The organism is Salinivibrio sp. VYel1 (assembly GCF_009377945.1).
GTDB classification, from domain to species: Bacteria; Pseudomonadota; Gammaproteobacteria; order Enterobacterales; family Vibrionaceae; genus Salinivibrio; species Salinivibrio siamensis.
The window spans coordinates 1-57671 of sequence record NZ_RSAM01000005.1; the positions used below are offsets into that span (position 1 = coordinate 1).

The window sequence follows — 57671 nt, forward strand, 5'->3', positions numbered from 1 at the left end:
ATCGTCACCATTTCAAGTTCATATTGGTGTGGAGAAGGTTCTTGAAGCATACCGGAGCATCCCTATTGCGACACTCCTATTAGATCAAAGGTCTAGCTCGAAAGCTAGACCTTTGTCAGCAGTCTGAGGCGCCTTTGTGGCGCCTTTTTCATTGTGAGTTCTTCCTCTGCTTTTCCGTTCCTACCTCGTCATCTTCTTCACGAACACCACCACAAAGAGCGCCATGGTAAAGCTCCCCAGAAATGCCTCAAAAGCAGCAATAAAGCGAGCAAAGCCAGACGGTGTAATATCGCCATATCCTAGGGTGGTAAAGGTCACCACGCTGAAATACAGCGCATTCAGCAACTCATAAAAGCGGGCTTCGACGCCAGTCAGATCCGGATAAATCGGGTTGGCTTGTGTGGTACCCAGCGCAAAATACGCCAGCGCACAAGACGCAATCACTAATACGGAAAAAATCACTACCCGTAACGGATCCTCACCGTAACCACAAAACAAATCGACCGTCTTCGATAGTGCGCGCTGAAAGCCGAGCTTCGGCATCTGATAACGGCGAAACCGCATTTCCTTTTTGAAAAAATATCCCGCTACATCAAACAGCTCTTGTTTTTCACATTGTTTGCGGATGTTGCGGCATACCTCTTCCGATTCTTGGAACAAAGATTGACGCCGAGACGGATCCTTTTCCAAAAAAGCCAACCGCTCTTGCTTAAGTTGCGCTCCCCAATCGACATTTTCGAGCCCCGTGCGCGCCATATCCGCCCCCAATAAATTGCTGCCATCGAGACGGGTACAATTAAGGTTGGCGCGCAGTAAATTGGCTTTCATTAGCGACGCATTGCGTAAGTCCAGGCCAAAGCAATGCGCTTCGGTTAAATTCGCACGATAGAAATCCGCACCTTGGCAGGAGTAACCTTGCTTGTTACCACGATTGACCAAATGAATGTCAGTCAAGTTGGTGCGCGCCAGCTGAAAACCATCCAGTGGCCGGCCCGAAGCTGCCCACGCTTCTACATCCGCTTTTACGTCATGGTGTCGCTTGTCAATGTTAGGATCATGCCAATAGCAAAGACCGGACTCACCCGCTTGCTGATCACATTGCCACCCATTTCGCGCTTTAAACCCACATACTTTACCGCTCATCGCTCGCCCTCCTATTTCTATTTTAGAAAGGACGTGCCAACTCGCCAGCGAACATGCCGTTCAATCAAGGGAGAGGGAAAGCAAATAACTAAGACGAGGAGTCGTCGTTTAGTTCATCGAACAAAGAAGGTTGGTAAGGCAGGGGCTCTGCGTCTAAAGCCGCATCTTGCGCCTGTTTTCTTTTCGCACGCAAGATGCGCAGGTAACGCTGATGGCAAAGGCGGACGACATTGCGTTTTTGCTCGTTGGTAAACGTATACCAGTGAACACGCTCGTCGCGGCTGCGAAAGCATCCTTTGCAATAGCCTTTATTGTTGACCTGACAGATGCCTTTACACGGGTTCGGCACCTCGAAAAAATCGAGCTGTTCCACGTCGACCTCCCTGCTGATTCTTTCATTCAAGCGGGTGGGCAACGAAATTGCAAATTTAGATTAAAACAACCCCAGTTGCGGCAGCGCCAACGTATCAAACTCTTTGCCAATAAAAGGTAAAATACCGTCAGCAATCGGCTTAAGCTGTTTATCGATATAGTGCTGATAGTCAATTGGACTACGCAAATAATCGCAGGGTTCCGGGCCATTTACCGTGATCACGTATTCTATCCAACCACCACGCTGATATTGCTCGGGACGCCCAAGTTTACGGTTTTCGCTCTCTGCCATCCGCGCCGCGCGCACGTGCGGTGGCACATTTTTTTGATACTCCGCCAAGGGTCGGCGCAGCCGTTTGCGATAGACCAATGCATCGTCATGCTCACCCTGATTGGTACGCTCGACAATCTCACGAATAAACCCGTCTACCTCGTCACCATCAAACACACGTTGGTATAACTGTTTTTGGAAAGTTTGTGCCAACGGGGTCCAATCGGTACGAACGGTTTCTAACCCCTTAAACACCAGTGTTGCCTCGCCAGACTGTCTGTCTACTACGCGGCCGGCGTAGCGCTTTTTACTGCCCGTTTCTTGACCCCGAATGGTGGGCATGAGAAAGCGTTGGTAATGGGTTTCGTATTCGATTTCTAAGGCCGAGTCTAACCCATATGTGTCGCGTAAATGGCTTTGCCACCAGCGATTGATTTCACTCACTAATTGCTGACCAATACGGTCCGCTTGTTCGCTCGATTGCTCACCACCCAAGGACACAAACGTCGAGTCCGTATCGCCATATATGACCTCAAAGCCCTGCGCCTCAATCAATTCACGGGTGGTTTTCATGATTTCATGGCCACGCATGGTAATCGACGATGCCAAACGATGATCAAAAAACCGGCACCCTTGTGAGCCCAGCACCCCATAAAAGGAATTCATTATGATTTTTATCGCTTGTGAAAAAGCTTTTTCACCGGCTTTTTTTGCCCGGTCGCGGGCTTGCCACAAATCATCAATCAAGGCGGGGAGATAATGTTTTTCACGATGAAAGACGCCGCCTCGAAAGCCTGGCACCGTGTCCGCGTCCTGCCCTGCCTCTTGCGCTTTAAGTCCTTCGATAAGCCCCAAGGGATCGATAAGGAAGGTGCGGATAATAGAGGGATACAGCGATTTGAAGTCCAAGACCAACACCGAGTGGTACAACCCAGGCTTTGAGTCCATCACATAACCGCCGGGGCTTGCTATCCACCCTTCACTGGCAAGGTTAGGCGCCACATATCCCGATCGGTGCAGGCGTGGTAAAAACAAGTTGGTAAAGGCCGCTACCGAGCCCCCTACACGGTCAAGCTCCACCCCGGTTAACCGCGATCGTTCAATGAGAAAGTCGAGTAAATGGGTGTGAGCAAATATACGGTTGACTAAAACACAGTCTTGTAAGTTGTAGGTGGCCAGTGCGACTTTGTCGTGATGAAACATGCGATTGATGGAGGCCATGCGATCATGGGGATTATCAATCGCTTTTCCCTCTCCCAATAACGTTTGTGCAACCGCCTCTAGCGCCCATGAACGAAACCCATAAGTCGCGGTTTTTAGTGCGTCGATACCATCAATCACCACCCGCCCCGACAAACTGATAAAGCCAGGTTTATTGCTCCCCCCATCCCGCCAATAAGCTCGCTCTCCGCCACGCCCAAGACGTAGATCACGTTGATAGATGTGGGCGCGCTTCACAAGCAAGCGAAAGTCAAAATCAATCACATTCCAACCCACCACAACGTCAGGATCGTAATAGGCAAACCATCTTTCTAGCGCGCTCAGTAATGCTTCTTCGTCATCGACCCACTCTATCCAATCAGGGGCATTGTCTTGCGGGCTGCCCACCATGATCACTCGGCTATCTTTTTCACTCGCGAGTCCCACTGAATAAAGTTGCCCTTTTTGTGAGCATTCAATATCCAAAGACACATGATGCAATGTGGGGGTGTAGTCTGCTTGTTTCGCTTTGCCTTGCGTCACCTCTAGGTAACCTTGGCGTTGACGTGCTTGACCGGTGAACAACAAGCTGCCACAAATGTACCGCTCCATTAAATAGCGGTCGGCGAGCCGAATATCCCCTTCATACAAAGGAATAGCCGCCCCGCTTATCACCCTCTGCCCCTCTTGCGCGCGCTTCACACTACTGAAATAACAAGCCGCCACGGGGGTGTGTTGAAAGGTGGATAATGACACCGCTTTACAGTAAGCATGAGGATCAACCGATGGGAGTAAAGCATCCACTCGCGCTTTTTCTTCTTGAGGCACAAAAAACACGCTTTGCTGATCATCAATACACAGCTTTACGGGACCATCTGGCGTCGATAGCCACAGTACAATCGACGTGGTTTGGCCGCGATCACGCTGTTGGCGCGTGATCACGAAGCCTTGCTGCATGTAGGACGAAGAGAGTGAGGACACAGGCGTTATCACGGTTGCATTGTGTAGGTCATGTGTTCAGTGTAACAAACCCCACCAACCACTGTATAGATAAACAGCCCTAAGTAAGTTGGTCGGGATCCTCAGCGCGCCCGGCAACACCAATGACAACTACCCCAACCACCACGACCACAGCCGCGCTAGTGAGTCGCATATTCATCATGCTACTTTGATCCCAAGCCACCAGACCCATTAAGGCGAGCAAGACGGCCACCCAAACGAGCTGTTGTGCCAACAATCTCTGGGTTGATGCCATCATACGCCAAAATACCCCAGCAGCGAACACAAACAATGCACCAGCAAGGACAGCAAACCCAACACCGCGCAGAGAAAGAAAACCATTGGGTAAGGTAAAGATGATTAGGGGCAGCACCAACAATAAACTCATCCGTAAACTGGTCGCCACGATGACGTCAGCTTGATGAGCACCTTGGGTCACTTGTAGCCAAAAACTCGCCCATGCAGCACCACTAATCAGCCCTAGCACCATGCCTAACGGACTGGGGGCATACATGCCCGGCGCGAGTAAATATCCCAGTCCCGCGAAAATCAACATTAACCCCATCCACAACCAATGTTGATGCGTTGAACGGGATACCAGCCCCAAGACACCTTGCACACTCGCCACCACGACCAATCCCAAGGTGGCGATATCAAGTAATCGGCAGGCGAATACCGCGCTGGTCACCGCCAGGAAAAGCAAGCCTGCAAGGCGCCATGTGGTAAAATGCGGCATTTGACGCGAGGCGAGAGCTTCCCCTTGCCAACGGTTGGCCACGTCCTTTAGCGGGGAAAATCGCTGCCCTACCAACGCCATGACGGCGGCAGATAACAACCAAAGGCCAATGTAACTGGCCGGATCAATCCATTGATTAATCACACGGCGGCCCACCTCGGCATTGATCACCGCAACCACAACCACCACTAACGCGCCAATGACACGATTCGCTCTTTTCATTCGTCCTCATACCTTATTACTGATTCTTTCAACAAGACCGAACGCAGCCACCCATTCTTTCAACCCTTTGTTGTCTCTTGCGGACGCGATACAATACGCGTTTGTTCGTTTCCGGGAAGTATGCATGTCAGATCCGAAAAGCAAAGCGCTCAAAAAAATTGCTAAGTGTCTCGAGCTCAGCAATTCCGCCAATGTGAATGAGGCAGCGCAGGCGATCAAAATGGCCGAGCGGCTGATGCGTAAGCATGGTCTCGACCAGGACGACATTGACTTCATCAGCATGGGCAAAACGCGCTCAGAAAAGCTATTACCCGCTTCAATTGGCCAATCGATCTTAAAAATCATTCGCGGTATCAATAGCCGGTTTGGGGTGGAGTGTGTGCTCGTCAATCACAAGGGGCTAAAGCAGGCCGAGTTTATTGGTGATGCAGACCGTGCCATCTTTGCGGCCTTTGCCTTCGATGTGGTCTATCGTGATATGAATGAACATATCGGCCAGTTTCGCAATAGCTTTGCAGGCACAGGCACCAGTACGCAAGAGGTGACGCGGCGCGTACAGTCATTTACCACAGGCTGGCTTGAGGGCGCGCTCGATAAACTTCCTCAGCTTGACGCGCGTGATAGCGACGACAAAATCAAAAGCTATATCGATAAAGAGTTCGCCAATATTGACCGCGAGACCTTTAAGCAGCAACTGAAAGAAGCCATGGCGGCCATGACAGATGACTACGAGCGTGGAATGAAAAAGGGCCGCGAAATCTCAGTCAGCCGCCCTGTGAATGGGCAAGGCCCACAAAAGCGCCTGACGGGGACCCGAAAGTCATAACCTTGATGAATCACAGGCCGGCTTATGTCCGGCCTTTGTCAGCACTTTCCCATCAATAAGACACCTGTGTTAAACACGTCAAATCATGGTCAAATCGCTTCTCGCCTATTGTGTTACACGCCTCTCAGGTCTAGCCTAGGATCCACGTCACGTTATCAATGGCTATTGGCGCTGCCCGCTGGCAGTCCAGTTGCTATGAGCTAATGTGAGCCTATAACAAGCAGCAAATGCGTAAAATAATTCTTCATATCCTTACTGAGGAGACAGTGGCATGAAAAAAATAGTGACAAGCCTAGGGTTATTAATCGCGGTGGCACCTACCGCCTATGCACAGCAAGACAGTGGCCTATATATGGGTGGCCGCATTGGTCCTTCGTTTTTAGAAGATAGCTGTGTGACTGACACCGATTGCGGAGATTCAGAGCTCGGCGCGGGGATAATCACCGGGTATGATTTCAACGATTGGTTTGCGCTCGAAGGCACCTATGATTACTTAGGCCGCTTTGATACCGCATTTGACCAATCAGGTACCACTGTTGGCGCCTCGGGCGATCTGACTGCGTTGACACTTGCGCCCAAGTTTTCTTATCACTTCAAACCTGATACGGCGCTTTACGGTAAGCTTGGTGGCGCCATGTGGGACTTTAATAGCAACGCCGGCGATCGTGATGATGTGTCACTGATGGGTGCGTTAGGTGTCGATCACCAAGCGACTGAAAAACTTAACGTTCGCCTTGAATATCAGCACATCAACGATATGGATGATGGCTACTTCTCAAGCGTCGATAACAATTTGGTCACTGTCGGTATGACGTATCACTTTGGACGCACTAACCACGAGCCAATGCCAGAGCCGATGGTTGAAGAGCCAGTGATGGAAGAGCCAGAGCCTGCACCAGAGCCACAACCCGTGGTTGAACCACAATCAATCGTGCTCTCGGAAGCCGGCGAAACCGAAATGTTTGGTTTTGATAAAGCCACACTCTCTGACCAAGCGGCGGCATCATTACAACCGCTGGTTGACCGCTTACTTCGCCACGAACAAGCCACCGCGACGATTGTGGGTCACACGGATAGCAAAGGCCCAGCGGCTTACAACCAGAAACTGTCTGTTGAGCGCGCACAAGCGGTGGCAGATGTGTTCTTGGATGCGGGTATCGATGCGAGCCGCCTCACCGTCGAAGGCAAAGGCGAAGCCGATCCCATCGCCAGTAACAACACGCCGGAAGGACGCGCACAAAACCGCCGCGTTGAGGTTACCTCGCCCGAGATCGTGTACGTGGAAGTCAATTAACGCCACCCGCGCTTAAAATGACTTAAACGCCCAACAGGCCACCGTTTGAGCGGTGGCCTGTTTTGTTGTGCTCGCGAGATTAAAAATTGACGGAGGGCGCGACAACACCTTGTAAATGGTTCTGCATCAAACGGTCTATTTCGATTCTGTCTTGATCACTCACGCCCGCCACCCGCGGGTATCTTGGCGCTGAGCGATCGTTATGATAAGCGCCTTCCCATCCCTGAGTGGTGGTTAAAAAGGCGCGAGCAAAGTCCGTCGAATAGCGCAAACACCCTGCCATTACCGTATCCACATAGGATTGCGCAATCGGCTTATCTGCATCTGGGGCACGCCGTGCATCAGCAACGTATACATACACGGGACCATCCAGGATAACGTCTTCGGGCAAAACAATGTTTGATTCGGCTAACTGTAAACGCTGATAACCCGCTTCGCGCCGATCAAAATCGGGCAGTGATTCTGGGTCAATGTTTACCAATACCCCGTTGCATTCACCCTCCCCTTCAAGCACCACCAGCGGTGAGATAAATGCCTCACTCACATTGCTCCAGTGGCGGCTAAGTCCACTGACAGTCACCGGACAGGCCCACCCTGAGTCGCCTGTCAGCGCCCGTGAGGCTGGATTCATCAAACTCCCGTACCCAAATAGATACATGACGTTGCAAACTCCTTTATTGCATTCGCTGGCAGAACCAGAGGCGCTGCCTTGCTTTTCTCACTGAAATTGCCAGAATATCCGGCAATGTTGTCAACAAGGAAGTGATAATGGAACCACTCGATAAGCTGGAAGCACATTTTAAGCGCCTTTCGCATTTTCAGCACCTTGCCGCAATCTGCGGTTGGGATCAAGCCACCATGATGCCCAGCGGGGGCAGTCAAGCCCGTGCCGACGCCATGGCTGAATTGGCACTCTATACCCATCAGCAACTCACTACGCATGAACTGCATGACTGGTTTAGCGCGTTGGATGAACAACAAGACCGGCTCAATGACGCCCAACGGGCCAGCCTCAGAGAAATGAAGCGTCAGTGGCAACATGCCAGTGTACTCCCTGACACCTTAGTGAAGGCCAAATCCTTAGCCGGTGCCAAATGTGAACACGCCTGGCGACAGCAGCGTCAAAATAACGACTGGGACGGCTTCGCCAAAAATCTCAAAGAAGTAGTGGCACTCGCGCGCGAAGAAGCTCACATCCGAGCCGATCAAAAAAACTGCTCGCCCTATGACGCTTTACTGGATCTTTACGAGCCAGACATGACCGCTAGCCGCATCGATGAAGTGTTTGGCGAGCTTAAAACATGGCTACCAGACACCATTCAAGCGGTAGTGGATAAGCAAAGCCAGCAAACCACACGGTTGCCCGAAGGTCCCTTTGCAGAGGCTCAGCAAAAAGCCTTAGGCGAGAAAATGATGGCGCTGCTGGGTTTTGACTTCGAACATGGTCGATTAGACGTCAGCACTCATCCATTTTGTGGTGGCGTGCCAACCGATGTGCGCATTACTACCCGCTACGACGAGCAGGACTTTACCTCAGCATTAATGGGCGTGATCCATGAAACGGGGCATGCGCGCTATGAGCAAGGACTACCCAAACACCTTGCCGGCTTGCCGGTTGGCAAAGCGCGCTCAATGGGTGTGCATGAGAGTCAAAGCCTATTTTTTGAAATGCAGCTCGCCCGCAGTGAACCCTTCGCAACATTAATCTGTCAGCAAGCCAAGCAGGCCTTTAACCGCCAAGACGATCCCGCGTTTCAGGTCGAAAACCTCCACCGCGTGCTCACTCAGGTATCACCTGGCTATATCCGCGTCGACGCCGACGAGGTCACCTACCCCGCGCACATTATGCTGCGCTATGACATTGAACGCGATCTGATCAGTGGCAAGATGGAGGTCGAGCATATCCCTGAGCGCTGGGACAACGCAATGCAGCAATATCTTGGCCTCAGCACCGCCGGGAATTTCAAAAACGGCTGCATGCAAGATATCCACTGGACCGATGGCAGCTTTGGCTACTTCCCGACTTATACGCTAGGGGCCCTCTATGCCGCGCAATTGATGCAAGCGATGCGCCAGCAATTGGACGTGGATGGCATTATCGCCAGCGGCAATCTGTCACCGATATTTGATTGGCTGTCCCAACATATCTGGCAACGCGCCAGCACCACCTCAACCGATAACCTACTCAAAGACGCCACCGGCGAAACCCTCAATCCCACCCACTTCCGCGAGTATATTCAAGGGCGGTATTTGTAAGCCTCTCTACATTCCCCACGCCAGCCCAGCTGGCTTGGGTTTCTTCAGGTTAATCTGTTAATTCCATCACATTTCTGTACAATGCGCGCTCAGTCGTATTTATCTTTACACCCTCCTCGCTGGGCCGTGGATTTATCGCTTGTCATAAACGATACGGGCCTTGTTTGAGTACAGTCGCTAGGAAACTCTTTTGATTTCAATCGCCAATATCACCATGCAATTTGGTGCCGAGCCGCTATTCGAAAACATCTCTGCCAAATTTGGTAACGGAAACCGCTACGGGTTAATCGGTGCCAATGGTTGTGGCAAATCAACTCTGATGAAAATCATGAGTGGTGCGCTCACGCCTACCGCAGGCAATGTGTCCGTCACCCCAGGACAAACCTTGGGCGAGCTCAGCCAAGACCAATTTGCCTATGAGCAGTATTCAGTGATTGATACGGTGATGATGGGTGACCGCAAGCTGTGGGAAATCAAGCAAGAGCGAGAGCGCATTTATTCTCTGCCGGAAATGAGCGAAGAAGACGGTATGGCCGTGGCGGAACTAGAAAGCCAGTTCGCCGAAATGGGCGGTTACACCGCCGAGAGCCGCGCGGGCGACATTCTGCTACAAGCGGGTATTGCCGAAGAGCTTCACTTTGGCCTGATGGCGCAAGTGGCGCCGGGGTGGAAGTTGCGCGTGCTGCTTGCTCAAGCCCTGTTTGCCAATCCTGATATTTTGCTGTTGGATGAGCCAACCAACAACTTGGATATTCACACCATCAACTGGTTGGCCGGTGAGCTTCAGCAGCGCCAGTGCACCATGATTATCATTTCTCACGATCGTCATTTCCTTAACGCCACGTGCACACACATGGCCGATATCGATTTTGGTGAGCTTCGTGTTTACCCCGGCAACTACGATGACTTTGTCGCAGCATCCAGCTTGGCACGCGAGCAATTACTGGCCAGCAATGCCAAAAAAGAAGCCGAACTGAGTGAGCTGCAAGACTTTGTTAACCGTTTTGGGGCCAATGCCTCCAAAGCCAAACAGGCCAGCTCTCGTGCGAAACGCATGGAAAAAATCCAACTTGATGAAGTCAAAGCATCCAGTCGCGTGCACCCGTATATCCAATTTACGGAAAGTAAAAAGCTCCACCGTCAAGCGGTCGAATTGCGCGAGGTAGGCCATGCCTTTGACGATTCGCCCCTGTTCCGTGGTGGCCACTTCTTACTGGAAGCCGGCTCGCGTCTCGCCATTATCGGCGAAAACGGGGTGGGTAAATCAACGCTGCTACGCTGTTTGGTCGGTGAGCTTGCGCAAAGCGAAGGCACGATCAAATGGTCAGAGAACGCATCCATTGGTTACTGTGCGCAAGATAACAGCGCTGAGTTTGATAACGATCTCACCGTGTTTGAGTGGATGTCGCAGTGGCGTACGGCCAAGCACGATGATTTGATGGTTCGTGGCATTTTAGGCCGCTTACTGTTTTCGGCTGATGATGTGAATAAAAAAGCCAAAAGCTGTTCAGGGGGCGAGAAAAACCGCCTGATGTTTGGCAAATTGATGATGCAAGATATCAATGTGATTGTGATGGATGAGCCGACTAACCACATGGATATGGAAGCCATCGAATCTCTCAACAAAGGGCTAGAGCAATTCCCTGGCACCTTAATTTTTGTCAGCCACGACCGTGAATTTGTTTCCTCACTGGCCACCGACATTATTGAGATAAAAGATCAGCAATTGATCCACTTTAATGGCAGTTACGATGAGTACCTCGCCCATTTAGAAAAAGTGCGTGCCGTGGCTTAACGCTGAGACTCGCCAACACTTTGCCGCTGAGGTGCTTTATTTCAGCGGCGATCCTCGCTATACCTAGATCACGGTTCTCTTTTCTGCTTAATGGATGATCATGATGAAATACGCGGCGACCTTTCTGACGCTCTCAAGTCTTATTTTCGCAACACCAAGCTACGCACTGTTCGGCCAAGGCGATAAAACGACCGATGTGATGACGCAAATGGCGACGCAATTCGCGGATGACCAGGCCAGCCAATCTCCCCTTGTCCAGTCGATTACCGACCAAGTGGATGTAAGTTCAACGCAAGCCGCCGGCGGCGCTACTGCATTGTTAGCGATGGCAGCTAATAACCTCACCGGTAACAACCAACAAGAGCTTGCCAATCTCCGCCCCGATTTAACATCACTGTCTTCGCTACTTGGCGGTTCAGGCGTCAGCAGCGGCATTGGCTCCATCAGTGCATTATACGACGTCACACAGCAACTCGGGATTGACCCTGCAACGCTTCAACAATTTGTGCCCATTGTGCTTGAGTACCTTGGGCAACAAGGTGCCAGTCAAGGGTTGCTCAGTTCCCTTACCCAACTTTGGCCCTAACCTCACACTCGCTTTCCACACGCGGCCTTGAGGGTCGCGTGTTTATTTAACAAACCGGCAAGAAAAAAGCATCGAGACGCGTTATCATATCCGCCTTGTTGTTCAACGCCGTGTGATTATGCCTACCTTTTCTCTCTCTGCGATCCCCATCGGGATCCGCTATATGCTCCTCTCTGCACTCGGGTTCGCGCTCATGTCGGCCTGTGTGAAATATGTCAGCATCAACGGCATCCCAGTGTTTGAGATTGTGGCATCGCGAGCCTTGGTCTCGCTAATCATCAGTTATTCCGATGTCAGACGCAAAGGCCTATCACCTTGGGGCAACAACAAACCGTTACTTTTATTGCGCGGCGTATTGGGAACCATGGCATTGATGTGTGTGTATTATGCGGTAACGACGCTGCCACTCGCCGAAGCCACCGTGTTGCAATACACCCACCCAGTATTTACCGCCTTCCTAGGGCTCGTGCTGCTTAAAGAGCGTTTACAAGGGGCGACGTTAGTGTGTATCGCCCTGTGTTTAACCGGGCTCTATATTATGGTGCAACCTAACCTCAATGCATCCATTGACGATGCACTTCCTACCTTTAGCGTGGTAGTGGCGTTAATGGGCGCATTCGGCAGCTCGATTGCCTATGTGATTGTGCGCAAACTCAGTCGCACCGAAGACAGCTCAGTGATCATCTTGTATTTCCCCATGATCGCCTTACCGGTTTCCACCGTGCTGATGTGGCCGTCTTTTGTACTGCCCAGCCTGTCACTGACCTTGCTGTTGGTGTTAGTCGGCGTCTTTACCCAAGTTGGCCAATACGGCTTAACTAAAGCGATGCAAACCCAACAAGCGGGACAAGCCTCTGCCTACGCCTATATTCAAATCGTGTTCTCGACATTAATTGGGGTATGGATATTTAACGAAGTGCCCTCGATCTGGACATATATCGGTGGCGGGTTAATTGTCGCTGGCGCGTTGTTCAATGCCGTGGGACACCGCCTCTTTCGGCGACGTATCGTATAACACTCGCATATTCAAAGGTTTAATACGAGCAAAACTGGCTTCATTTGAGGCCAATTTTGGTTTGCGAAGCCTCCTTCGTCAATGGCATAAGCGCCAACTCGATCGTACAAGCTTGGTGTGATTTGCTCCGCGCGCCTCCGACATTGAGGCTAACGATTAACCTCGATCGTGACAGGCGCCCGTTGGCAATTTCCACATATCCAACACCGTGCTGGGGCTTGTGTCACCCACGCTGCCTATGCGGCAGTGAACCATCATGGCTAACATCGACGGCCAGCCGAATTTTTCTAAGCTGCCTGTGCGTAGAGATACAAGGTCGGACAAGCGCCAGTGCAATGTCAGCCATCTATTATCCAAGCGGACTGCGCGCCTCCGACATCGGCGCCAACGATTAACCTCGATCGTGACAGGCGCCCGTTGGCAATGTCCCCTATCCAACATAGTGTTGGGGCTTGTGTCATCGTCGCTGCCTGTGCGTAGATCGGACAAGCGCCAGTGCAATGTCAGCCATCTATTACCCAAGTGGACTGCGCGCCTCCGACATCGGCGCCAACGATTAACCTCAATCGTGACAGGCGCCCGTTGGCAATGTCCCCTATCCAACATAGTGCTGGGGCTTGTGTCATCGTCGCTGCCTGTGCGGCAGTGAACGTAAGACCGTCAATATCACCCATATCCAGCTTTTTCTAAGCTGCCTGTGCGTAGGTCGGACAAGCGCCAACTCGATCGTACAAGCTTGGTGTGATTTGCGCCGCGCGCCTCCGACATTGAGGCTAACGATTAACCTCGATCGTGACAGGCGCCCGTTGGCAATTTCCACATATCCAACACCGTGCTGGGGCTTGTGTCACCTACGCTGCCTATGCGGCAGTCAACCAAAGACTTGGTTTCTTGAGGGGGCGATTAGATTTTCTAAGCGGCCTATGCGGCAGTGAACAGCCCCTTTCGCCATATCGTCTGCATCTAAGCTTTCTAAGCTGCCTATGCGGCAGTGAACTCTTGCCGATATCGATCAGAACATACAGTCGTTTTCTAAGCTGCCTGTGCGGCAGTGAACACCGCCGTCAACAATATCAGCAAGGTCTTGTATTTCTAAGCTGCCTGTGCGGCAGTGAACAAAAAACAAGTATGGAGTGCCGACACCCTTATTTTCTAAGCTGCCTGTGCGGCAGTGAACGGAGTCATACGATTTGATTAACGCGTACTTGGTTTCTAAGCTGCCTGTGCGGCAGTGAACTTTCTCAAAGACGCGCGGGTCAACCATTGTGATTTCTAAGCTGCCTGTGCGGCAGTGAACCGGGGGCAATTGACGCTCTGAAAAAGTTCATTTTTCTAAGCTGCCTGTGCGGCAGTGAACAAGAACAACAAAGGAATGTGCCCCCCGTAGTTTTTCTAAGCTGCCTGTGCGGCAGTGAACACGCCAATGGCGACCCTGTTGACGATGTGTCATTTCTAAGCTGCCTGTGCGGCAGTGAACAGCACCAGACTATTATGCCTCTAGCTAATGGATTTCTAAGCTGCCTGTGCGGCAGTGAACCGTAAGTCGGTTGGCCTGCCTGCAATATTGATTTTCTAAGCTGCCTGTGCGGCAGTGAACAGTAAGTACCGCGTTGCTGGATTGGACGTGATTTTCTAAGCTGCCTGTGCGGCAGTGAACAAAAACTGGTCGAGGGTTTTGCCCTGGATGTTTTTCTAAGCTGCCTGTGCGGCAGTGAACTAAGCGATTAGTTAAGGACTTTAAAGCAACAATTTCTAAGCTGCCTGTGCGGCAGTGAACTATAGAATAACGTAACAATCGTCAGTGACAACAGGCCGTTAGGATAAAAATGGACTTTTACCCTTGTTAAAAAGCACCTGCTGTAACTGACTGTATTTTCGGTTTATTTTTAAAGAGCCAAAAAGAAGGGGTAAAGAGGGGTTGCCCCCTCAAAAACACGGCACCGCACTTTGCTGGTCGGGCTCTCGTCTGCTTAACCCATAACAGGTGAATGGTTGGCCATTATTGGGCGGCTGTTTGGTGAGTTCCCGCTCGATATACAGGGCGAACTCGGTATTTGGCTGCCCTGCTCGTTTTTGGCTCGACAGGCTGGTCACTTGAATAAAAGGCAGGGACCAGCGTTTGTCGTCCGTTTTAATGTTTTCCAACAAACGACGCTTTACTTCCTCCTCATCGTAACCATTTTTGCTGGCAATCGCGGCCGCTCGCCGATCGAGTTTTTTATACAGTCGCTGCGGCGATTTGTAGTTCCAGCGTTTAAAGTAGGCATAGTCTTTCACCCCGTCTGGCACCGGCTTAACGGCTTTGATATGCACGTAATCGGTCAGGCGTGACAGCCAGCGCTGAATATTAAGCTGCTCAAATGCCGCCTCAGTTTGCGCAAACAGACGCAACCGATGGCCGAGTGGAAAATCACCTTGGCGGTAATCCGGAAACCCCACCGCAATGGCCGATTGATTCGGTCCGATTTTGTTTTCCGCTAAGGCAATGTGCACTTGCTGAAACACCTTGTGCCAGAGAAAATCTGCCGAAATATCGGTGTCGGGCAACAAGGTGATATCAATGTAATACTGCATTGTGCCTCCTTACGCGCCAAACACGCCGCCGCGGATCAGCATCGCCATAATGTAATGCTGCTGCTCGAGCGTTGGGGTTTTGTCTTTTAACATCCATCCATCGAGCAAGTTGTAAAAGTCGTTCTTTTCTTTGGGCTGACGATACGCCGCTCCGCGGTTAGTTACTGAGCCATAAGGTTCAATGGCAATTGCGCCCACTTCATCATAGGCAGGATGCCAGGTATCAATAGTGCGCAGCGCGTTGCCGATTTTTTGTGAGTGCATCGCGGCTTGGCCATCTAATTGATATAAGAACTTGCTTTTATCGCCTTTACCGCCGCCCATCACCAGCTCTTGAGAGGGGTAGACCGCTTGCCCTTCGCCCAGTTGGCAGTAGGCTTCAACATGAATAAGCGCATGCGCTTCTGTCAGGCCATATTGGATCACCTCTGCCAGCGCGGTGACATCCGGGTGCGCGTCAAAATCGTGCAAGCTAAATTCGTAGCTATCAAAACTAAATTGCTTCTCGCCTGCGGTGACCACCACCTTAACTTGCTCAGCACCGACACGGTTGCGCCACAAAAAACGCCCATTAGCAATGTTGTGTGCATAACGTTGCGCCAGTTCTTTAAAACCGGTTTCTGATTGATAGTCACGCACTTTATCAGCCAGTGCTTGCTGATAGTCTGGATTGTTACAGGTTGACGGCACATGCAACCCACTGAGCACACGCAGCGAAAAAGCCACTTTGAGCGTATCAGCATCATGCGGTAGCGCTGCAATATCGACCGTTTGCAGGTTGGCTTTAGATACTTCCGCATCCAGTTTGGCGGGATCATTGGCAGTGGCCGCTTTTAAGCGGTTCGAAATCGTGCCTCGCACCGATTTCTCTCCCACTTGAATGGGTTGCCAATCGCCTTTTTCCCAGTTCCCCGCATACATTAGTGCATCGGAAGGTACCAGTTTCGCTTCAAAGGCAAGCACGGAAGGGGTGGTCAGTTTTTTATCAGCCATGATGAAGTCTCCTTAATTACAAAAAGTCGGGGTCAAAGTCAGTGTTATCATCCGTTGTGGGAACAACGTCTGGTTCAATGGGTTCGTCATGTGTTGCTGCCATCACACGGGCAAGATACCAAGGATGCTCACCGTGATAACGCCAGCATGCGTCGTCGATATCCTTAAGGCGGTGGACGCTACGCCACTCACCTACGCTGTATGCCGCTTCGACAAAACTTACTGGTACCTCCGGATCGCGCACATTGGCGACCTCACCTGCGGCATAACAAGGGGAAATCGCGCGGTAGCCCGTCATGATCGGCACCAAATATCCTGGCTTAGGTTTGGGCACGCGTTGCCATTGCGCCGGAATCGGTTGGTTATCGTCGTCAGGTACGTGTTCATCATCAGCGACAGCGTGGTACGTCAACATGGCAAACTCACACCACGCATCAAATAAGCTGGCTTGCGCATTGTGTTGCAATAGATGTTGATGATGCTGGGCGAGATAATCATGTCGGTCGCAAAGGACAAAGCCCGGCATGAGGCGGCGCAACGCTTTTTTCTGCATGCTTGCATCCGCGAGCAAATCAACCTCGCCAATGGTTAAGATTTGCCCACCAGCGAGCCGTCGCTGAGGCGCCAAATCTTTCACTTCTGCGATCAATTGTGCTGCCGCGGCTTTATCACCAGCAATCAATCCCTCAACCTCGATCAGCAAAGAGACTTGCATGTTCATGCGTCCTTCTTCATTGATCGATGCTGTTTCTCCTTTGGCGGTGACCGGATTGCGGGTTAAGGCAAAAACATAGTCGCCCCACCCTGTGGGCTGCCGCACATGAACATTGTTTTCATGGCTGACCACGGTCACGCCACCTAACCGCAACCCCAAGGCACCAGGAAGTTGACGTGATAGCGCATGGGCAAAGCCGAGAAAGTGCGTGATCGCCGGAAAACCATAAGTCAGCCCTGCGATCGCATTCGCGTTTTGCACCTCAATGTGCTTAAGCAATAAATACTGTGCCATTATCGGTTCTCCTCAAATTGAGGCGTGTCGCGCTCAAACGCTTTGAGCTGGGTTAGGAACACTTTGCGGATATAATTGAACTCCGTATCACCAAGCAGGTAGTGTTGTTTGTCCTCAAGCTGGCGCAGTAACCAAGCGGCAAAATCAGAGGCAACAGTGTCCAGCCACGCTTGTGCGTCACGCTCTCGCTGAAATTGATCGTCAGGGTTGTACACATCCAGCCAAAGTGCATGTTCACGTTTTAGTCGGCATGCTTGATCATCAGTGCCTTGACTCCAACCGGCTGGAACTTGCTGCTGAACCCGCGCGGCATAGTCAAACACCAAGTCAGTGAGTGGCAGAATAAAGTCATGATCGCGCCGATAACGGGTGGCAAAATTACGATCCCGTTCGGTAAGGCTTGCCAGAAATGCGCGAAAATCGTGAAGCAAGTGACTGGCTTGGTAGGCTAAACGGCGATTAAAGATGCTGGTTTGCTTGCTTGGATCCTCCGGCTGCTGCTGATAGCTTGGCGGGGCGGCATTGAGTAAAAAACCCTCGCCATGACGCTCACTATTAAGCTGTGACACGTTTTGCGGTTTAGAGCCGCCAAAAGTTTGTTTAACAGTACGCGGAAAGGCTTCTAACCGCTCTGGGTGATAATGCTGTTTGTTCTTTGCCTCACGAATCGCTTTTATTTTTTCACCAAACCGTGTCGCACGGACCTTAGTGTACAGCGTGTGCGCGAGGCTGGATGAATATAGCGGACACAGCAGGTGATACTCACCTTCATTCACTGGAAAGTAGGTTTGCTTAATCAAATTATGAGCCGATAACACCTGATCGCCGAGTGCCAGTGAAAAGCCCGCACGCCAAGTCTCTAGCAAGGTAGCGTCATCAGTGAGTAGCTTAAGCACGTTGATATGGCCGGCTTGTAACTGAGAAATGAGTGACTCACCTTCCACTGTGATTTTTAAAAAACGCGCCACATCCAACGCAGCCGCATTGCCGACCGCATCAATGGCTTTATCGGTCAGCGAATAGCTGGTGAGGTAGTGAAATTCACTCTTATCGATCTCAGTCACCAGCATGCTACTCGCTTTAGCATCACTGTGAACAAATTTGGGGCAATGGGTGGCGAGACTGATTTGCTTGGCTCGCGTTGCGGCGTCTGTGATCCAATGAATTGGCTCAAACTTCGCTTCGATCGGCGCCGCTTGTTCCGCATAATCGGCATTGGCGATCGCCTCTTGCTCTTGGCTGGCCGCGGCTTTTAAGGCCTTATCGCGCGCCTTTTGCAAGGGCTCAAGCTTCGCCTGTTTGCGCTGTCCAATATATGCCAGCAGCGCATCGTATAGGCTGTGTTCCATAAGCGCTTCCTTTATCCTATTTGTTCCATTAAATTTTTTATTCCCGATAAGCACCCAGTTGTGGATGCCAACACCAAGTGATATTTTGGCCTTCCCGCTCAGCCGCGAGACGTATTTCGCCCAAGTGCTGGCTCGCTTTTTTTACCGGCCATCCCAGTTGGTCAGCAAAGTGCTGATAAACCGCTTCAGGATCAACGTCAAACCACCAATGGCAACCGGCTGCTAGCGATATATCGACGGGTTTAAAGCGATATGAGTGATCGGCGTATTGGTAGGGATAACGTGAGGTATCTAACTGCTGCCAAGCCAGTGTGTCATCGTCGTTATAAGCCAACACAAAGCTTTCTTGGGGCTGGCTGTGACGAAACGGAGTACGCCGGATCAGTTCGCCGCTCCAGCTAGCATGTTTTCCGGGGTAACGTAGTCCAGCGGCTTGACTGATCAGTGTTTCATTCCACCAAAGCTCGGCTTCCTTGCCAGTTCGGAAAAAATCAGACTGATATTTTTCCCCGCCCGTCAACTCCAACGTAAAGCGCAACGCACGGTGTTCCTGTACGCCCCAGTGGCTCACCGGCTTAGCCGCTCTTTTTGCCGACGAAGCAAATATAAATGCAGATTTTTCCAGCTTAGGGATTTCCTGAATACGCGGCGTAGCGGAAATTGCAGTCAGCCCTTCATCAAGCGTGACCTTGTAACCTTTTTCAAGCGGGATAGCAGCGCTTTCAAAGCCTGGCTTACAATAAGCGGGATGCCTGCCTTTTAACCCACGGACGTTCTGCTCGAGCACATGAATATTGGCGGTCGCCGGCGCTTGCTGGCGGTGACGTTGTACCCGCCCCGCCAACTGAATTAAGGCACGCATTGAACTCGGCTCGGCAATGGCCCAGTCGTAATCGTGATCGCGTCCGACTTCCACCACCGCCGTGCCCACCACCACAAACATTAAATGGTTGGCATCACAGTGTTCAATGGCATCGCGAATCTCTGGCTGCTCGAAAATCGCCGCTTCATCATGGCGATTTAACGCCGCATCGAGGCGGCTCTCTCGATAAGACCGCAGCGCCAGCGGAAACTGTGAGTGGTACGGGCAAACAAAGAGCGCATGATCCGGATCTGGCGAGATTTGCACCAGCGCGCGGGTCAGCGCGACCATAGGGTTTATATTGGCCATGCGCACCACGCCTATCGACACTGTTTTGCCGGATGCATGAGTTTGGTGATGCGCATGGTGCAGCTGATGAATATGGGTATGGATAAGTTGCGCTAGCGGCCCAAAATCGAGATGAGATTCGCTGGACTTAGAGGGAACAGCCAAAGAGGTAATCGCGGAGGTGTCTACCGCCTTCCCTTTGCGTAGCACCTGTTGCTCGCCCTCTAATCGCTTAACGCGTTTTGCGACAAAGTCGCGGTGGTAAGTCACGTAACCGGTTTTACTCGTCACCGTCTGGATCTCGCTGGTAAACTCATCAAACCAGCCGCAAATCACAGGCGCATCGTCAGCCTCATGCGTCGAAGCGTTGTCGCCAAACTGGGCATGATTAAACTGCGCCCTGCCCGCACGATAGGCATCAAACAAGCTTTTTACTAACGAAGGCGGCAAGGTCGCCGATGACAGCAGCACTCGCGATCCCAACATGCCTGCCCAATTTACCAAGCGGCACAGCGCCGGTAAGTCTTCAAGACCAAAATCATCGGGCTCATCAAGCACTAAGTCGGTACTGAGCAAACGCAACATAGGCGCAATTTGATGGCCGCCGCGCAGGCTTTCAGTGGCGGGCATCAGATGATCAATCGTGCTCACCAACACCGGCGCACTTACCAATTTCTCCAGCTTAGGCTGACTACTTAGCCAGTGTTTCAACCGGCCATCGTATATTTGCCCTTCGTAGCTAATAAACAGTTGCTTGAGAAAGTCTTCGGTAGATTCACTGCCGCCGGAAGACTGATGTGACGTATTTTGCGCCTCGTGCAAGCGCTGGATTGCTTGCGAGCCAACGAGCACAGCCAACTCATCATCGCCAAGTTTTAGCAAGTCGCGATACGCGTCGCCGGTTTGCAAGGTAAGTGTTCTCAGCCCCAGCGCCACCGAGAAACGGCACCCCTGCCAAGGGTCCGATAACGCATACATAATGCGCGCGTTGGCGATGGTTTTCCCGCAGCCTGTGGACGCCATATTAATGCCGAAAAATCCCTGTGTTTCCGACTGAGTAGCGATAGTTTTGGTTTTCCGATAAGCGATATCTTGCCAGCGATACTTTTCTTGTTCGGCGCCTTGGCTAAAACGGCGGTGCTGAGCAATCGCCGGCATTGTCCATTTAAGTGAGGGTAAATTCTCTGCAAAGCGTCTCGCATTAATGGCCACACCGATATTGTGCTCATCTAACTGTTGTTTAGGCGGCGCGTTTTTGCGTTTGCCTTGAGACGGGTCTGTATTAGCAATCGGCACGTAATGGCGATCGCGCCATTTGGGCTTGGATTTCTCCAGTGGCAGTGACGAGTAATAATGATCCGCTAGCATTAATGATAAACGTGCCATATGGCTGAGAAACCGCTGCGATAACCAATCAACTTGTCCATGAGCGCTCCACGGATATTGGCGGGCACGCTGGGCCAATTGACACGCTTTGTGTTGCCAAGGCTGGCTTAAAAACGGGGTGCCATCAGGAAACCGCCAGTTATCGGCAAGTGCTTGCGGGTCATATTTACCAAGGTTAAGCGCGTTGGGCGCATTCCAGTGGCTGCCAAAGCAACGGCTCAGCCATTGGTCGATTTGCGAGAGTTCAACTGGCGCGTTGTCGGCATCATAGTTCACGGGCAACCGATGATGCGAGACAATAAGCCAAGCCACGATACGTGCAAATGGCGATAAGTGATCAAAGACCGGTTGATAGTCGTCTGTTTCAGTAAACAGTCGCGCCAGTATCGCAGCTTCATGCTCAACGGCGGTTTCAGGCGTAAGCTCGCTAAGCTCATCAAGCCATTGCTGATCCGCCTTGCCTTTGACAAACGCCTCGAATAAACGCAACGACACCCACTCATGGCGATACGGTTCACCTTGGTGTACTGTTTGGCCGCGAAGCTTTTGCTGAAACAACGCATTGGCTTTCCCAAAATCATGAAACAATCCCGCCATGGCCGTTGCCAGTACAATCACCTCATTAAGCTGCCAGCCCTGCTCCCATTCTTTGTGGCTAAAGTCCAGCTCAGTACGATTAACCGGCACATTGCCTTCTAAGTTAAATTTGCGGCGATTACCCACAATCCACACGAGTTGGCTATGAGTTCTCGAACGAATCCAATGACAACTGACCGCGGTGCTGCGGCTGGCGGTTTTGCTCAGCATTTTTCGCACCGTATTTAAGCCATCTTCGGTGATCAATGTTTGCCAGGTGTTGTCACCAATTCGGTTGGCAAAGGCATCAAGCACGCGGCGGGTTTTCTTCAGTGCCTTTTTCTCGCACTGAGAAATAAAGGTCACCATCATCGTTGCGGCTCCGTCATCTCATCGTCGGAATCATCTTGCAGCGCAATGGCTTTGATGGTGTTGAACATAAAGTCCATCGCTTTGTGTTCAATAAAGGCTTGCAGAACTTGCTGGCGAAACTCTTGTTCGGTGGCGTTTTCTTTAGCGCATATAAACGCCCAAGGCAGCACGGTGGCATCTTTGATTAAGTCCGCGGCATCAAACACCAGCGCGCCGCGACGGGTTTTGCCATGCATCACCGCAAATCCGTGCGGGATCCCAAGCACCCATAGACAACTCGCCGCCAAGCCATAAGCTAGGTAGTTGCCATGATTTAAAAAGCGGTTGGCGAGATCGTCCGCCTCATGCTGACGTTTAAAACCGTTTTTTTGAGTACGGTTCGCCGCGTGTTTGTAAAGCGCTTTGGTGAGCTGCGCTTCGGTAAGCAATAAATCCGCCGGCTTGCTGGCTTTGTCAGTTCGCTCCACAAAGGTATCGAGTGCGCCGGCCAATTCGGCCACATCAAACCCTTCAAGCTTGAGCTCACGGCTCGCTTGCCAGACCTGCTTTAAGTAACTCAGGCGTGCCAGCTGAAAAGTTCGCGCAGCGTCCAATCGCTTTTGATCATCAAACCAAAATGACAACCACCCTTGCAGATATTCAGTAGGTCGATACTCGCTTTGCGGTGTAAACCACTCAACCTCAGTTGCCATATGCAGTGGTGTACCGCCACCTCCGCAGAAGCCAACCAGCACGCCCGCTTGCGAGAGCATACGCATCGCCGCTTGAGTGATTGATGTGCCAGTCCCGAGCAACAACACCGTGGTATTGGCAATGGGGATATTAAAGTAGAGGTTTTCGCGTTTCGCCTCCGCCAAGTACAACACACGCCCATCTTTTTGCATCACACGGCAATGCTCGAGGTAGTACATATTGGCGCGTTTAGAATGAAGGATGGTTTTAAGATCCGAGGGCGAGAGATCGTCCATGGGTGTCCCTTTCGTGATTGTCCGAGTGACCAAGCAGATCACTCACAAGCATTTGAAAGGTAACAAAAATAGCAACGCATGCCCGTGAAACAAGGCACAGTTTAGGGTTTGAAGGAAGATCGCATTCTGATGTCTGTGCGATTGTTATGCGAACCAGATAATACTAATCAGCCAAGATTGCCCGAGATTACTCGGTATGATAAGTGGATTTTGACCCATAAAAAATTATCATATATGATAAAAAGAAGTAAGAGATGAACTGGAACATTGTTTTTTACCCAGGCGTGGAAGAGAGCATTCTCAACATGCCTCCTAAGATTCAAGCGCGAATGCTCAAGCTGCTTGAACTAATAGAAAAACATGGCGCAAACTTAGGTCCTCCTCACACAGAATCAATAGGTAACGGCCTGTTTGAAATTCGTGCCAAAGCAAAAGAAGGGATCGGACGCAGTCTATTCTGCTATTTAGACGGCCCCAACATCTATGTCCTTCATGCATTTGTGAAGAAAAGCCAAAAGACACCAAAGAACGACTTAGCATTGGCAACAGGGCGTATGAAAGAGGTGAAAAGTGAATAGCCTACAAGCACTAAAAGCGAAAGCATTGCAAAAACCAGACGTGAAACAAGCATACGATGAATTGACGCCTGAGTTTGAGTTGATCGATATGTTACTCAGTATGCGTAAGCAGGCCGGGCTAACTCAACAGCAGGTTGCAGAACGTATGGGGACGAAAGAAGGCAATATTTCTCGACTTGAAAAAGGGAAAGGTAATCCAACCCTTAAAACCCTGCTTAGCTATGCAAAAGCATGCAATTGCAAGCTTAACTTTGGCTATAAACATGCGTCAAATTGACGTATATGGTCATTGCTAGTCATACGCTTTTATTGACCTTTAACCATCCCCTTCTTCCTCGATGCCACAACCACTAACAATGAACTGACATAAAAAACAATTATTTTCAGTGTCTAAGCTGCCTGTGCGGCAGTGAACATAGCAAAGAATTTGAAGGAAGATCGCATTAGTAGTGCGTATGTCAGTAGTTATCAATCACAATGTGCGCACTAACCAATAGTGAAATGGTTAATAATGTCCATTTCTTTATGAGGAACACCAATGATATCAATTGCATGGCGTCGGATAAGATAAAAGACAAGATGTTGTCCTTCAGGAAAGCAATAGTATCCGTCTTCAATGTCTGTTCTATGCTGGCCTAGTTGCGGGTTCTCTGCTAGCCAGTTAAACCGCGCAGCTAGACGCTTTAGATAAGTGTTACGCTGCGCCTTTCCCCATTTCCGCTCAGTATAACGACCAATATTTTTAAGATCATCACGTGCTCTGGGCGTAATACGAACCTGCTTTTTTGTTTGGCTCGCCGTCAAGATTCTGCGTCCAAGTCGTTAATCAGTTCATCCATTGAAAAGTCATCGACAAACGTATCACTGGCTGCCTGTTGAGCCCCCTCATCAAGATGTGCGCGCAACACATCCAGTTTGGTTTTGCGTTCCTCAAGCGTGCGTAATGCATCACGAACAACCTCGCTAGCAGAGCCGTACCGGCCACTTGCTACCTCGTTTTTAATAAACACTTCCCAGTGCTCCCCTAAGCTTAAACTTGTTGTTGCCATAACTATCGCACTTATTCATAAATATGAATAATGAATATAGCGCTTTTTGTAAGTGACTCCCAACTTTTTGACTCATATTGATTCAGCCGAACAACGTTGGATTTACAGCAGCACACATAAGACTTCTCATTCAATCCTTTCTAAGCTGCCTGTGCGTAGGTCGGAGAAGCGCTAACTCGATCGTACAAGCTAGGTGTGATTTGCACCGCGCGCAGTGCAACTGGCGCCTCCGACATTGAGGCCAACGATTAACCTCGATCGTGACAGGCGCCCGTCGGCAATGTGCATCTATCCAACACCGTGCTGGGGCTTGTGTCACCTACGCCAATGGTATTATCGGGCCAAAAGTGGCTATTCCGATAACCAATGTACGCCAATGGCACCGCCGATATTAAAATGGTGTGTAGGTCGGACAAGCGCCAGTGCGATGTCTGTCATGTATTACCCAAGCGGACTGCGCGCCTCCGACATTAAGGCCAACGATTAACCTCGATCGTGAAAGGCGCCCGTTGGCAATGTCCCCTATCCAACATAGTGTTGGGGCTTGTGTCACCTACGCTGCCTGTGCGGCAGTGAACCGAACATCACACGGTACTACGCTGCGACTGAATTTCTAAGCTGCCTGTGCGGCAGTGAACTAATAAAGACAAGCATCAAAAATCTCTTGGTATTTCTAAGCTGCCTATGCGGCAGTGAACACGAGCAGGTTGGCTATTTAGAAAAAGTGGCCTTTCTAAGCTGCCTATGCGGCAGTGAACGTGATGTGTTCTTCTATGTCATTCGCGCTAACTTTCTAAGCTGCCTATGCGGCAGTGAACATGACGTCGAGCGGAGCAAAGCTGATACCGTTTTTCTAAGCTGCCTATGCGGCAGTGAACGTTCAGCATGATGCCGATGGTGATTTTCACTGTTTCTAAGCTGCCTATGCGGCAGTGAACAAGCACAACCTTCAGGATTTTTTTACGTTGCTTTTCTAAGCTGCCTATGCGGCAGTGAACCTCAATGTCTGAGTGCCTGTGTGATTTGAGCGTTTCTAAGCTGCCTATGCGGCAGTGAACACAAGCAAGTGGCCAAAGGAGTGAAACCGCTATTTCTAAGCTGCCTATGCGGCAGTGAACTGCATAGTCCTGCATCAGTGCAAACAGTTTGCTTTCTAAGCTGCCTATGCGGCAGTGAACGTCTTTGTTGAACACGTAAGGCGTGACGCGCATTTCTAAGCTGCCTATGCGGCAGTGAACGCCTGTTCCGCTTTCTGCCGCACTTCTTCATATTTCTAAGCTGCCTATGCGGCAGTGAACCTTAACTTGATCGCGCACTTGCTGACACTAGATTTCTAAGCTGCCTATGCGGCAGTGAACTTTTTTGCGTGTTTTTCGGTGTTTAGTGTTCCTTTCTAAGCTGCCTATGCGGCAGTGAACGCTTCAAAACTGTGTTTAGTTTCTGCGACTGATTTCTAAGCTGCCTATGCGGCAGTGAACTGACGGCAGGCTTTTCACGGCCACGGCTGGGATTTCTAAGCTGCCTATGCGGCAGTGAACAATAGAATAACTTAATAGTCGTCAGTGACAACAGGCTGTTAGGATAAAAATGGCCTTTTACCCTTGTTTAAAAGGGGATTCCGTAACTATCTGTATTTATTGTTTATTTTTAAATAGTCAAAAAATAAGGGTAAGAAGGCGCCGATTTAGCGCCCGGTTTGGCTGGATCATGAATCAATGGTGAAGTTCTCGTGCAGGGCTTTCCAATGATCACGCAGCATCGCTTTGTGCTCCGTTAACATCGGTAATTGCTTAAGTTGATTTGGCCACATATTTCGCGCCAGGTTGATCGTATCCAATAGGTGCGGTTTGATCATTTGCCACGGCACACCCACATCTTGCGACCAGCGTTCGAAATGGCTCAAACCAATATCATACCAACGCTTGCTTTTCGCCATTTTCAACGCAATGTTGTCATATTCAATATAAGGCTGCGTAAAGACCACATCATAAAGCGGTGCTAAACGCGGCAACATGCGGTAGGGGTAACAGATCGTCCAATTTTTTAAGTGCGCATCGCCGTTCCCGAGCAAGATATTAATCAGCAGCCTGCGTGCCATTTGCTGTATGTCTTCTCGCCCATTAGCGCTCTCGCGATATAACACTTTTCCCAACTGCTCATAGTTCACTTTTTGATATTTATCTGAAGGATATAAGCCAAATACCTGTGCAAAATCCTCCGCATGTATTCGGCCGTCGGGTCCGCGATCAAAGCGTTGTATGCCATACGCAAGAGGCTCGTTTGGCAGCTGAATATTGGGTAAACCCTCTAACTCAACCACATTAATCAAACGTCTTTCGGGAACCACGGCGCCGGCCTGCGCAGCGAGCGTCATACATGTGAACTCGTTGAGAGGCACCCCTTTATGCACGGTTGAGGGCGTTTTTATGATCCATGAGTCTTCATTGGCGTCGTGATCAATATGGTATCGCCCATCACGGTGCGATGAAGAAAACTTCATTTGTACGCCGGCTAATGAGAATTTGCTATCAGCATGCTTAACATCAATCTGCTGCGGCGCGGTTGAAAGCCTTTGCGCCAATGCCCAACGCGGTAACTCGCCCGCTTTAATTGGCGTCGCCACAATAGCACCGGGCAGGTTTTTACCCATGTATGCCAGTATCGCGAATTCATTGTTTGTATGACACTGTAACGCCTTTGACACGACATCTCTTAATGCGCCTTCTGGGAGCAAGTTGGAGAGCACTGGCGGCAGTTTGTCCGTGCGAATTTGTGGTGTGCGTAAGTATTGCGGATCGCGACGTTGCCTCAACGAAAAGGTTAAACGCTCATGCTGAGAGGTGGCGATAAACGCCGGATTAAACGTGAGAATATTCTTCCCACCCGCGTAGTGGGTGACAATCGCTACGTCAACGCCATGCAGTTGAATGTTTAGTCCCTCAACCTTTTCACTGGTTTTGGTCATCGCTGCGCTCCGTCCCTAACCAAAAGTCGAGATCGTCGTTATCATCATCTTTATAACGATCGAAGTTTACCGGCTCATCGACAGTCTGAGACGTTTTGGGCGTAAGCGTTAATGTCAGGTCGAGCCCTTCGAGCACACGCAGCAAAGTCGATAGCCGGACATCACTCCCCGCCTCTACTCGCTGGTACTGCTGTTGTTTCATGCCAATACGCATGTACATGTCAGACTGCTCTAGTCCAAGTGACTTGCGACGCGCTTGCAATGCACGCGCGATATCTTTTAGTGACACCATCACACCCTCAAACAACTTTAATGTTGTACTACAGCCTATATACAACATATTAGTTGTCATTTAAGGAATTACAACATATTCATTGTTTAATAAGTCACAACATCAAGACTAGCATGGTGCATTTACATCGTTTGATATAAGCGCCAATCGAGCCAGGCGCCCGTTAGCAATGTCACCTATCCAACATAGTGCTGGGGCTTGTGTCACCTACGCTGTCTGTGCGTAGGTCGGACAAGCGCCATTGCAATGTCAGCCATCTATTACCCAAGCGGCCTGCGCGCCTCCGACATCGGCGCCAACGATTAATCTCGATCGTGACAGGCGCCCGTTGGCAATGTCCCCTATCCAACATAGTGCTGGGGCTTGTGTCACCTACGCTGCCTATGCGGCAGTGAACGGCGTGATCGCGCTCGATACCGCGGTTTCAACTTTTCTAAGCTGCCTGTGCGGCAGTGAACAGCATTCAGGTCGGTTTTAACCGTTGGCTTTATTTCTAAGCTGCCTGTGCGGCAGTGAACGGCTTGAGATTTGATTTCTACTATGTGGAAAATTTCTAAGCTGCCTGTGCGGCAGTGAACCCTGTTCGACCTAGACCCCGATGATTTGGATTTTTCTAAGCTGCCTGTGCGGCAGTGAACGAATAGATTGGTATTTCATGCGCCCGTGCGTCTTTCTAAGCTGCCTGTGCGGCAGTGAACACAACTAAAACGCGGTGAGGCGTGTTGCTGACTTTCTAAGCTGCCTGTACGGCAGTGAACAAACAATCCGAGGAATGAAGCAATTTGACTCATTTCTAAGCTGCCTATGCGGCAGAGAACAGCCGCTGGCGTTTCGCCCTCGGCTAGTTGCGTTTCTAAGCTGCCTATGCGGCAGTGAACACCGGCGTCTTGAATCTGCTTGATTTTTTGATTTTCTAAGCTGCCTATACGGCAGTGAACACGTTGATTTCATGGATCACCGTATCCGTATCTTTCTAAGCTGCCTATACGGCAGTGAACAACACCGCAAGCAATAAAAAACCCGCCCGAGCTTTCTAAGCTGCCTATACGGCAGTGAACCAAATCCGTGACGAAGTGCTGGCCCCTCGCAATTTCTAAGCTGCCTATACGGCAGTGAACCGGAATACAAGCGCACACAAAAAACGCTGGCATTTCTAAGCTGCCTATACGGCAGTGAACTTTGTGCTGGCTCTGGTGTGCGGTTATCTTCTTTTCTAAGCTGCCTGTGCGGCAGTGAACCATCATGGCTAACATCGACGGCCAGCCGAATTTTTCTAAGCTGCCTGTGCGTAGAGATACAAGGTCGGACAAGCGCCAGTGCAATGTCAGCCATCTATTATCCAAGCGGACTGCGCGCCTCCGACATCGGCGCCAACGATTAACCTCGATCGTGACAGGCGCCCGTTGGCAATGTCCCCTATCCAACATAGTGTTGGGGCTTGTGTCACCTACGCTGCCTGTGCGGCAGTGAACCATCGTACGCACGGACCTTTATCTCTTATCTATTTCTAAGCTGCCTGTGCGGCAGAGAACGCGACTTCCTGCAAGCGTTTCGCTTGCGCTTTTTTCTAAGCTGCCTGTGCGGCAGTGAACTACATCCTTGAGCGGTCTTTCCATAGCGATATTTTCTAAGCTGCCTGTGCGGCAGTGAACTCCGAGAATTGCGTCATCTTATCCGCAAATCCTTTCTAAGCTGCCTGTGCGGCAGTGAACCAGTATTGATTGTAAATGGTGTTGAGTTGCAATTTCTAAGCTGCCTGTGCGGCAGTGAACGATAAACAAAAAGCACGTAACGAACACGGTTGTTTCTAAGCTGCCTGTGCGGCAGTGAACAAGTTGGCGACCTCGATTGCGTTACCGTTAGCTTTCTAAGCTGCCTGTGCGGCAGTGAACCTGATAGGTTTCCTTAAATGGCTCACCCTCGCTTTCTAAGCTGCCTGTGCGGCAGTGAACTGGCCATCTCGTCAATCGCCACAGGTGGCAGCTTTCTAAGCTGCCTGTGCGGCAGTGAACAGGTAGTATAGGATTTTTATCAACTCGCTTGATTTCTAAGCTGCCTGTGCGGCAGTGAACTTGACGGCGGCGGCGCTGGCCTCTGGCGTATTTTTCTAAGCTGCCTGTGCGGCAGTGAACAATAGAATAACTTAATAATCGTCAGTGACAACAGGCCGTTAGGATAAAAATGGCCTTTTACCCTTGTTTAAAACGGCTTTTCTTAACTAGCTGTATTTATTGTTTATTTTTAAATAGCCAAAAAATGAGGGTCATAAGGGGTTTAGGCATCCCCACTTATTGATCCGCGTTGCTCAACGTATACGTAATTATTAGTCCAATGCGAGGAGGAGACTATGCGACTGACTGAGCCCGGTGACGTAGACCGGATCATTGAAATGGCGTGGGAAGATAGGACCCCGTTTGAGGCGATTGAAGCACTCTATGGGCTACGCCAAGATGATGTGATTGCTTTAATGCGACGTGAATTAAAACCGCGTAGTTTCAAAGTATGGCGTGCGCGTACACGTGGTCGCAAAACCAAGCACACGGCCCTGCGTTCAAAGAGCGTGATGCGTAGCCATTGTAAGACACAATACAAGCTTAAAGCCGCCAAAAAGTGACCATGTTGACGATAAGTGACAGCATCACCGCATCAGAATATGGGTGAATACCGTCCCTACGCGGTATTAAACCAAAGTGACAGCCAATTTGTCACTTTCTTATAACACTCACCCACTCCGTCTCAAGCTCAACAAGTCCGTACTATAATCTTTATTTTCAATAACTTACCAAGTTAAACACCGACTAATCCAACCGGTTATCCACAGTTTCTGTTGATAGTAAACGCGGAACGATAAACTTAATTTTTACTTTATTATCAGAACTTTAAACACAAAAAACGTTTTTTTATAGAAAATTCTTGACGGCTGGGCGGATAAAGGTGCAATCCATACGGTTAACCGAGCCAGCGGCGTGCTACTTCCATCAATAACTTATCTTTAAAAGGGTGAGCCAATAATGTCACGCCATAAGGTGTGTTTTGATGCTCAAATAACGGGATAGTGAGCTGAGGTAAGCCACATACATCCGCCAGCGCCATGAGTCGTCGCTGGGATAAGTTAAACGCATCACCGTCTGACGCATCCGAATCACGAGGTAAAATGGCGCCCGGTGTGGATGGGATCAGTAATACTTTATCGCTCGGCCACATGGCACAAACGGTATCTCTCAACTGTTTGCGGGTTTTCTTCGCCTGATAATGCGCTTTGTAGTCGACAGCTTGTAAGCGGTCTAAATACTGTTGCGTTGAGGTGGGCAAATCAAGCTTGGCCTGTTTCAACCATGCGCCGTACATCAACAGAAACTCTTGGCTGGCAATTGACACCTGCGCATTTTCAAGCCGCGACAGCACCAGTTTGTTCATAGTCAACGTCGACTCTTGCGGTAAGCTTAAATGCTCAAGATGCTGGTAGACCTGCGCCATCGCTTCATCACTGTAGAATAACGCAAAAACCGCTTCGGCGATGACCACGCCTTGGATATTCGTCACGGCGGAGGACGGCTTGGCCACCAGCTCTTGGAACTGACTTAGCGGGCCAAGCGCCGCGCTGCACACACCCACATTATCAAAGGTTTCTGCGACAGAGATGATCCCCTGGGTATCGATAAGGCTTGGCGTGGGACGATATCCGAACAGCCCACAGTGTGCAGCAGGGATCCGTACGCCGCCAAATGCATCGTTACCAATGCCCAAATCAGCCAGCTTTTTTGCCACCGCCACCGCGATACCTGCGTTTGCCCCTCCGACGCGGTATTGGCGAAAGTGAGGATTGCGAAGCTCCGCATAAAACGGGTTAAAACCGGTAATACTGAAGCCTAAAGGATCCATTTGCAGCTGCCCAATCAAGCTGGCGCCCTGGGCCATCATGGTTTTGACAACCGCAGCGTCTTGGCTGGCGGCGGTGCGTCCCTCAGACCATGAGGGGATCCCGATACCAGCGACATGTTCCTCAACAGACACCGAGTGGGACACTGCCAGTTTATAACGCCGAAACACCCCATTTAGGCTGTCTTGACGTGGTGGATCGAACGGGTGCGCAAACATCGCTTGATCGAGCATGTACACAGGCCTCATCAGTCACGCTTATTACTTATTGATCAGTGTAATACATGTGCGTGAAATCAGGCGCAATTTCACGGTTTTCCGCTCTGATATCTTGAGCGTGCCCACTCGCGGTCTGCGATCTCGCTATCGATTTCCGTGCGAGGCAATGATTAAAGCGATGTGAGATGCGTGACTAGTCGCGATACTGTTTATAAGTTTACCGCGGTTAAACCTGGTACTTGTCGACAGGATTGTTCAAAAGCGCTGAGTTTGGGCGCCAAGTCAGCACTAACGAAGGTGTGTTCGAGTATTTGTACCTTACGTGCCAACTGCCAACTATCCACCGACGCCCCCTGCCCGTAAGGAATGGCATAAACATGAAAGTGCTGACGCTGTGCTACGTAATCCAAGTTTGGTGGCACACGAAGCGGCTGATAGCCCTGATTAAGGTAGATATAAAACTCGCCCATACAATTCGCGACCACATATGACCCCTGCTCACTGCGTAAGGCCAAGTAAGGCCGTGCGGTCTCTGCATATTGATTGATATGCCACTGATTCGCGTCAGGATTAAGCTGAATCATAGGGGCAACGGGTATCGCTGGTGCAGGCGCCGCCTGAGGCTGAGGCTCATTATTCGCTTGCGTGGGCTGAGACTCTGAGGGCGCTGGGTCGATAATACGTACACGTTGTGCGGTCTGGTCCTGATCTTGCCCCCAAAAGCGGTCAACCCATTGCTGCCATTGGCCCAATGGGCTTATCAGCAGCGCCATCATGGCCCAAGACACAAGCACCCAGCGCCAAGATAAACCAGGTTTGACTGGCTTTAATGTCACTGGTGTCGCTTTGCGAGTGAGATCAGTTTCCAATTGCTCCGCGCGCGATAGCGCTTCTTTTAACTCACGGTTCACCTGTACCAAGTCTTTTTTACGTTGGTCCTGCTCGCGCTGTAACGCGTGATGCTGAGATTCCAATGAGTGATGCTGTCGCTCAAGCTTTTGGTATTGCTCGCGCCATTGGCGATTATCAAATTCGAGTTTGGCAATTTTGGCTGTCAAGTGTGCGGGGATTTGAGTATTGGCTTGGCGAGACTTCAATGTTCGATTTTCTTGTTGTAGCGCCGCCAGTTCTTTTTGTAGATGCGCAATTTGGCTGCGCAATGCTGCCTGACTGGCACCACTTAGCGGCTGACCCAGCGCACTGCCCTCGCCTTTACCTGACTTAACCGCTTGATAGGCTTCACTGACCAGCTGCATTAGCCCCGTACTGCCTCCTTTATCTGGATGTAAGCGGCTAGAAAGTCGCTTATAGCGCTGTTTTATTTGCTCGGCATTGTCGCCAGCGTTCACGCCTAAAAGTTCGTTCCACGTGGTCATGCTGCTGCTCGTTATCCTACTCGTTGCCTGTCCAGATTAGCCAATTTATCGGCCAATGTGGGAAAAAATTAACCCCTTTCATCTTGTTTTCAAGTTAACAAACTCGGCGAAGGCATGCGTCGACATCTCTGTTGTTAGAAATAAATACTAAAAGTTTGTGTTTTTTGCCATTAAGAAAGAATTATTCCCCATTCACTGATTTTTGCATTGCATTCATATTTCTGTGATCTATCATACTTTCCGTCATAACGACGTTCCGATGAAGACAGCAGGAGAGAGGTGGCTGACGCCATCCGCCGAAGAAGTAAATCTTTCAGGCACTTAATTGTATGGACTGCTGTTGGAGGAGACTCTGGAGAGACCCGTTAGTTCGGGCGCCGAAGGAGCAAGCTTGTTTTCAAGTGAAACTCTCAGGCAAAAGGACAGAGGAGATACCCACCCCAATATGTAGCACTTTTGTTAATATTAGTGTGGTCTATCTCCTCCTTTGATGTTTAAAGGGGGAATGAATGCCATTTTTTTCGCAACTACCAGATATACAAACACTTCTAGGCACCATTGACGATTGGATATGGGGGCCACCGCTTCTTTTGCTACTCACCGGTACGGGGCTCTTTTTTACAGTACGGTTAGGGCTACTCCAACTCCGTCGCCTGCCGTTTGCGCTCAAGCAAATCTTTAAGCCGTCGAACGCCAAAACCCAAGGGGATGTTTCAGGGTTTGCGGCACTGTGTACAGCCTTATCCGCGACCATAGGTACCGGAAATATCATCGGTGTGGCCACCGCCATTTCTCTTGGGGGCCCAGGGGCACTGTTTTGGATGTGGCTCGCCGCCTTTTTGGGCATGGCGACTAAGTACGCCGAGTGTCTACTCGCGGTGAAATACCGTGAGGTCGACCATAAAGGCAATATGCTCGGTGGGCCGATGATGTACCTGTCTAAAGGCGCCGGTAAACCCATTCTCGCCAAGCTCTTTGCTTTATTTGGACTGGGCGTGGCATGCTTTGGCATAGGCACCTTCCCACAAGTGAACGCGATTAGCAGCGCGGCGACCCACTTATTTAACATTCCTACTGTCGCCGTTGCTGGACTTTTGACCGTACTTGTCGCCTTAGTGACATTAGGCGGAGTTAAATCCATTTCCGCCGTCGCCGCCAAAATTGTGCCTATTATGGCAGTGCTTTATGTAAGCGCGTGCTTATGGGTCCTCGTAGCAAACGCCGCGCAACTGCCACAAGCCGTCAGTTTGGTGTTTGAGTCTGCTTTCAACGGTATGGCCGCAACCGGTGGCTTTGCGGGTGCCGGCATGATGCTGGCGATTCAATCGGGTATTGCACGTGGGGTATTCTCTAACGAATCTGGCCTCGGGAGTGCGCCCATCGCCGCGGCCGCAGCAAAAACCGACTCCTGTGTTGAGCAAGGCTTAGTATCAATGACCGGCACCTTTATCGATACGCTGGTGATTTGTACCATGACAGGACTGACCCTGATCCTAACACAATCTTGGTCTGGGGAGCTCGCAGGCGCCGCCATGACCTCACATGCGTTTGCGGTAGGGATGGAAAGCAGTGTTGGTCCGATGCTGGTCAACATTGGCCTATTGTTTTTTGCCTTCACCACCATTTTAGGTTGGCACTATTACGGCGAGCGCTGCGTCGCGTACCTGTTTGGCAAAAAAGCCATTTATATCTATAAGCTATTCTTTATCGGCTTAATTGCATCCGGTGCCTTTATTCAATTGAATACGATTTGGATACTGGCCGATATCGTCAACGGCTTAATGGCGATTCCTAACTTGATTGGTTTATTGCTGCTGCGCAAGGTGGTCATTGCGGAAACCCAAGCTTACTTTGCCACACTAGACAACCGGACTCGCGCAACCAATGTACAGAGCCAAGAAAACAACGCCGTTGTTGATGCACAGTGAAAGTGATTAGCGACTCGCTAAGAAGTTGAACAGCGGATAAAAAAGCCGACGTGTCGACGCGTCGGCTTTTCTTTTCTGCTCATTGTTCGCGTTCACGCATTGCATCGCGTTTACGCATAAAACGATTAGGCGTATTGACGCTGCGCTTCATCAATACCCAGTTTGCCTAAAATCGCACGCGGGTTGACAAAATTGCTCACACTTACGTCGTGCTCGACTTTATCGCCCACGGCGACAAATTCGTAGTTTAGCGACTGTGTGGCTTGTTTATCCCACACCCCATCACCAAAATAAATGCGCCGCTCAAAATGGACACCGTAATCTTGTTTAGCGCGGAACGCAGCCAATGCCATCACTTCGCTACGACTCATCGCATCTGAACACGAAGAAAAAACAATACCGTCAATATTAAAACCAGCGGCTTTAAGCTTCATCCGCGCGGTCTCTTCCCAGCCTCCTGTTGCTATCGCCAAGGCAACGGTCGGCATATGACGCATCTCATCAATAAATGCTACCGCACCTGGCAACGGCTTTAATCCGTGGTTAGCAATTGCGCTGGCCAGTTTATGCGTAAACACGCGCTTAATTTCTCGAAACAACATGATCTTTTCGCGCTGAAGATCATGACTATCAATCAGCTCTTCAATGATCCCCGCATCGGTGACATTGGTGTAGCCACCCCAATCATCCGGCACCGTTAAACCAGTGACTTCATAAACAGCTTGACTAAAACACTCGTGGTCCATTTGGCAGCTATCGACCAGCGTGCCATCCACGTCTAACATAAATAAATTTTTCACGCGCATTTCCTCAAACCCCGTTGCGTCCCACAAGCGACCGACTTGTGATTTGATCTGGCGCTTTGCCGTTCTTTGTCTTGGATCCCTAGCCAACACAACGGGAATTATAACATTATTTTTACATTTTGAACGACTATCGGCCGCTATCATACGCCCATGCTCACGCAGCGCAACTGACCACGCCACGTGCAGCGACATCAACAAAATTTTTGAACAAGTTTAACGAATCTGTACGCTGGTGTTCATTGTGAAAGTCTCTAGACTACATCGAGTCAACAAAACAACCTCATGGGCAAAACGCCATAAACTGTAAGGAGAGACGCATGAAAGCGCTGGTATTGAAATCAAGTATTCTTGGCCCCTACTCAAGCTCAAACGCTGTGATTAACAGTGTGGTGGATGAGCTGTCTCCAGACACGCTGATTGAGCGCGATCTTGCTTCTACCCCATTGCCGATTCTCACTGGGGACAATGTAGGCGGCCTACGCGGTACAGGTGAACTCACTGATGCCCAGCAGCACGTGCAGCAAGCTTCAGATCAGTTGATTGAAGAAGTTCAGCAAAGCGATACCCTAGTGATTGCTGCGCCTATGTACAACTTCACTATCCCCGTGCAACTCAAAGCTTGGATTGATCTCGCTGCCCGTGCGGGGGTGACTTTCCGTTACACTGAAAATGGTCCCGAAGGTCTACTGAAAGGCAAGCGTGCCATTGTGGTCACCACACGCGGTGGGATGCACAAAGGGGGCACGACCGACCATATCACGGGTTACATGCAGACCGTACTGGGCTTTATTGGGATCACCGACGTCGAGTTTGTTTACGCCGAGGGGCTGGCAATGGGCGAAGACACTGCAAGCCAAGCCATTGATGAGGCCAAGCAAACACTGAAACGCTTAGCGTCTTAGCGTCTTAGCGGCGGATAACGCATGCTTTTGGGTGTTCGCACGACGTGAACGAACCGACCTTTCCACCTGCCTTATCACGATAGCCTGCCTGCGTGCAGGCTCTCATTATCGATCTTCACTGCTGACTGACTGTTTTTATACGCATCAGCGTTTCAATATTGCACCGGTTAGCTCAGGATTGGTGATACGCGATGCCAGTGTTACCATACTGGTTTATCGCAGGATTTTGCGCCTGCTTTCTTATTGACCAAGTTGGATTCGATTGTGACAGACGCCGACCAGCCAAGCTTTTTTTTCTACGACTTTGAAACATTCGGCACCCATCCAGGTAAAGACAGACCTTGCCAATTTGCTGGCGTTCGTACCGACAGTGACTTTAATGTCATCGGTGAACCCTTAGTCCTGTACTGCCAACCACCCAATGACTACTTACCGGCTCCGGAAGCCTGTTTGGTCACCGGGATTACACCGCAACTGGCACTGAAAAAAGGCTTATCCGAGCCGGAGTTCATCGCGCAGATCCATACAGCCTTCTCGCAACCCAATACCTGCATTGTCGGGTATAACAACGTGCGCTTTGATGATGAAGTCACGCGCTACACGCTGTACCGCAACTTTTTTGACCCGTACGGCTGGAGTTGGCAAAACGGTAATTCGCGCTGGGATTTGCTCGATGTAATGCGCGCCTGCTACGCACTGCGTCCGGATGGTATTGAATGGCCCCACGATGACAACGGTAAACCCAGCTTTAAACTAGAAAACCTCTCTGTTGCCAATGGTATAGAGCATAGCGACGCACACGATGCGATGGCGGATGTGCACGCGACCATAGAGCTGGCGAAAAAGGTCAAGGCGGCACAGCCACGGCTATTTGATTATTTGTTAAAACATCGGAATAAAAACAAAATCAAGCACCTGATCGATGTGGTGAATATGACGCCTCTCGTGCATGTCTCTGGCATGTTCGGCACCGAGCGAGGCAACACCAGCTGGATTGTGCCCGTTGCTTGGCATCCTGATAACCCTAATGCCGTGATTACTGTCGATCTGGCCCGTGACCCGGCCCCTTTGTTTGAATTGGACGCTGATACGTTACGCGAGCGCCTGTATACCCCGCACCACGACCTCACGGAAGGACAGTTACCGGCACCACTTAAACTGGTGCATATCAATAAATGCCCCGTTCTCGCCGATGCAAAAACATTACGACCAGAGGATGCTGCCCGACTCGGTGTGGATCGCGAAGCGTGCTTACAACACCTAAAAGCATTGAAAGCCGCGCCAGAATTACGCGAAAAGCTCGTTGCCGTGTTTGCCGATGCCAAGCCTTTCAACGATCAGGACGTGGATACGGCCCTGTACGCGGGCTTTTTCTCGAAAAGCGACCGCAGTGCGATGGACATCATCCGTGCACGCGATCCTGAGAATCTTGCAGCCCTGGATCTCAGCGTTGATGACTGGCGCATCAAGCCGCTGTTATTCCGTTATCGCGCGCGCAATTACCCGTGGACACTCACCGAAGCCGAGCAGCAAAAATGGTTTATGCATCGACGTGATTACTTTGAGACACACCTTCCTGCTTATATGGATAACCTGCAGCATCTCGCTGAACAGCACCAAGCTGAGGAGGATAAAGTTCGCGTTTTAAAAGCGATTTACCACTATGTGGAATCACTGGTTGGCTAACACTGGCACGGTTGCTAAAGACGCATCGCGAATACACCATCCGGTCAGTAAGGCGACCTACCATCACTCCGACCTTAGTCTACCTATCAGGTAGCGGTGGTGGACAGGTTTGGTCGCCTTTTATTTTTAACGTCATGTTTTTTAAGTTATTAACTAGCAATGCTGACACACTGCCCACTTTGTCCTACCAAAAAAAAGATAGCTTGACCAGTTGCAGTTCTGTGATTTGAGTCCACACTTTTAAAAAGGATGTTGTTTGGAGTGTGGCAATGATGACAACAAAAGTAGATACGCGCTGTTACCGCTTTCCCGAGGTTGATTTTGAACCAGAAAGCCGTACGTTATATTGGGCCGATGACACGATGACGGTTCTCTCTTACGAAGAGTCTCGTTTACTCGAGATGCTTTGCTACTATGCCGGAGAGGTACTCTCTAGCCGCACCTTATTCAAACAAGTGGCCTTGCCCGACAGCTCATTTGCCCAGCATCAAAGTGTGGTGACATCATTAATGGCCAAATCCTACCGCAACGGCAAAAAATGCCTTCCCTTTGAAGTAGTCGGTGAATTTGGTTTTCGTGTGTCGCTTCCGCAGCAAACACTTGCCAAACGTCCAGGACGAGCAGCAAACGCTGCATCACAGACGCCTCCACCGTCTTTAACGCACTCAACGACCATTGAAGAGTCGTCGTTTAGTATCGCTAAACCACTCACGATCCTAGTCACGGCAGCGGCGGTCATTATTGGCATGACAGCATTATTGACTCAAGCTTAGCGTGTTTGATGCCCGTGGTGCGCCACGGGCGTGTCGTATTAGGTCGTCGTTTTTGCTTTGTCCATTGGCTTTAAAATCTGAGAGAGAGATAATGCCACGCCGCTATTTACCGCTTCTGTTGTTTATCACGCTGCTCAGCCTCTCCACCCCTACCCGAGCCACCATTGAACAAACCTATGTCGCACACCTTGGCGAACTACCTGGCTTGATCAATTTGGATGGTAGCGGCGCGTTTGTCGATTTCGTCCGCTATCTTGATGCGCAAGACCCTAGCACCAAGATTATTATCGAGGTTTTCCCTATTCATCGCGCGATAAACAGTGTCGCACAAGGGCGAGCCGACTTTGGTTTACCCGCGGTGCGTCCGACGCGGGAAGTGTCCACCTTGCCTTTCGACTTTAGCGAGGTGTCATTTGGCCAGGTCACACATGTCCTTTACACCAATAAAGCGCTCCCGCTCTCGGTCAAAGCGCTGTGGGCAACCCCCTCGCGCTATACCATTGAAGCCGTTCCCTATTATATGCCCTTTAAGGTGCAACGCTCGCACAGTATTAAACAATCTTTGTTGCGCTTGGCCGCGGGGAGAATTGATGGTTTCGTTTGGGCGCAAGAGGAAGCTGACATGGCACTTAAAGAGCTAGGTTTAACCATGATCAAATGCGCACACTTTGCTGACTTCCACGATGTCTTCATCATTCCTAAGGGCGAAGCGGGCCGAGAAATCGATGCGTATCTCACACGACTGATTACTCGCTTGCGTGACCAGGGCGATCTCGCGCGTGAGTATCGTAAGGTACATCGCCCCTATGTCGATTGGCAGCCATAATGCATCAACCGTCTTTCGGCTCGCGAACGTGTCTGCCTACGCACGTCGTCATGATGGCCACATTAAGAGGCATAAAAACATTGATGTCACTCTAACTTTCAGCAACAAATCTGCTCTTGCAAAACATGCGTGACATTACTCACACAATTATTGAAAAGGCTTCTCTACACTGTCCTCCCGTTAACGATAAAGAAGAGATGCTATGCGAACCGCACTAACTGACGCACTGACACAATTACCCGACGCCCTACAAAGCGTCGTCTCTGATTGGATAAATGACGCAAACTTTGGTGCTACCTTCACACCAGAGCAGGTGGCGCAGATGGAATCCGCCAGTGGCCTTAACGGCGCCGCACTGCGTCTTGCTTTATTGCCTTTGGCGGCGGCCTATGCGGTTACCCCCATTTCTCAGTTTAATGTTGGTGCTATTGTCCGTGATGAAAGTGGCACCCTGTATTTAGGCGCAAACATTGAATTCACCGGGGTGCAGCTAGGGCAGACAGTGCATGCCGAGCAATGCGCTATCAGCCATGCTTGGACAAAAGGGGCAAAACGCCTCACCGATATTACGATCAATTACAGCCCATGTGGTCACTGTCGGCAGTTCATGAATGAGCTCAATGGCGCTGAGTCCTTGATCATCCAGCTGCCACAATCCGATCCTAAAGATTTGCACACCTATCTACCCGAGCCGTTTGGTCCTGCCGATTTGGGGATTGACTCTCGCTTATTGACTGACGAGTCCAATCAATTATCAACGGATGATATCGATATTCCATTGCTAAAAGCCGCCGCTGACGCCGCTAACCGCAGTCACGCGCCCTACTCAGGTAACTATAGCGGGGCCGCGGTTGAGACCAATGATGGCGAATTTTTCTCTGGCATGTATGCCGAGAACGCGGCTTTTAACCCAAGTCTTCCGCCTCTTCAGGTTGCATTAATTGCGGTCAATATGGCGGGCTACCATTGGACAGACATTCGCTCTGTTGCGTTGGCCGAAATGGCAACGAGTACAGTCAGTCACCTTGCCGATACCCAGGCAACACTGGATGCCATTGACCCAGATATTCCCTTAGTGTATTCAACCCGCTAAGCGCCCTCCTTATTTGTCCGGTCCTCAGGGGATTTCAGGTCGCCCTGAGGTCGGATTTGCGCTACTATCCGTGCGTCTTTTTTCGGATAGTCACGGCAATGAAACAGATTCATAATCCACTCCAAGGTGCGGCCTGGATGCTGACCGCAGGCCTGTGTTTTGCCCTCGTTAACAGCCTGTCTCAGTACGTTAGTTTTAAAATGGGCTTACCCTCTACCACGGTTGCCTTCATTCAATACGCCATCGCCTTGGTTGCGATGATCCCCTGGTTGAAGCAACTCGGGATCCGTCAAGCACTCAAAACCCAACACCTTGGTCAGCATTGTCTGCGGGTGTTTATCTCCGTGATTGGCATTCAACTGTGGCTGTGGGCGCTGGCCTACCCAGTGCCCATTTGGCAAGGGATTGCGCTATTAATGACCTCACCGCTATTCGCAACGGTAGGCTCTGGGCTGTTTTTACAAGAGCGAGTGGGGATCGCGCGCGGTCTTGCGACGCTCGCTGGGTTTTGCGGCGCCATGATTATCCTCGAGCCTTGGTCAAATGCGTTCACTTGGGCAACGTTATTGCCTGTTGGTGCGGCGTTTTTCTGGGCCACCTACTCGCTGATGGTGAAACGTTTATCCGCTTATGACCCTCCCACCACCATGGTGGTATATCTACTTTTGTTGATCACGCCCTTTAATTTGCTACTCGCCGTGCCTGATTGGACGCTCCCTCAGACATCCACTGCTTGGTGGATGTTATTTGGCGCCGGCATACTGACCGCCCTCGCACAGTGGGCCATTGCCAAGGCATATGCTGTTTCCGATGCCTCTTTTGTGCAGCCTTTTGATCACGCTAAACTCCCTCTTAACGTCCTCTTTGGTTGGCTGGTGTTTAGTTGGGTTCCACCCGGCCGACTGTGGTTAGGGGCAGGTATTATTATTGCAGCGGTCTTTTTTATTACTCACTGGGAATCACGCCAATACACGCAGGCACAAAATAAGCTCGCATAGTCGGTTTGCCAGTTTCTACGCTTTCTTGCCCACTAAGACGGCTGCTTACGCCGTCAAAGAGCGTGCGACGTCAAAGAAAAGGGGCCGTCATGGCCCCTTGACACATTCTCACCCACATCGGCCACTACGACGCCGCTGCTTTGATTAACCACACTTGTTCACCACGCTCGCCGTCGGGTTCCGTGTGTGTCTCGAGCAAACTGATGTCTAAGCCTTGGAACGCCTCTTCTACCACCGACGCATCAATGGAAAATGGCGGCGTGTCATCCGTTTGCGGATAAAATAAGGTAATCAGCAGCAAACGCCCTCCAGGTGCCAGCAAGGTTCGAATATGGCTGACATACTGCGCGCGCATAGCAGGCGGCATGGCCACCAAGGCGGCGCGATCATAAATCAATGGCATAGGACTCAGGCGCGCGGTAAAGAAATCGCCATTGATCAGCTCCAGTTCATCAAAACAATAGTGCATATGCCCTGATGGGGCGCGATAAACCTGAGGGGTATATAAGTTTTCCGAAAAAAAGGCACGCACTGCGATCTCACTAAGCTCGACGCCAATCACATGCTGATGTTTTTCAGCAAGCCAGTTGAGATCGATCGACTTTCCGCAAAGGGGCACCAAAACCGTTTCGTCACTTTGTGGGGCCAGTAATGACCAGTGGCGGATAAGCATCGGGTGTACCGTATCGCGATGAAAGCCTATTTGGTTTTCAGCCCAGCGCTGATGCCAGAACGCTTGTTCCATGCTCTCTCCAACGTGATGAAAACGGTGATTTTAGCAAGTTATTTCCCCAAACTCACTAACGTCGAGACTCAGGCGCGTTAGACGCTATTATCGATCTTGATCACAAACTAGCCACTAAGTGACTTGCGAGTGACGCCACAAAACATTACTGTTTAAACATACAGTATTGATTATATATACAGGTGTTTTATGTACGTGACGTCTAATGTGTCAAATCAAGCTAAGGTTCAGTCTCCCGCGCGTGTCACGCCATCATCTTGCTATCATGCTGCTTTTACCGCCGCCACACAGGTAAACGCACACTGGCAAGCGACCTTACGCGCGATTGCACTGCAAGCACGCCAGCCCAAGTGGGTCACGATCATTAATCCACCTCGTGCTTTAAATGCGGCACAGCTTAGCCTCTGGGGCATTAATGCGAATCAGGTACGCGTGGTCCATCGCCAAGCAGGGTACGATGATGAAGCGCTTATTGATGCGGCGTTAGCGGCTGACACCTCATGTGCCATTATCGCCTTTACCCCAACAGACAAGCCGTTCAATTACTGTGAGCAAAACAAACAAGGGATCGCGCGCGTCGATCCCGCCTTTATCCAGCGTCATTAATTCACGCAGTATCAATAAGTTGGTAGCATGGCTGGTTAGGGTTGAGAGTTGAGACCTGAGGGTAGCGTTAGACGAACCCATTCACGGTTCTCATTGCTGTACTCAATTTGCGCATCGGTTTGCTGGCTAATCGCCTCCATTTGTCGATATTCAAGGGCATAAGGCATTAAAATCGTCAGCTCTTCAATGCCTTGTTGACGCGCAAGACGTGCCAGCTGCACCAAATTGGCCGTATCGGTGTTACGCACCGACATCACGCGAGTGGCTTGCTGGTATAGCTGCTCTTGTGCAGAGAGCGGAGACGCTCCATCACTGGCTTGATGTTCAAGCACAGTCGTAAAGATGGGTAATAAACTGCGAAAAATATCGGTAAACGTCCAGTTTGGTTGCTGACTCTCACACAAAAAGTGGGTGTAGTCGAAAACGACTTCTGTGGGCGCTTTCAGCTGGGTTGACAGCACATCCATGGCTTACCTCCAGACAGAAAATGAAATAGACACTCCCACTATAGGCAGTTTTAAACGTATGTCTGGAAGATCGTACAGTATTTTGCGCTTGATCATGCTTTAGCTAAGGGAATGCGCAATAAAGACAAACTTTATTAACACAATAAAAACAAATAGTTGATAATAGTAAAGTTTGTTTACCCTAGCATCACAATGCGGGGAGAAAATCAGGCAAGAATATTGGTGAGTCGAGTGAACATCCGCTTACGTATCAAATACCATCATCAAACACGTAAGCGGATGCGCAAAGGGATCAACAAGCTTTGTAAATCACCTTGTTGGCGGCGACTTGAACACGCTCAACGGCGCCTTCTTCAGTCAATTTTTTCAATGCACCTGTCGCCCAAGAAGCCGCTTTCGTGTCTTCTTGACCAGCCGCAAGGCCAATCCCTTTTGGATTAATGCCGTCAGGGTTTGCTTGAACAATCTCGAGTACTTGTTGTTGCTTTGGCGTCAATGAAGAGGCTGAGCTCGCCACCGGTGCCTTAGCGGCTGGTTTTGCTGCTGGTTTCGCAGCGGCAACCGGTTTTGATTTAACCGGACGCTGACGTGCTGGCGATGATGCCTTAACACGCTTGTTTAGTTTAAGTTGTACCTTACGCTTGTGAGAGATTTTCATTCAATCATCCTACTCCGACGCACTACGTTCAGGCTTGCTGAATGCAGCGGGTGAAAAACAAAGCGCGTGTTATACCAAATTTCCAGCCACTTTTGTAGGTAACCGCCCCCTAATAGGCGCAAAGATCGTGATATTCAGCGATAAATGTTTACCAATCCAGTGATTCTTAGGCAAACTAATCAGACACTATGCGCGTATATTTAACGGGTAGTTTGTAAAAAAGACGGGGCGGTTTTGCCACCTCTTGCGAAGAATGGATGATCATGGATGCTTTAAAGACGATCAAAATCTATCCTCCTCAATTTGAAGCGGCGCGCTGGAGCATGTTAGCCGCCATGGCGGTGGCGTTTCTTTTGATCTGCTTTTTCCTCGTCCAACCGACGCTCTCGCTTGGCCAGGGCTTATTGGGCTTGGCGGCCATAATTGCCATTTTTTATGCCGTTAACCAATTGCTTCAACGTGTTCAGCTCTCTTTTTCATTGTCATTTATGCACTTACAGCACCATAGTTTTCGTGGTGGCTGGGCGCTTAAGTGGCGAAACATTGAAGCCATTGGCATCCCGCACCTCCACCGGCAAGGGTTAGGTGAACCGCTTCCATGGGTTGGAATAAAAATTAAGCGTTACGATGCGCTCTTAGACAGTATTAGCTTGCGAATGGTGACCCACATTATTATGACCCAACGCGCGTTACTCATCACTGCGTATCGGCGTGGAGACCATAAACCCAGTAAACCGCTGGAAGACATGATGTTTGATGACACGCCGTATCGGGGAAGCAACGGCGTGCTATACAAAGGATTGATGGCCATGCTGGCAAACCGTATGCGCTATACCAGAGAGTTACTCGGGTACGATTTGTTTGTCAGCGAAGACTTGCTCGATAGACCCCTCGAGGACTTTGTTGGCGTCGCCCGGCGCTATTTGGCCGCTGCCAGCGGTGATGACTAAAGACTAGCCTTTAGCATCAGATAGCTGCAAAAGGCCGACTGTTCTCAACGGTAGATTAGAACGCTCCCGTTAAAAAGGGGTTCGTTTTCCGCTCGTGACCCAAGGTCGATGTAGGGCCATGGCCAGGGATAAAGGTCACATCATCCCCAACCGGCAGCAAGGTGTGTTTGATGGCGTTGATCAAGGTGGCGTGATCCCCTTTGGGAAAATCAGTTCGCCCGATACCACCGTTAAATAGCACATCTCCTACCCAAGCGGTTCGCCCTTCCAGATCGACAAACACAATGTGGCCAGGGGTATGTCCAGGGGCAAACAACACCGAGAGCGTACTATTACCCACGGACACGGTGTCACCTTGTTGTAGCCACTGATCAGGGTCAAACGGCTCAGCATGCGCGAAACCAAACATTTGGGCTTGTGCCGGCAACGCTTGTAGCCAGAAAGCATCTTCTTTGTGCGGTCCCACGACAGGGACATTCAACGCGCTAGCAAGCTCAACAGTGCCGCCAACATGATCTAAATGGCCATGCGTTAGGAGGATTTTCGTCACCGTCACTTCGAGCGAATGAATGACTTGGCGAATTTTAGCAATATCCCCACCGGGATCCACGACAGCCGCCTGTTGCGTTTGGTCGCACCAAATAATGGAGCAATTTTGCTGAAATGCCGTGACTGGCACAATTTCATAATGCAACGCCATGGAGTTAACCTTCTCTTTGTCTGTTCAGTGACGCAATAACACGTAATCCGTGACACGCCCTCAGGTTTTGAATCGTCAATATGCGCCTCACTATGCCACGCTGTCACCAGTTTGCAACTATGCTGCCAAGGGGGTGTCACTTTTACTATCTAGGCTAACGTCAGGATATCTGGATAAATCAGATGCGCATTTTTGCATGCAGGGTTGCTTATGTTAGATGTTGATAAAGTTCTATCGTCTCATTATCCCCAACTAGAACAGCGAGACTGGCTAAAACGTCCCGTCAGTAAAACCCTTAAACGGTTACTTCATGAGCAGGAGTTTCAAGCCTTTGCTGAGCGGTATCCTCATCTGCAAGGGTTTGAGTTTGTTGAACAAGTGCTCGACTACTTTAACTTTAGCTATCGGGTGAGTGATCGCGAGAAAGAGCGGATTCCCGAATCAGGACGTGTCGTGATTATCGCCAATCACCCTATCGGCTCGCTGGATGGACTGGCGCTGTTAAAACTGGTGCGCTCTGTCCGACCGGACGTCAAAGTGATTGCTAACGATTTATTAATGCAGGTTAAACCGCTCCACGGTTGCTTGTTGCCCGTGAACAATATGGGGGGATATACCCCGAAACAGAACCTACAAAACATGACTCAGTGGCTGGAAAATGACGGGGCAGTCATCATTTTCCCCGCTGGTGAAGTGTCACGGGTTGCGCCAACCGGGATCCGTGATGGCGCCTGGCACCCTGGCTTTTTACGCATGGCAACCAAATCAAAAGCGCCCATTCTCCCGATTCACGTCCAGGGCCGTAATTCAGCCCGTTTTTATGGCGCATCCATGGTATATAAGCCGCTCTCTACCCTGTTGCTCGTCGAGGAAATGTTTCGCCAAGAGAACAATACCATTGCTTTTACCGTCGGCGAATTAATCCCACACCACAGTTACAGTGCTACTGCCTCCCTGCCCGTCAAAACACGCGTTAAGTTATTTCATAAGCACTTGTATCGTATTGCCAAACGCAAGCCTGGCTTGTTTCCCACAGAGACAGCCATCGCCTCTCCCGAGCCTCGTTTAGCGCTTAAACAAGCCCTCAATGATGGCCAGCAACTCGGACAAACACCGGATGGTAAACTGATTTACTTACTCGACTATCAAGCAGACTCCCCTGTCATGCGCGAAATTGGACGATTACGTGAAGTCGCTTTTCGTGCTGTGGGAGAAGGCACAGGTCAGCGACGTGATCTCGATAAATATGATCAGCATTACTGGCATTTGGTCCTTTGGGATCCCGCCGAACTCGATATTGTGGGCGCCTACCGCTTATGTGACACCCAAGCGACGCTCACCGCCCAAGGGCTTGATGGGATCTATAGCGCGAGCTTATTCGATTTTGAGCAAGGCATGCAGCCGTATCTTGCTCAGGGGCTGGAGCTGGGACGTAGTTTTGTGCAACCTAAATATTGGGGCAAACGGAGTTTGGACTATTTATGGCTTGGTATTGGCGCTCTGCTCGCGCAGAAGCCACAATACCGTTATCTGTTTGGTCCAGTCACCATCAGCAACGCCATGCCACAGGCGGCTAAAGAATTACTCATTTTCTTTTACCGTACCTACTTTACTGGCGAGAGCGAGTGTGCACGCTCTAAACGCCCCTTTGAACTGGCAGACAGTAAAGAAAGTGAGCTTCTGGGTCACTTCTGCGGGAACGATTACGCCAAAGACCTTAAACAACTTAAAATGCTACTCGATCACTTAGGCGTTGGGGTCCCCACCTTGTATAAACAGTATAGTGAGTTATGTGAACCAGGTGGTGTCCAGTTCCTGGACTTCGGCGTGGATCCTGACTTTGCCGATTGTATTGATGGTCTTGTTTTGGTCGATCTTAAGCGCTTAAAACCCAAACGCTATCAACGCTACATTGCCCCTCACCTGAGCCACCAGCCTAACGCTGATACATCTCGTTGAGCTAACGACAATGGCGTGACTCGCCTATACCGACATGAAGAGAGAGCCGCGGTTATACGCGGCTTCCTGGTGACTATTGCGCTTGCATCTGCACAGAATGACGCTGCTGGGTTAAATAACTGGGCTCTTGTGTGGTGATCTTACGTTTAGCAGGGACATCATAGGCATACACGTCATCACGAAAGGCCAATTCCCCTTCATCAGTGACCCAAGCCGTCTGGTAAATGGTCTGAACCGCTAAACGTTTTTTGAGCGGTACCCACTTGGTCTGAGTTTTATCAATATAGTACTGGTAATCGGTCAGCTGCTTACCCGATAAATCCAATAATAAGTCCGCCAGTTGCTCCGCTTGCTCGACACGGATACAGCCGGAACTAAATGCACGCCGTGACCGGCTGAATAAGCTTTGCGCTGGTGTATCATGCAGGTAGATAGCATTACGATTGGGCGTGTTGAATTTGTATTTTCCGAGGGCGTTGCCTCGACCTGGTGCCTGCTGAAGCCTATAGGGAAACCCGTCGACTGACACTTTTTGCCAATCAATCGAGCTAGGGTCAATCTGGGTGTCACTTTGCCAATTGGGCAAAATACGATATTGATGCTGAGACAAATACTCGTGCCCATCAACCAGCTTGGGCAAGATATCTTTTTGCACTATGCTCCGAGGCACATTCCAGCTCGGATTGAGTACCACAGAGTCGAGTTGTGACGAGAACAGGGGCGTACGTCTCGATTGGCGACCGACCACCACCTTGCTTTCGAACACATTCTGATCGTTAGCCCACAGACGCATACGATAATCCGGGATGTTGACCACAATGCGATCCGGTTGTTGCTGGGGCCATAACCGTAACCGCTCCGCATTAAGCGCCAGCAGCCGGATCCGCGCCGACGCATCTAAATTAAGCCATTTCAACGTTGACGGGCCAATGATGCCATCCACACTCAGTCCGTGTTGTGACTGAAACCGTTTAACGGCATCGAGTAGATCGCCACCATATTGCACCGTTTTACCATCCAGTGCCTCTAACCGTTGACTGTCCCCCCAATATCCCTGCACCCGCAGGTTATCAACTAAGTTGAGCGCCAAGGGGATCGCTACCGCTTGGTCAGGGTAAATCAATCCATCGCTGGTCACGCTGGGCCACACTGAGCGGGCTTGACGTTGCAAGCGAACAATCTGCTTAATCAGCGCGGTATATTGCGGATGCTGAGGCCGAAGCTTGCGCAGAAAAGCGGGCAACGCCGGCCCCAAACCTGCTTGAAAAAAGGACGCTCGCTGAGACTCGGAGGGCTCGGGCAATGGCGTGTGATGCAAAGAGCCAAAAAACCAACGCATACCTTTATCGGACACCGCATCCAGGTAACTCATCAAGGCATACGCGGTGTCGGTAGCAAAAATATCATACGCGGTGTCGCTACCCTGCTGGCGGAGTTGGCGAAGTTGCCACGCGCGCCACTCAAATTCCGGACTGAAGCTGGCCAATGAAATCACATTAACTTGCGTTGCAAGCTCGTCCCGTGCTGTATCCTGGGTCCAAAGCAGAGAAAACCCATTATCGAGATAGTCTTGAGTCAGCGCTGAGGGATAGGCCAAAACAGTGGCATCGGGGGCGGCCGACTCCAGCCAGTCGCGCGCATACTGATAGGCGCGTTGACGATGATCGTCAGCCGACAGGGTTTGCTCAACCGACGCCGCTTGATCTGAGGCCGAATGCGCCGAGGTGGATGGTGCCAGAAATCGCATGCCACCGGCCTCGATCGCCTCATTTGCCATACCGGGGTTTACCCAAAAACAACATCCTATCAGAAGGTTAGCCAACCAGGCATCGTGCCTTCTCATCATACGCCCCTCCTCATCCATGCTTTAATTATGGCAAATTTTGCCCCCGTCTCGACAAAATCATCGCCTGATTTTTTCTCGCCCCCCAACCCGCGATGAAACAAAAAGCGGCAGCCTCTCCAGACTACCGCTTTTCACGCTACCATGCTTTCATTACACCAGCGTTATCCAATGATTATCCCATCGTACTGGCGTCATCTGATAATCGGGATGATGTGCGCTATCAAGGGTCACCATTTTGCCGCCCCCTGAACTTAAGTTGATCACATCACCGTCACGACTGGCACCAGAGGCATCCACTAATGGATGCAAACCTATCATTTTTTTCGTGTCTAAAGACCAGACACCGTAGCAATTGCCTCTGGGTGAGGTCGCCACCACCCAGCCATTGAGTGTCGCGATACTCGCCACATAGTTGTTAAATCGAGCCCATTGCTCAGGGGTGGCATTGAGCATTTTCATCGGCTCACCACGACGGTGAATGGCCACCAAGGGGGCATTATCCTGACCATGGTATTGCTGCCCCGTCACCACATAGCCCTCATCTGACACCATCAAATGACGAATACTCAGCTTTTTATTGGCTAATTCAGCACGCTCAACCACCTCACCCGTGTCGATGTCGATGTACACCAACGCCGGTGACATTGAATCGATGTTTAGCACGGTGCGGCCATCGGTATGCATGCCACCGACCCCCACCACCAGTGTGTTCGCATCCGCCAGCGCGATTTCATGAGGACCAATCCCAAAGCCGCTTATCTCACGCACTTTTTTCACCTGGCCGTGCTCGCTCAGTCGATAAACACCGACCACGCCCTCGCTGGTTTGACGTTTTCCTTCAGTGGTATATAACCATTGACCATCATCAGAAATCACGCCATGGCCGTAAAAGTAGCGTTCTGCGCTGGCCGTTACCTGTGACAACGTCACGCCACGTTGATAATCAAACACCTGCATGAAATGACCGGGCCGACGCGCAAATGCCACACCCAGTGTCCCAACCTCGCGACGTTGGGCGGCGACACCATGACCGCGCGCGGGTAAAGGAAGACGGAAGACGGGCTGTCCCATACGGTCAGCGCCGACAACCGCGAACGTTCCATCACTGCTCAGCGCGCAGCCGAGTAGCTCACAACGCGCTGACGTGCTGTTGCCACGACAACCACTCAACGCATTCACCACTGTAGGCAGCGCCGCTCCCATCAGTGCCGCTTTTAATAGACGGCGTCGCTTTAAACTAGTCTCCATCTGATGCATTAAACCCGACGATAATACCTAAATCTTGCGCGACCTGACCGCCAAGCACCAACTTGAGATATTCTAGATTGTTGTAGACGGTGAGCATGTCTCGATACCCTGCGACGCTATTTAGCCTGTCAAATAAGGGTTCGCCATCTTGTGGCACGCTGTTATATGCCAACTGCCAATGCTCGCTGACACGATCCGCGACCTCATCATAACCTCGCTCACGGAGGGATTGTTCAATGCCACCCTCAGCGTGATATTGGGTTTGCATCGCTTTGATGCTTTGGCGTAACAATGTGAGAGAGTGCCGTGAGCGCCACGCTTCACCTTGGTAAGGGTTAGGAAAGCCCGGTTTACCCAGAGGGCCAGACAGTTTCTTCAGCACATAATCCAGCTGATGGGTCAACGCACCGAGCTTTTCTGATACCGCCATCGAAGGCGGCATGCCATGCCAAGGATTTTGCTGCCAAGCCGCATTGAGCGCAGATGCCGTTTGTTGCAAGCGAGCACTGACCGCAATCGCCACTTCACAGTGTTTCGGTTGACTTAAGTCAGCTTGCTGATCATAAAGCAACCACTCCATCGCGCCGACGCCTTGCACGGCCACACTTTGCTCGGCCAATACCTCCGCGGTCCACTGTGTTTCACTGGCCAGCAAGGCATTAATTTTTCGCCCTGTGGTATTTTTTTTGTCAGGATAAAACTGAATACGCCAACTTTGCGCCAAGGCGTCCTCAGACCCTTTTTCTACCCCTTGTAATGGCATCCAATTGGCCATCACCGTCTTCCACGCTTGGCGCGCATCATCAATCGGCGTGCCCTGAGTACAGACCGATTGCGTGGTCTTAGCCAGATCCGTGGTCGCAGAAAGAAACTGCTCACTTCGCTGCTTTTGTAGTTGCCAAAGGCCGTGGTTAGGCCCGGTCTCGGTTTGAGATAAACACCCACCGAGTAATACCGTGGCGCTCAGAGAGAGCGCGGCGATAGGATTGAGTCGAAAACGCATGCGACAAGACTCCAGCATATTGTTGTTATAAGGAACGTAAAAACGCGATTAAGGCGTCACGCTCCGCTTTCGGCATCGCCAGCACCCGCTGTTTCGCACTGGCGGCTTCGCCATCATGCCATAAAATGGCTTCCATAAGGGTACGCGCGCGACCATCGTGCAGATAGGTGGCATCCGCATTCACTTCTTTGGTGTACCCAATCCCCCACAAAGGTGGTGTGCGCCACTCTCTACCGTTGGCGATAAACTCTCCTCGATGATCCGCTAGCCCCGCTCCCATGTCATGCAACAACAAATCCGTATAGGGGTGAATACGCTGCTCGCTCAGTGCGCTAAGTTCGGGGCGTTTTGCGGTAGTAAATGACGCCACATGGCACGCATTGCAGCCCGTTTGCACGAAGATATCTTGCCCCTGTTTCACGGCAGGATCCTGCACGTTGCGACGCGCTGGCACCGCCAAATGACGGGCGTAAAATTCGACAAACCCGAGGATATTGTCGCTGACTTCTGGATCGCCACCATTGGGCATCTCGTCGCACACAGACTGTGACGGCATACAATTGTGGTGCGGAAACATGGAAGTGGTTAATCCCACATCGCCATTGAAGGCCGCGGCGTTTTGTTGGTTAACCGTGGGTAGCCCTGCTTTCCAACCAAACCGGCCAAGCGCAGTGCGTTGTTTTTCGATATCCCACACTTGATTTGGTCGTCCAGAGATCCCATCGCCATTGGCATCATCAGGATCAGCCAGGGCGTAAATGTCTTCCGCAGGAATGGATTCCAACAGCCCCAATCCAATCATCGGAGGCGCAATCCGCGCCGACATCTGAACATCTTCTGCCATCGGCCCATAATTAAGATCGGTGATCGTTAAATGTGGCTGACGCAGAGTGACAGTCTCACCATCGGCAAAGGTCACGGGGACCGCAGAATAGGTAATGGCGACCTTTCCTTCTGGCTTCGCGCCTGGCAGTGCAAAGTCTTGCAACTGACCCCCATAATTTGGCTCGGGAATATTGCCATATTGGATCAATTTCTGCCGTTCTGCTTCGCTCATTGCCGGCACACTCAATCGCACCAACATAGACACGGCGTTGGTATCGCCAGGAGAAGGCGGATGCCCACGGCCGTCTTTAATATGACAATTTTGACAGCCATTGGTATTGAACAAAGGGCCAAGCCCATCACGCGCATCGGTTGAAGCCGGCGAGCTCACCCAGGGATTACGAAAAAAACTGTTCCCGACACTGAAGTCGATGCGCTCGCTCATGGGTAGGTTAGCGGCAGGTTGGGAGAAAGCGTTGGCACCTTCTTTAATCACCGTGGTGCGGCCACCAGAGGTGCGTTCAAAAGCAACCGCTGACGCGCTCACCAAGGCACTGATGCCGATTGCACCGAGGTAAACAAAGACTTTGGACTTCATGTTGTATCCTGACAAAGCAAAAAGCCCCGCGGCACGGGGCTTAACATCATTAGCGGACAATTAGAATTGATGGTCCGCGGTATCTGGGTTGAGATTATCAATGCCGATGATCTGAGCGGCTTTCTCAATGTGTTTGGTTTGGTCAACCAGTGCGGTAATGGATGCATTGACGAGTTGGTTACCGTCATTGTTGCCCGCCGCTATCAATTGATCAAAATGCACATTGTCTTCTTCCGCTGACACAACCAGCGTTTTGACTTGCTCACGCGCTTGCTCAAAGCTTGTCTTGATCGCGCTTGCCGCGTCAGAATCTTTGTCTTTGACCAAGTCGAGCACCGATGGCCCGGTCAATTTGCTGCCATCAACACGCTGATAGGTTCCCATCATGACATTATAAATGCCTTGCTCGTTATAAAAATGCGAATTGTGGGTATTATCAGAGAAACAATCGTGTTCGTCTTCGGTCGAGTTGGCTTCCAATGCCACCTTCATGCGCTCGCCGGCCAACTCGCCCAACGAGAGTGACCCCATACCAAACAGCATCTTACGTAAACCGTTCTCGCTCGAATCCGCCAATAGCGTCGCGCGATAGTTATCTTTATTACCTTCCGCCCACTGGTCGCGCATCCAGGCTAAATCATCCACCAAAAGATCGGCGGCCGCTTTCAAGTACTCGCGGCGACGGTCGCAGTGGCCGTTCGTGCAGTCTTCCCCGTAAGCAAAGTCAGAGTATGGGCGCTCGCCCGCACCTGGGTTAGTGCCATTTAAGTCTTGCCCCCACAGCAAAAATTCAATCGCATGATAACCGGAAGCAACGTTGGCTTCTGACCCACCTACCTCATTGAGACTTGCCAACAGTTTTGGCGTAATGTCAGCCACGTCTAAATCGGTCGCACCAATTTGAATACTCTGGTTGGCAATAATGTTTGCTGTCGCACCGGCATTCCCCAGCTCTGCTTGGTAACCGTCTGCCACATAATCAATCAAACCTTCATCCAATGGCCACGCGTTCAGCTGTCCTTCCCAATCATCAACAATCGCGTTGCCAAAACGGAACACCTCTGACTGCTGATAAGGGACTCGCGCGTCTAACCATGCTTTTTTTGCTGCCTGAAAGGTTTTTTGAGAGGGGCTGGCAGTAAAAGCCTCAATAGCGTCATCGAGCGCGACCGCTGTCGCGTGGGAGTCTGCGAATACCGCATGCGCGATATCAGCGTAATGTTCAACAACGTCTTCTTGCGTCGCCGCATTAACACCCAGAGGTGCGGCAAATAAGGAAAGCGCGATAAGGTTACGCTTAAAAGGGGTCATTTCCATAGTACTTTGTCCTTCGCTTTGATATGAACAGTTATGAGAACTATTATCGTTTGTATGCGAGAGATTCTAAGCATTATGTTACTAAATGCAACAAAGAATTGATGCTATTATCAAAGCTGTGATCTCCACACTCTAAGCATGGTTTAATGCAACTTGTTGCAACGCTGATCCGACCTCTTGTCTGCTTAAATTGATGACTATGTGGCACTTTTTGCGCCTGCTCACTGAAACAGCTAAAAATAACAATAAATTAGATTTAATTTGAACTCTAAGGGTTATAATAGACTGAAAGCACATTGATTATTTGATAGTGAAAAAAACCATAAAAAGTCGATTTTTCTCTCGATGCCTTTGCACTCCAACCGCGGGTATTGTAAGTTTCGTTGGCGATTTTTTCTGGTGGAGGTGAGTAAATGGAAAAACACGAAGAAGTACTGGTTGCGCTGCGGCAAATCATCCGCGCAATAGACCTGCATTCACGAAAACTTAACAAAGTATCCGGGATCACTGGCCCCCAACTTGTCCTAATGCGTGCGATTAAAGAGCTGGGCCAAGTGACCATTCGTAAGCTCTCGACCCATACCAATATGAGTCAGGCAACGGCAACGACCATTCTTGATCGTCTAGAAAAGCGCGGGTTGATTTTGCGTGTTCGCAGTGAGCTTGATAAGCGTAAAGTGCATGCCCACTTGACCGAGCAAGGGGAAGCGGCGTTAGAACAAGCACCCAAGCCCCTACAAGAAAACTTTATTTCACGCTTTCAAAGTTTAGATGAGTGGGAGCAATCGTTATTGCTGTCATCGGTACAACGTATCTCTTCGATGATGAACGCCGATGATATTGATGCGGCACCGATGCTAGAAGTGTCTGCCCTCACCTCACATAATTCGCAATTCCAGGCAAAAAAATAATGGTCTCCGGCGGGTAAACAGGATGTCTCCACCGGTCCACCTGCCTACTACGGCGTATTAAAAGCAAGTGGCGTATTAAAAGCAAAGGACGTTCGCTTTTTGTCGCCATCAGTCATGCACTGGCTCTGCATGCGACACCCAGTCGCACCATTTACCGTATAGCAGTTTCCACTCATCCGTTATCAATGCGCCATATTGCCCCTATTCCGTCCCCAGACAATCCACAAAAAAAGACGGCTAATAGCCGCCTTATGGATTGAGAGTCAGTCAGTTACACGCTGTTATTTAAGGTACATTGTGTCCTTTTGACGCTACCCATATCCGATACCATTGCTCGCGCGTGAGTTTGAGGTCGTAAGCCGCTTTGGCTGCTTTGACACGTTCAATATTGCCCGAGCCAATGATCGGCAAAGGTTGAGACGGATGACGCATCACCCAAGCATAAATAACCTGATCGATCGTCGCACCACCGAGCTCTTCGCCAATAGCATGCAAGGTATCACGTACCCGTACAGCCTGCTCAGACTCGCCGTTAAACATCTCACCGCCTGCAAGACAAGACCACGCCATCGGTTTAATACGCAAGCGCTGTAACTGATCCAGGGTCCCGTCATGGACCACATCAAAACGTAGCGGGTTGATTTCAACTTGGTTGGTGACCAAGGATTCATCCCAACGAGACTGAAGCAGGTCGAACTGTGCAGGCGTAAAGTTAGACACGCCAAAGTGAGCCACCTTGCCATGATGACGCAACGTGGTGAATGCTTCAGCCACTTCATCCGCATCCATCAACGCGTCAGGACGGTGGATCAGTAACACATCCAGTTTTTCCACGCCCAAACGAGACAATGAGTTATCTACCGACTCCAAAATATGCCGGTAACTGGTATCGTAATGGTTGATTTTGCGGTTTGGAGCCGCTTCACTGACCAACTTGATATCGCACTTCGACACCACTTGGATATCGTCCCTCACGCTGGGATCAAGCTTCAGCGCTTGGCCAAACAGTGTTTCACAGCGGTAGTCACCATAAATATCCGCATGGTCGACCGTCGTCACCCCCAAATCGATATGAGCCTTAAGAAAGCTTAAACGCTGCTGCGGTGTCATTTGCCAATCATCCAGTCGCCAGTAACCTTGCACCATGGGCGAGAAAAACGGACCGACCGGAGAAATAGATGTCGCTTTAAACTCTGACAAAACGGATCCTTTATGCCGAGAAGTGGAGCTATCATGCTAATCCTATCTCCCGCCACCCTCAATGCCTTATCGAGCATTTTGTTAGCCTAACTGTGCGTTCGTTTGTTTTCGCGCAAAGGACAGCACTGTTTGGGTGTTAAATGCACGACAAGTGTTTAATTTATCACCAACACTTG

General features: G+C 50.5%; 48 protein-coding genes, 4 CRISPR repeat arrays and 1 riboswitch. Of the genes, 20 read left to right on the plus strand and 28 right to left on the minus strand.

The window, feature by feature from the left end:
• Positions 1 to 180: 180 nt before the first annotated feature.
• The 4 genes from EHW58_RS06060 to EHW58_RS06075 form a co-directional block, all read right to left on the minus strand.
• A complete protein-coding gene (locus EHW58_RS06060) occupies positions 181 to 1143 on the minus strand; it encodes an ion channel (protein WP_152795377.1) in 963 nt (320 codons plus the stop codon).
• Positions 1144 to 1231: 88 nt separating this feature from the next.
• Complete coding sequence (locus EHW58_RS06065; RefSeq protein ID WP_172969946.1) at positions 1232 to 1516, minus strand: DUF1289 domain-containing protein; 285 nt, start codon at positions 1514 to 1516, stop codon at positions 1232 to 1234.
• A 60-nt stretch (positions 1517 to 1576) separates the two neighbouring features.
• Complete coding sequence (locus EHW58_RS06070) at positions 1577 to 3943, minus strand: DNA polymerase II (protein ID WP_152795612.1); 2367 nt, start codon at positions 3941 to 3943, stop codon at positions 1577 to 1579.
• 103 nt (positions 3944 to 4046) lie between these two features.
• On the minus strand, positions 4047 to 4943 hold the full coding sequence (locus EHW58_RS06075) for a hypothetical protein (RefSeq protein ID WP_152795381.1): 897 nt from the start codon (positions 4941 to 4943) through the stop codon (positions 4047 to 4049).
• A 124-nt stretch (positions 4944 to 5067) separates the two neighbouring features.
• Here EHW58_RS06075 and EHW58_RS06080 point away from each other — a divergent pair, with 124 nt between their 5' ends.
• Positions 5068 to 5769 carry a DUF2786 domain-containing protein gene (locus tag EHW58_RS06080; RefSeq protein WP_152795383.1) on the plus strand — a complete coding sequence of 234 codons (702 nt, stop codon included), beginning with the start codon at positions 5068 to 5070 and terminating at the stop codon, positions 5767 to 5769.
• Positions 5770 to 6040: 271 nt separating this feature from the next.
• The gene (locus EHW58_RS06085; RefSeq protein WP_152795385.1) at positions 6041 to 7063 is read left to right on the plus strand and encodes an OmpA family protein; all 1023 of its coding nucleotides are present in this window, start codon (positions 6041 to 6043) and stop codon (positions 7061 to 7063) included.
• A gap of 79 nt (positions 7064 to 7142) precedes the next feature.
• Here EHW58_RS06085 and EHW58_RS06090 read toward each other — a convergent pair whose 3' ends face one another.
• Positions 7143 to 7721: a gamma-glutamylcyclotransferase family protein gene (locus EHW58_RS06090; RefSeq protein ID WP_152795387.1), complete on the minus strand. Its 579-nt coding sequence runs from the start codon at positions 7719 to 7721 to the stop codon at positions 7143 to 7145.
• A gap of 110 nt (positions 7722 to 7831) precedes the next feature.
• Here EHW58_RS06090 and EHW58_RS06095 point away from each other — a divergent pair, with 110 nt between their 5' ends.
• From EHW58_RS06095 to EHW58_RS06110, 4 genes are all read left to right on the plus strand, one after another.
• The gene (locus EHW58_RS06095; RefSeq protein WP_152795389.1) at positions 7832 to 9319 is read left to right on the plus strand and encodes a carboxypeptidase M32; all 1488 of its coding nucleotides are present in this window, start codon (positions 7832 to 7834) and stop codon (positions 9317 to 9319) included.
• A gap of 190 nt (positions 9320 to 9509) precedes the next feature.
• Entirely contained in the window at positions 9510 to 11114 is a 1605-nt protein-coding gene (locus tag EHW58_RS06100; RefSeq protein ID WP_152795391.1) for an ABC-F family ATPase, read from the plus strand.
• A 100-nt stretch (positions 11115 to 11214) separates the two neighbouring features.
• Positions 11215 to 11700 (plus strand): DUF2780 domain-containing protein, encoded by a 486-nt coding sequence (locus EHW58_RS06105; protein ID WP_227986286.1) that lies wholly within the window; start codon positions 11215 to 11217, stop codon positions 11698 to 11700.
• Positions 11701 to 11818: 118 nt separating this feature from the next.
• Positions 11819 to 12715, plus strand: coding sequence for a DMT family transporter (locus EHW58_RS06110; RefSeq protein ID WP_152795393.1), 897 nt, complete (start codon positions 11819 to 11821; stop codon positions 12713 to 12715).
• Positions 12716 to 13563: 848 nt separating this feature from the next.
• A CRISPR array of direct repeats spans positions 13564 to 14492; the repeat unit is 28 nt; unit sequence TTTCTAAGCTGCCTGTGCGGCAGTGAAC.
• 149 nt (positions 14493 to 14641) lie between these two features.
• Here EHW58_RS06110 and cas6f read toward each other — a convergent pair.
• From cas6f to cas1f, 6 genes are read right to left on the minus strand one after another with little or no spacing between them, the layout of a single operon-like run.
• Entirely contained in the window at positions 14642 to 15289 is a 648-nt protein-coding gene (gene cas6f, locus EHW58_RS06115; RefSeq protein WP_152795395.1) for a type I-F CRISPR-associated endoribonuclease Cas6/Csy4, read from the minus strand.
• 9 nt (positions 15290 to 15298) lie between these two features.
• Entirely contained in the window at positions 15299 to 16282 is a 984-nt protein-coding gene (gene csy3 / locus EHW58_RS06120; RefSeq protein ID WP_152795397.1) for a type I-F CRISPR-associated protein Csy3, read from the minus strand.
• Between the two features lie 16 nt (positions 16283 to 16298).
• Positions 16299 to 17291: a type I-F CRISPR-associated protein Csy2 gene (csy2, locus tag EHW58_RS06125; protein WP_152795399.1), complete on the minus strand. Its 993-nt coding sequence runs from the start codon at positions 17289 to 17291 to the stop codon at positions 16299 to 16301.
• Positions 17291 to 18640, minus strand: coding sequence for a type I-F CRISPR-associated protein Csy1 (gene csy1, locus EHW58_RS06130; RefSeq protein WP_152795401.1), 1350 nt, complete (start codon positions 18638 to 18640; stop codon positions 17291 to 17293). The genes csy2 and csy1 overlap by 1 nt, the downstream gene beginning before the upstream one ends.
• Positions 18641 to 18677: 37 nt before the next feature.
• Complete coding sequence (gene cas3f / locus EHW58_RS06135) at positions 18678 to 22124, minus strand: type I-F CRISPR-associated helicase Cas3f (RefSeq protein ID WP_152795403.1); 3447 nt, start codon at positions 22122 to 22124, stop codon at positions 18678 to 18680.
• Positions 22121 to 23092, minus strand: coding sequence for a type I-F CRISPR-associated endonuclease Cas1f (gene cas1f, locus EHW58_RS06140; protein ID WP_152795405.1), 972 nt, complete (start codon positions 23090 to 23092; stop codon positions 22121 to 22123). Before cas1f ends, cas3f begins: the two co-directional genes overlap by 4 nt.
• Before the next feature lie 254 nt (positions 23093 to 23346).
• Here cas1f and EHW58_RS06145 point away from each other — a divergent pair, with 254 nt between their 5' ends.
• Positions 23347 to 23670 carry a type II toxin-antitoxin system RelE/ParE family toxin gene (locus tag EHW58_RS06145; protein WP_152795407.1) on the plus strand — a complete coding sequence of 108 codons (324 nt, stop codon included), beginning with the start codon at positions 23347 to 23349 and terminating at the stop codon, positions 23668 to 23670.
• Complete coding sequence (locus tag EHW58_RS06150) at positions 23663 to 23947, plus strand: helix-turn-helix transcriptional regulator (RefSeq protein ID WP_172969947.1); 285 nt, start codon at positions 23663 to 23665, stop codon at positions 23945 to 23947. The genes EHW58_RS06145 and EHW58_RS06150 overlap by 8 nt, the downstream gene beginning before the upstream one ends.
• Positions 23948 to 24156: 209 nt before the next feature.
• Here the strand turns inward: EHW58_RS06150 and EHW58_RS06155 are convergent, their stop codons facing one another.
• From EHW58_RS06155 to EHW58_RS06170, 4 genes are all read right to left on the minus strand, one after another.
• Positions 24157 to 24474 carry a type II toxin-antitoxin system RelE/ParE family toxin gene (locus EHW58_RS06155; protein ID WP_152795409.1) on the minus strand — a complete coding sequence of 106 codons (318 nt, stop codon included), beginning with the start codon at positions 24472 to 24474 and terminating at the stop codon, positions 24157 to 24159.
• Positions 24471 to 24719: a type II toxin-antitoxin system ParD family antitoxin gene (locus EHW58_RS06160; protein ID WP_152795411.1), complete on the minus strand. Its 249-nt coding sequence runs from the start codon at positions 24717 to 24719 to the stop codon at positions 24471 to 24473. The genes EHW58_RS06155 and EHW58_RS06160 overlap by 4 nt, the downstream gene beginning before the upstream one ends.
• A gap of 550 nt (positions 24720 to 25269) precedes the next feature.
• Positions 25270 to 26257: direct repeats of the CRISPR family, unit length 28 nt; unit sequence TTTCTAAGCTGCCTATGCGGCAGTGAAC.
• Positions 26258 to 26424: 167 nt separating this feature from the next.
• The gene (locus EHW58_RS06165) at positions 26425 to 27684 is read right to left on the minus strand and encodes a type II toxin-antitoxin system HipA family toxin (RefSeq protein WP_152795413.1); all 1260 of its coding nucleotides are present in this window, start codon (positions 27682 to 27684) and stop codon (positions 26425 to 26427) included.
• Entirely contained in the window at positions 27668 to 27976 is a 309-nt protein-coding gene (locus EHW58_RS06170) for a helix-turn-helix domain-containing protein (protein WP_152795415.1), read from the minus strand. The genes EHW58_RS06165 and EHW58_RS06170 overlap by 17 nt, the downstream gene beginning before the upstream one ends.
• A 369-nt stretch (positions 27977 to 28345) precedes the next feature.
• Positions 28346 to 29274: direct repeats of the CRISPR family, unit length 28 nt; unit sequence TTTCTAAGCTGCCTGTGCGGCAGTGAAC.
• A gap of 146 nt (positions 29275 to 29420) precedes the next feature.
• A CRISPR array of direct repeats spans positions 29421 to 30108; the repeat unit is 28 nt; unit sequence TTTCTAAGCTGCCTGTGCGGCAGTGAAC.
• Positions 30109 to 30323: 215 nt separating this feature from the next.
• Between EHW58_RS06170 and EHW58_RS06175 the strand changes: the two genes are divergently transcribed.
• Positions 30324 to 30590 (plus strand): TIGR03643 family protein, encoded by a 267-nt coding sequence (locus EHW58_RS06175; protein ID WP_046073170.1) that lies wholly within the window; start codon positions 30324 to 30326, stop codon positions 30588 to 30590.
• A 335-nt stretch (positions 30591 to 30925) separates the two neighbouring features.
• Here EHW58_RS06175 and EHW58_RS06180 read toward each other — a convergent pair whose 3' ends face one another.
• Both EHW58_RS06180 and EHW58_RS06185 read right to left on the minus strand, forming a co-directional pair.
• A complete protein-coding gene (locus EHW58_RS06180) occupies positions 30926 to 32104 on the minus strand; it encodes an amidase family protein (RefSeq protein ID WP_152795417.1) in 1179 nt (392 codons plus the stop codon).
• 179 nt (positions 32105 to 32283) lie between these two features.
• Positions 32284 to 33450, minus strand: coding sequence for a J domain-containing protein (locus tag EHW58_RS06185; RefSeq protein WP_152795418.1), 1167 nt, complete (start codon positions 33448 to 33450; stop codon positions 32284 to 32286).
• Between the two features lie 342 nt (positions 33451 to 33792).
• Positions 33793 to 33886: riboswitch (glycine riboswitch) on the plus strand.
• 73 nt (positions 33887 to 33959) lie between these two features.
• Here EHW58_RS06185 and EHW58_RS06190 point away from each other — a divergent pair.
• Positions 33960 to 35378 carry a sodium:alanine symporter family protein gene (locus EHW58_RS06190; protein WP_152795420.1) on the plus strand — a complete coding sequence of 473 codons (1419 nt, stop codon included), beginning with the start codon at positions 33960 to 33962 and terminating at the stop codon, positions 35376 to 35378.
• A gap of 125 nt (positions 35379 to 35503) precedes the next feature.
• Here the strand turns inward: EHW58_RS06190 and EHW58_RS06195 are convergent, their stop codons facing one another.
• A complete protein-coding gene (locus EHW58_RS06195; protein WP_231637370.1) occupies positions 35504 to 36178 on the minus strand; it encodes an HAD family hydrolase in 675 nt (224 codons plus the stop codon).
• Between the two features lie 323 nt (positions 36179 to 36501).
• Between EHW58_RS06195 and EHW58_RS06200 the strand changes: the two genes are divergently transcribed.
• From EHW58_RS06200 to EHW58_RS06225, 6 genes are all read left to right on the plus strand, one after another.
• Positions 36502 to 37086, plus strand: a complete 585-nt coding sequence (locus tag EHW58_RS06200; RefSeq protein ID WP_152795422.1) for an FMN-dependent NADH-azoreductase — start codon at positions 36502 to 36504, stop codon at positions 37084 to 37086.
• A 264-nt stretch (positions 37087 to 37350) separates the two neighbouring features.
• Positions 37351 to 38772, plus strand: coding sequence for an exodeoxyribonuclease I (sbcB, locus tag EHW58_RS06205; protein ID WP_077607096.1), 1422 nt, complete (start codon positions 37351 to 37353; stop codon positions 38770 to 38772).
• A 269-nt stretch (positions 38773 to 39041) separates the two neighbouring features.
• The gene (locus EHW58_RS06210; protein WP_052707982.1) at positions 39042 to 39545 is read left to right on the plus strand and encodes a hypothetical protein; all 504 of its coding nucleotides are present in this window, start codon (positions 39042 to 39044) and stop codon (positions 39543 to 39545) included.
• A gap of 91 nt (positions 39546 to 39636) precedes the next feature.
• Positions 39637 to 40371: an ABC transporter substrate-binding protein gene (locus EHW58_RS06215; protein ID WP_152795426.1), complete on the plus strand. Its 735-nt coding sequence runs from the start codon at positions 39637 to 39639 to the stop codon at positions 40369 to 40371.
• Positions 40372 to 40573: 202 nt separating this feature from the next.
• Positions 40574 to 41464 (plus strand): cytidine deaminase, encoded by an 891-nt coding sequence (gene cdd / locus EHW58_RS06220; protein WP_046073163.1) that lies wholly within the window; start codon positions 40574 to 40576, stop codon positions 41462 to 41464.
• 98 nt (positions 41465 to 41562) lie between these two features.
• Positions 41563 to 42462, plus strand: a complete 900-nt coding sequence (locus EHW58_RS06225) for a DMT family transporter (protein WP_194163206.1) — start codon at positions 41563 to 41565, stop codon at positions 42460 to 42462.
• A 124-nt stretch (positions 42463 to 42586) separates the two neighbouring features.
• On the opposite strand, the gene EHW58_RS06230 is transcribed toward EHW58_RS06225, so the two are convergent.
• Positions 42587 to 43207 (minus strand): thiopurine S-methyltransferase, encoded by a 621-nt coding sequence (locus tag EHW58_RS06230; RefSeq protein WP_152795428.1) that lies wholly within the window; start codon positions 43205 to 43207, stop codon positions 42587 to 42589.
• 189 nt (positions 43208 to 43396) lie between these two features.
• Between EHW58_RS06230 and EHW58_RS06235 the strand changes: the two genes are divergently transcribed.
• Complete coding sequence (locus tag EHW58_RS06235) at positions 43397 to 43813, plus strand: hypothetical protein (RefSeq protein WP_046073161.1); 417 nt, start codon at positions 43397 to 43399, stop codon at positions 43811 to 43813.
• A gap of 35 nt (positions 43814 to 43848) precedes the next feature.
• On the opposite strand, the gene EHW58_RS06240 is transcribed toward EHW58_RS06235, so the two are convergent.
• Positions 43849 to 44280, minus strand: a complete 432-nt coding sequence (locus EHW58_RS06240; RefSeq protein WP_152795430.1) for a transporter — start codon at positions 44278 to 44280, stop codon at positions 43849 to 43851.
• Positions 44281 to 44572: 292 nt separating this feature from the next.
• The gene (locus EHW58_RS06245; protein ID WP_046073159.1) at positions 44573 to 44938 is read right to left on the minus strand and encodes a hypothetical protein; all 366 of its coding nucleotides are present in this window, start codon (positions 44936 to 44938) and stop codon (positions 44573 to 44575) included.
• A gap of 263 nt (positions 44939 to 45201) precedes the next feature.
• Between EHW58_RS06245 and EHW58_RS06250 the strand changes: the two genes are divergently transcribed.
• Positions 45202 to 45888: a DUF2982 domain-containing protein gene (locus tag EHW58_RS06250; protein ID WP_046073158.1), complete on the plus strand. Its 687-nt coding sequence runs from the start codon at positions 45202 to 45204 to the stop codon at positions 45886 to 45888.
• A 55-nt stretch (positions 45889 to 45943) separates the two neighbouring features.
• Here EHW58_RS06250 and EHW58_RS06255 read toward each other — a convergent pair whose 3' ends face one another.
• Entirely contained in the window at positions 45944 to 46588 is a 645-nt protein-coding gene (locus EHW58_RS06255; RefSeq protein ID WP_046073157.1) for an MBL fold metallo-hydrolase, read from the minus strand.
• Positions 46589 to 46798: 210 nt separating this feature from the next.
• On the opposite strand from EHW58_RS06255, the gene EHW58_RS06260 reads away from it, so the two are divergent.
• Positions 46799 to 48547: a GNAT family N-acyltransferase gene (locus EHW58_RS06260; protein WP_152795432.1), complete on the plus strand. Its 1749-nt coding sequence runs from the start codon at positions 46799 to 46801 to the stop codon at positions 48545 to 48547.
• Between the two features lie 73 nt (positions 48548 to 48620).
• On the opposite strand, the gene EHW58_RS06265 is transcribed toward EHW58_RS06260, so the two are convergent.
• The 5 genes from EHW58_RS06265 to EHW58_RS06285 all read right to left on the minus strand — a co-directional run bounded on the left by EHW58_RS06265 (position 48621) and on the right by EHW58_RS06285 (position 55384).
• Positions 48621 to 50393 (minus strand): murein L,D-transpeptidase, encoded by a 1773-nt coding sequence (locus EHW58_RS06265; protein WP_172969949.1) that lies wholly within the window; start codon positions 50391 to 50393, stop codon positions 48621 to 48623.
• A 150-nt stretch (positions 50394 to 50543) separates the two neighbouring features.
• On the minus strand, positions 50544 to 51641 hold the full coding sequence (locus EHW58_RS06270; protein ID WP_046073155.1) for a DUF1513 domain-containing protein: 1098 nt from the start codon (positions 51639 to 51641) through the stop codon (positions 50544 to 50546).
• Positions 51631 to 52644, minus strand: coding sequence for an imelysin family protein (locus EHW58_RS06275; RefSeq protein WP_194163207.1), 1014 nt, complete (start codon positions 52642 to 52644; stop codon positions 51631 to 51633). Before EHW58_RS06275 ends, EHW58_RS06270 begins: the two co-directional genes overlap by 11 nt.
• A gap of 25 nt (positions 52645 to 52669) precedes the next feature.
• The gene (locus EHW58_RS06280; RefSeq protein ID WP_152795438.1) at positions 52670 to 54067 is read right to left on the minus strand and encodes a di-heme oxidoredictase family protein; all 1398 of its coding nucleotides are present in this window, start codon (positions 54065 to 54067) and stop codon (positions 52670 to 52672) included.
• A 60-nt stretch (positions 54068 to 54127) separates the two neighbouring features.
• A complete protein-coding gene (locus EHW58_RS06285) occupies positions 54128 to 55384 on the minus strand; it encodes an imelysin family protein (RefSeq protein WP_370517833.1) in 1257 nt (418 codons plus the stop codon).
• A gap of 413 nt (positions 55385 to 55797) precedes the next feature.
• On the opposite strand from EHW58_RS06285, the gene EHW58_RS06290 reads away from it, so the two are divergent.
• Complete coding sequence (locus EHW58_RS06290) at positions 55798 to 56295, plus strand: MarR family winged helix-turn-helix transcriptional regulator (RefSeq protein WP_046073151.1); 498 nt, start codon at positions 55798 to 55800, stop codon at positions 56293 to 56295.
• 285 nt (positions 56296 to 56580) lie between these two features.
• Here EHW58_RS06290 and EHW58_RS06295 read toward each other — a convergent pair whose 3' ends face one another.
• Positions 56581 to 57441, minus strand: coding sequence for an aldo/keto reductase family oxidoreductase (locus EHW58_RS06295; RefSeq protein ID WP_046073798.1), 861 nt, complete (start codon positions 57439 to 57441; stop codon positions 56581 to 56583).
• Positions 57442 to 57671 lie beyond the last annotated feature (230 nt).

Bases quoted from the DNA above. Each gene is read 5' to 3' on its own strand.
- EHW58_RS06060 (WP_152795377.1), bottom strand. From the start codon at position 1,143: ATGAGCGGTAAAGTATGTGGGTTTAAAGCGCGAAATGGGTGGCAATGT.
- EHW58_RS06070 (WP_152795612.1), bottom strand. From the start codon at position 3,943: ATGCAGCAAGGCTTCGTGATCACGCGCCAACAGCGTGATCGCGGCCAA.
- EHW58_RS06075 (WP_152795381.1), bottom strand. From the start codon at position 4,943: ATGAAAAGAGCGAATCGTGTCATTGGCGCGTTAGTGGTGGTTGTGGTT.
- EHW58_RS06080 (WP_152795383.1), top strand. From the start codon at position 5,068: ATGTCAGATCCGAAAAGCAAAGCGCTCAAAAAAATTGCTAAGTGTCTC.
- EHW58_RS06085 (WP_152795385.1), top strand. From the start codon at position 6,041: ATGAAAAAAATAGTGACAAGCCTAGGGTTATTAATCGCGGTGGCACCT.
- EHW58_RS06090 (WP_152795387.1), bottom strand. From the start codon at position 7,721: ATGTATCTATTTGGGTACGGGAGTTTGATGAATCCAGCCTCACGGGCG.
- EHW58_RS06095 (WP_152795389.1), top strand. From the start codon at position 7,832: ATGGAACCACTCGATAAGCTGGAAGCACATTTTAAGCGCCTTTCGCAT.
- EHW58_RS06105 (WP_227986286.1), top strand. From the start codon at position 11,215: ATGATGAAATACGCGGCGACCTTTCTGACGCTCTCAAGTCTTATTTTC.
- EHW58_RS06110 (WP_152795393.1), top strand. From the start codon at position 11,819: ATGCCTACCTTTTCTCTCTCTGCGATCCCCATCGGGATCCGCTATATG.
- cas6f (WP_152795395.1), bottom strand. From the start codon at position 15,289: ATGCAGTATTACATTGATATCACCTTGTTGCCCGACACCGATATTTCG.
- csy3 (WP_152795397.1), bottom strand. From the start codon at position 16,282: ATGGCTGATAAAAAACTGACCACCCCTTCCGTGCTTGCCTTTGAAGCG.
- csy2 (WP_152795399.1), bottom strand. From the start codon at position 17,291: ATGGCACAGTATTTATTGCTTAAGCACATTGAGGTGCAAAACGCGAAT.
- csy1 (WP_152795401.1), bottom strand. From the start codon at position 18,640: ATGGAACACAGCCTATACGATGCGCTGCTGGCATATATTGGACAGCGC.
- cas3f (WP_152795403.1), bottom strand. From the start codon at position 22,124: ATGATGGTGACCTTTATTTCTCAGTGCGAGAAAAAGGCACTGAAGAAA.
- cas1f (WP_152795405.1), bottom strand. From the start codon at position 23,092: ATGGACGATCTCTCGCCCTCGGATCTTAAAACCATCCTTCATTCTAAA.
- EHW58_RS06145 (WP_152795407.1), top strand. From the start codon at position 23,347: ATGAACTGGAACATTGTTTTTTACCCAGGCGTGGAAGAGAGCATTCTC.
- EHW58_RS06160 (WP_152795411.1), bottom strand. From the start codon at position 24,719: ATGGCAACAACAAGTTTAAGCTTAGGGGAGCACTGGGAAGTGTTTATT.
- EHW58_RS06165 (WP_152795413.1), bottom strand. From the start codon at position 27,684: ATGACCAAAACCAGTGAAAAGGTTGAGGGACTAAACATTCAACTGCAT.
- EHW58_RS06170 (WP_152795415.1), bottom strand. From the start codon at position 27,976: ATGGTGTCACTAAAAGATATCGCGCGTGCATTGCAAGCGCGTCGCAAG.
- EHW58_RS06175 (WP_046073170.1), top strand. From the start codon at position 30,324: ATGCGACTGACTGAGCCCGGTGACGTAGACCGGATCATTGAAATGGCG.
- EHW58_RS06180 (WP_152795417.1), bottom strand. From the start codon at position 32,104: ATGAGGCCTGTGTACATGCTCGATCAAGCGATGTTTGCGCACCCGTTC.
- EHW58_RS06185 (WP_152795418.1), bottom strand. From the start codon at position 33,450: ATGACCACGTGGAACGAACTTTTAGGCGTGAACGCTGGCGACAATGCC.
- EHW58_RS06190 (WP_152795420.1), top strand. From the start codon at position 33,960: ATGCCATTTTTTTCGCAACTACCAGATATACAAACACTTCTAGGCACC.
- EHW58_RS06200 (WP_152795422.1), top strand. From the start codon at position 36,502: ATGAAAGCGCTGGTATTGAAATCAAGTATTCTTGGCCCCTACTCAAGC.
- EHW58_RS06210 (WP_052707982.1), top strand. From the start codon at position 39,042: ATGATGACAACAAAAGTAGATACGCGCTGTTACCGCTTTCCCGAGGTT.
- EHW58_RS06215 (WP_152795426.1), top strand. From the start codon at position 39,637: ATGCCACGCCGCTATTTACCGCTTCTGTTGTTTATCACGCTGCTCAGC.
- cdd (WP_046073163.1), top strand. From the start codon at position 40,574: ATGCGAACCGCACTAACTGACGCACTGACACAATTACCCGACGCCCTA.
- EHW58_RS06225 (WP_194163206.1), top strand. From the start codon at position 41,563: ATGAAACAGATTCATAATCCACTCCAAGGTGCGGCCTGGATGCTGACC.
- EHW58_RS06230 (WP_152795428.1), bottom strand. From the start codon at position 43,207: ATGGAACAAGCGTTCTGGCATCAGCGCTGGGCTGAAAACCAAATAGGC.
- EHW58_RS06235 (WP_046073161.1), top strand. From the start codon at position 43,397: ATGTACGTGACGTCTAATGTGTCAAATCAAGCTAAGGTTCAGTCTCCC.
- EHW58_RS06240 (WP_152795430.1), bottom strand. From the start codon at position 44,280: ATGGATGTGCTGTCAACCCAGCTGAAAGCGCCCACAGAAGTCGTTTTC.
- EHW58_RS06245 (WP_046073159.1), bottom strand. From the start codon at position 44,938: ATGAAAATCTCTCACAAGCGTAAGGTACAACTTAAACTAAACAAGCGT.
- EHW58_RS06250 (WP_046073158.1), top strand. From the start codon at position 45,202: ATGGATGCTTTAAAGACGATCAAAATCTATCCTCCTCAATTTGAAGCG.
- EHW58_RS06255 (WP_046073157.1), bottom strand. From the start codon at position 46,588: ATGGCGTTGCATTATGAAATTGTGCCAGTCACGGCATTTCAGCAAAAT.
- EHW58_RS06260 (WP_152795432.1), top strand. From the start codon at position 46,799: ATGTTAGATGTTGATAAAGTTCTATCGTCTCATTATCCCCAACTAGAA.
- EHW58_RS06265 (WP_172969949.1), bottom strand. From the start codon at position 50,393: ATGATGAGAAGGCACGATGCCTGGTTGGCTAACCTTCTGATAGGATGT.
- EHW58_RS06270 (WP_046073155.1), bottom strand. From the start codon at position 51,641: ATGGAGACTAGTTTAAAGCGACGCCGTCTATTAAAAGCGGCACTGATG.
- EHW58_RS06275 (WP_194163207.1), bottom strand. From the start codon at position 52,644: ATGCGTTTTCGACTCAATCCTATCGCCGCGCTCTCTCTGAGCGCCACG.
- EHW58_RS06280 (WP_152795438.1), bottom strand. From the start codon at position 54,067: ATGAAGTCCAAAGTCTTTGTTTACCTCGGTGCAATCGGCATCAGTGCC.
- EHW58_RS06285 (WP_370517833.1), bottom strand. From the start codon at position 55,384: ATGGAAATGACCCCTTTTAAGCGTAACCTTATCGCGCTTTCCTTATTT.
- EHW58_RS06290 (WP_046073151.1), top strand. From the start codon at position 55,798: ATGGAAAAACACGAAGAAGTACTGGTTGCGCTGCGGCAAATCATCCGC.
- EHW58_RS06295 (WP_046073798.1), bottom strand. From the start codon at position 57,441: ATGGTGCAAGGTTACTGGCGACTGGATGATTGGCAAATGACACCGCAG.